The following is a 57,671-nucleotide window of genomic DNA, read 5'->3' as shown; positions in this document are numbered from 1 at the left end:
TCGACGCCGGGTAACAAGGCCTGACGCAAGCCACTCAAGGCGTGCAAAAGGTGCAGGCAGGTTTCATCGTCTCCCGCGCCTTTGAGCGCGCGGCGGGTACGGTCGAGGGTCATCAGCAACGGACTCGGGGCCGGCAAGCGTTCGCCGGCCTTGAGGCAAGCCTTGAAGTATTCGCCGACCTCGACCACCACTTGGCGCAACATGGTCTGCGGTACCCCGTGGACCCGTGGCGTATAGGCGAGCAAATCCAGCAGATTGAGCGCCACACGCACTTCCCGCAGGGCAATGCCGGTGTCCTGCCCGGTCATGGCCAGACGCGGCAAATGCTGCATCAAGCGATCCAGCACTTGCACGCCCAGGTGCCGATGTTCGGCCAACGTGGCGGGCTCGGTGAGGCTGACAATGTCGCGCCAGCTGAAACGGGTCAGACGCTTGGCCGCCAGCTCGGCGCCGAATGGCCGGGCGATCAGGGTCCAGACGAAGGCAAACAGCAAGCCGACGGGACCGGCCAGGTTGGAGTTGGCGAAGCTGAGAAAATCAGCGTCGTAGGCACCCTGAATACTGATGAAGGACGAGGTGTTGACCAGGGTCAGCAGCATGCCGAGATAAAACTGCGGCTTGACCGTCAGGGTGCCGACACAAATGAACGGCACGGAGAATGCCAGCACCAGCATCGGGAAATCGTGCAGGTTGGGCAGCACCAGGAACAGGTACAGGCTGGCGAACAGCACCGACATCGCCGTCCAGAAAAAGAACCGGTAAATCTGCGGGGCCGGGTCGTCCATCGACGCGAAGAAGCTACAGGACACCGCCGCCAGGATCACCGCAGCGCCACCGTCGGTCCAGCCCAGCAGAATCCACAGTACCGAGGCGACGATGATTGCCGTCACGGTGGATGCCGCCGAATAAAACATCAGGCCCCGGTCCAGGAACGGTGTCAGCCGGCCCAGACGCCAGTGTCGATACACCGCGCGCCAACTGTCCTGGCTTTCACACTGGATGGCCAACTGCAAACTGCGGCAGTCCTGCCACAAATCGATCCATTCGCCCAGGCGATAGATCGCGTTGGAGAACATCAGTTGCTTTCGATCTTCCAGTGCCTGGGCATTGGGCTGCAGCGCTTCAAGACGATCCTTGAGCGCCTGCCAGCGGTGCAGATCGGCGTCTTTGTGCTGCAGCCATTCGCGGGAAGCATCCAGCAACGGCTCGAACTTATCCACAAGCTCGGGCGCACGCCGTTCAAGACCGTTAAGCGCATCGTCGAGGGCATCGATCACCGGCAACAAGTGAATCATTCGCCCGCGCAATTCCTTGGTATTGCGCACGGTTTGCGTATGCGCGCCTTCGTGGGGCAACTGGCCAATCATCAACTCCAGGCTGTTGAACGTCGCCACCATCGAAGCGCGCAATCCACTGACTTCATGTGGCTGCACGTCACGGCTGAGGAACCGCAGGCTGTAGGTCGTTGCATCGGCAAACCATTTGCTCACCGCATCGTTGAACACCGGCGCCAGGCGTCGTGGCCAGAACATCGCCCCGACCACCGCAGCGACGGCGATACCGAGGAAGATTTCCTCGGTGCGTGCTTCGGCCACGTCCCAAACCGCCAGCGGGTTATCCACCACCGGCAGGGCGATCAGCGGCAAGGTGTAACCGGCGAGCATCAAGGCGTAGTTGTTGGCCGTACGCAGGTGCAGGGACAGGAACAGCAGCGTCCCGGTCCACAACGCAATGACCAGCACCAATACATAGGGACTCTGGATAAACATCGGCACAAAAAGCACCGCGGCTGCGGCACCGATAAAGGTGCCGATTGCGCGGTACAGGGCCTTGGAACTGGTCGGGCCGAGAAACGGGCTGGAAACGATATACACCGTGGCCATCGCCCAGTACGGACGCGGCATTTGCATGAGCAGGGCGATGTACAGCGCGATCATCGATGCAGCGAAGGTGCGCACGCCGTAGAACCAGTCCCGCGCCGGGGGCATGCCGGAGAAAAAACCGTTCAAGGGATGGCCACCGCTGATTCACCCGTCGACTCCAAGGCCTGGAGCACGCGCAACGCGGCTTCCATGTCTCGCTGATCGATACCTTCGAGTGCTTCCATACGCAAGCGCACCAGTTCGATTTCAACTTTTTGCACCAGCGCCCGACCGGTTTCGGTCAGGCTCAGGCATTTGGCACGACGATCATTGGCATCTTCAGTGCGACGGACGTACCCGCCCTTGCACAACTGATCCAGCAATCGCACCAGGGACGGGCTCTCCATCCCTGACGCTTGTGCCACCGTGACCTGTCGAACGCCCTCGCCCAGGCGCCCGATCATCAGCAACGGGACGGCACAGGCTTCGGAGATTCCATAGTTGACCAGCGTGGTCTGGCAGACTTTCCGCCAATGCCGGGCGGCCACTACCATGGTGCTGGTGATATTCATCCGCAGAGCGTCGAGGTTATTCGGCACGGGGAAAATACACACTGTTAGTTTGCTAACTATCAATATGGCATTGGAAGGGATTTTTCGTCAAGTTTTGAAACAAAATGGAAGCCAAGCATTGAATGTAGAGCACACCGGCAGCCAGAGTGCTCAGCGTTTCCTGGCCCGCTCATACACTTCGCTACGTTCACGCTTGCCAATAGCGACCACAGAAACGACGACACGCTCATCTATGACTTCATAGACCAGTCTGTATCCCGATGACTTGAGTTTGATTTTGTAGCAGTCAGGCATGCCATGCAGTGCGTCAGACGGGATTCGAGGTAGTTCAAGCCGCTCAGCCAGCTTCTTTTTGAACTGCTCACGCACCGTATGCCCCAGCTTGTCCCATTCCTTACGCGCGGACGGCAGAAATTCGAGCTTATAGGTCATCCAGGGTTACCGGGACAGGCGTTTCATGACGCCGGGAGCGAACGATCTCTGCCAACGCCAGATCATCCAGGCGCTCAACCATCGCCTCGAACACTTCGGCCGGAACCATGTACCCCATCACTCGATTGTGATTGAGCACTGCAACCGGTCCTCCATGAGCGCCATTCAAAACAGCCGTTGGGTTTTTCTTTAACTCAGAGACACTGACAGCCATGTCGGCAAGAACGCTTTGCATAATTAAGACCTCAAATAAGCTCGCAATTCTGGTCTATTTCCTCCCTGCCAGCAAACCTGGGAACTGCCTCTCATCTGATTTCTACACCCCACGCCCTTTCCTCAACAGCACATCCAGTTGATCCACCACCTCCGCCCAATCAGCGTCATCCAGCACCTCGTCACGCAGAAAATCCGCCTGGCCCTTGGTCCAGAAAAACGCATCCGCCAGATGCAGTTCCGGCTTGAGTGGAGAATGGCTGGCGATGAATTTGTCGATGCCTTCTGCGTCATCCGGCAAACCGAGTTGTTTGAACAGGGATGGCAGGCTGTGGGTCGGGTTTTCCATGTTGGGCTCCTGGTAATCAATACAAAGAACGCTGCGCGTTCAATCGCGAGCAGGCTCGCTCCCACAGAAACTACGCAATCCCTGTGGGAGCGAGCCTGCTCGCGATGACGACAGCGAATACGCCACAAATCTAATCACTCAACTCCCGCACTTCGGCATGCGGCACCATTTTCAGGAAGTCCGGCATGTTCATGTGCAGCAGGTTGATGTGATTGCCGGCTTCGACATAAACATCTTTCTGCCGGGTCAACAGTGGGTCGATGACCACATTCAGCCCGTAGGCTTCGCCCAGCGCAGGAATGGCACCACGTTCGCAATCATCGAACAGGTGCGGCAAGTTGCTTTCCCGGGAAACCTGCCATTGCCCGCTGCTTTGGACTTTGCTCAGGTCCAGGTGACGGCTGGCAGGCAGCACGGCCATCAGGTAATGCCCGTGGTGATCGTCCAGGATCACCGATTTGGCCACTCGCTCGGCGGGGATGCCCGCGACCCGTGCCGTTTCCAGGCTGCTGGCGGAGTGGGGGTGGGTGACGATGTCATAGTCGCATTGAGCCTTTTCCAGGCTTCTCTGCACGGTTTTTGCCATACGCATGATGCACCTCGGTGTCCGCAAAAATGCCTGCCGGACGATGGTTGACACTTTTCCACGTAGTGAAAGTCTAGGCCCGCAAGGGGTGATCTGACGGGAAATCCGCCCATCGGACACCTCGAAAACCGGGCAGAATTCATACAGGCGATGGCTCAACTAAACTGTATACAGAACCACCAGCGACTCTCCCGGAGGGTCACGTGAAAACGCGTTTCGGTGTCATTGCATGGCTGTTGCTGGCGAGTGCCTGCGCCTTCGCCACGGACACTGTCGGGCTACCCGGCCCCAGCCCCATGGGCATCTGGCTGATCACCTTCGGCCTGGCGTTTCTCATTGCCGAAGCAGCCCTGCCCAACTACGGCGTGATCGGCCTGGGCGGCATCGTGATGTTCGTGATCGGTGCCGTAATCCTGACCAATGCTGACATGCCCGCCCCTTTGATGATCGGACTGGGCCTGATCAGTGCGTTGCTGCTGATCTTCCTGTTGATTCGCGCCCTGAAAACCCGGCCGCGCCAAACGGTCAGCGGCGACGCCGGATTGCTGGGCAGCGTGACGCCGGTGTTGTCACTTGAGGCCAGCGATACCTGCCGCGGCTGGGTGCATTTGCAGGGCGAGCGCTGGCAAGTATCGAGCGCCAAGCCGTTACAAGTCGGCCAGCGGGTAAAAGTGGTCGCACGCAAGGGATTAATGCTGGAAGTGGCCGCGACTGACGCGGTAACGGTTGGAGAATAGTCATGGGCTTGCAGCTGGGTTTTGTCGCGCTCCTGTTGTTGCTGATCGCCTTGGCAGGTGCGACGTTCCGTATCCTGCGTGAATACGAGCGCGGTGTGGTGTTCCAACTCGGACGCTTCTGGCAGGTCAAGGGCCCGGGCCTGATCCTGTTGATTCCGGTGATCCAGCAAATGGTCCGCGTCGATCTGCGCACCATTGTTCTGGATGTACCGGCGCAGGACGTGATCACCCGCGATAACGTCTCGGTAAAGGTCAACGCCGTGCTGTACTTCCGCGTTCTCGATCCGCAAAAGGCCATCATCCAGGTCGAAGATTTTCTCATGGCCACCAGCCAATTGGCGCAAACCACCTTGCGCGCGGTGCTCGGTAAACACGAACTCGATGAACTGCTGGCCGAACGCGAACGGTTGAATATCGACATCCAGCAAGTGCTTGACGCCCAGACCGATGCCTGGGGTATCAAAGTGGCCACCGTCGAGATCAAGCACGTGGACCTCAATGAGTCGATGATCCGCGCCATCGCCCGGCAAGCCGAAGCGGAGCGCGAACGGCGGGCCAAAGTGATACATGCCGAGGGCGAACTACAGGCTTCGGAAAAACTCATGCAAGCCGCCGAAATGCTTGGCCGCCAACCCGGCGCCATGCAGTTGCGCTATATGCAGACGTTGAGCACGATCGCCGGCGACAAGAGCTCGACAATCGTCTTTCCGTTACCGATTGAGTTGCTCAAGGGCATGGCGGACTTGTCGCAAAAAACTTGATCCATCATCGTTTCGCAATCACGGCCGTCTCGCCAAGCCAGGCCAACAAGCGATCCAGGCAAGCCGGGACCGATTGCGTACCGGTATCGAGCACCAGTGAAGCATGGAGTGGCGGTTCATAAGGTGCAGACACGCCGGTGAACCCGGCCAGTTCGCCACGTCGCGCGCGGGCATAGTGACCTTTCGGGTCACGCTGCTCACAGATCTCCAGCGATGCGCTGCACCAGACTTCGCGATAGTCCTCCCCCAGCCGGCGGGCAAATACTTCACGCAGTTCTACCAGCGGCGCGATCATCGCCAGAATCACGATTTGACCGTTTTCCACCAGCAATGCCGACAGTTCGCTGGCGCGGCGAATGTTCTCTTTGCGATCGCCGTCGGTGAAACCCAGATCACAGTTAAGCCCTGTGCGCAGGGCATCGCCATCAAGCACCAGGCTGTGCATCCCGCTCTCGAACAAATGCGCATGCAGCGCCTGCGCGAGGGTCGACTTGCCCGACGCCGGAAGGCCGGTGAGTAGAATCACCGTGCCACGGTGGCCGTTGCGCAACTCCCTTTGCGCACGGCCAACGTTGGCGCTCGGCGCCAACAAATCAGCGGACGGGAGCATGCGCCACTGGCACCGCGATATCACCTGCCGCCCACGCCGCTTCACGATTGGCCAGGGCCGTGGCGATGGACTGAACTTCGGTTGACTGCACTTGATCCGGCAGCGGGTCGAGGCCGGCGCTGGCGAAAATCTGCCCGTAAGCATTGCGCAGGTCGGCGTAGGACAGATCGCGGCGCAGGTCGGCCTGCAAGGTATTGAGCTCACCCTGGATCAAGTCCAGCTCGCCAATTCCGTCTGCCTCACGGCGATTGCGCAACTGACCGACGATTTGCCCGTCGATTTCCGACAGCTGCTGATTGGTCTGGAACTGACGCAAGGCCTCACGGTAGTTGGCATTGGCCACATACAGCTGTGCCAGTACGGCAATCGACATGGCTTGACGACGTGCCGTGGCCACTTCCTCACCGGCCTTGGCTACGTCGATCGCGGCAGGCGCCGAGACGACGTTGAACAGGTTCCAGGTGACCTTGACGCCATAGTCGGCCCAGCTATTTTCCACCAGAAACGAGTTGCTGTCGTAGTGCCCGCCGGCGGAGAACTCCAGGCCCGGCAACAGACGCAGCATGGCTTTGCGGGTTTCGGCGGCGGATATACGCGTCTGATAATCCTGTTCGCGCAGTTCCGGGCGGCTGGTCAAGGCTTCCTGTTCGAGGCGGGCCAGATCGACCTTGAGCTCGGGAATCGCATAACCGTCGTCGCTCGCCAAGGTCAGGTTGGTGCCCAGTGGCAAGTTGATCAATGTCGCCAGTTCGGTTTTCGCCAGCGACAGCGCACGACGCTGCTCTTCCAGCTGCCGCGTCGCCTCGATCAGCGAGCGCTGATAAGCGAGGGCTTGCACCGGATCGCCGATGCGCTGCTGGCTCATGCTCTGGCTGTTGTCGCGCGCCGCTTGCACCCGTGCCATGAGACTGTCGATCTGCTTGAGCAAACGTTCGGCGGCCATTGCTCGCCAATACGCCGAACGCACGTCCTGGACAATGGTATTGATCACCTTGCGCCGACGCTCCTGCACGATCAGTCGCTGGTCGCCCTGCTGTTTCGCACTAATATAGCTGACGCCGAAATCGAGCACGTTCCAGACCATGGTCAGGTCCGCCACGTCGCGGTCACGATCCTGCGAGGTCGACGGTTCCAGGGACTGCGTGCCGGTTCGCACACTCTGGCTACTGGATGCGTTGACGTTGTTGCGCCCCACATACCCGGCATCCAGCGCCATGCGTGGCAGCATGTCGAAACTGGCCAGGTCGAGCTGCCGCTTGGCCAACGCCTCTTCCATGATCTTCAAGCGGCCTTCCAGGTTGTACTTCACTGCACGGGCCATGGCCTGGTGCAATGTCAGTGGACCGCTGAGCGGTTCCTGCCCCTTGTACATGCTCTGCAAATCGCTTTTGGCGCGCTGTTCGCTAACGCTGCGCTCAATCGGTTCGCTGGTGACCGCGCAACCGCTAATCGCCAGCGCCAGCAGGCTGGCGCCGAACAATTTCTGACTATTTCTCATCCCTGGATCGCCCCTGGTCCCGCTAAGTGTGAAATGGTTTTCAAGCCTGCATTTCGCTGATGCCGGCCAGTGTGAGGGCCGCGGCAAGGTGATCGACCTGCCGCTGCTCAGTGTCTTTGATCTGTTGCAATTGCTGGCCCAGGGTGGGTGCGCCGAATATCCCGCGCAAACCCTGGGAAACATCGCCGGACCTGATCGACTGACTGCCAAAGGCGTTCAGTGAATCGCGCTCCGCACTGCTGTTCTGATTGAACAAGGCCGACAGCGTGCTGCTGGCGAATACGCCACCATCGCCACCGCCGAAGCCCAGGAAGCCTTGCGCCGAACCATCACCGCTACTGTCGCTGCTGCTGAACACCTGTGCGATGAAACTCGGACTCATGGCTCCGTTGTTGATGAAAATATCCCCCAACGGCCGAATGCCGTTGCCCAGTTCCCGTTGCTCGAACAGTGGCGCAAAGGTCAGCGGTGAACCGAGATCGCCCGTCGGCGGCGCGAAAACCACTGGTTGCAGCGGCAGATTTGGCGCAGGCGGCGGTGCAACCGGGTTGCTGCTACGGAACGCAGGATCCGGCGTCACCACGACAACCGGCGTAATCGGCGTGATCACGGGCGGTACGGTATTGATCGCAAAGTTGTCGGACTGATTGACGCCACTGCCACTGTTGCCCACCACATCGCTGACGCCCGCGCTGTTGATGCTGATCGTGTTGCGGGTGCTGTTGACGTTGGTATTGGGTGTCAGGGTCGCTGTCCAGGTCTTGCCGCCATCGCTGCTGCTCAGGTTGGACAAGGTGCCGTTGTCGACGCTGATGTCCGAAAGGTCAAAGCCGCTGACCGCTTTGCTGAACGTGATGGTCACCAGTGAAGTCTGGCCGACGCCCATGTTCGGGTTGGAAATCACCACCGTGGCGCTTGGGCGCTCGCTGTCGAGTGCGTAGTTGTTCGAAACCGCCACCGTGTCGCCGGCGTTACCCGCCAGGTCCGACACATTGCTCGTGTCCAGGGCGATGAAATTGCTCGGGTGAGTGATGTTGGCGGTCGGCGTGAAGGTCGCCGTCCAGGTCTTGCCCCCGTCACGGCTGGTCAAGTTGCTCAGTTCGCCGTTGGCAACACTCAGGTCGGACAGATCGAAGTCACTCACCGCCTCGCTGAAACTGAACGTCACGGTGGTGCTCTGGCCGATGCCCAGATGCGGATTGGCGACCACGATCTCCACGGTAGGCCGAGCCGCGTCGAGGATGTAGTTGTTGGAAAGGGCGATGCTCGCGCCGAGGTTGCCGGCAGCGTCCTGCACGCCACTGGTGTCGAGCACGATCAGGTTGGTCGCATCGCTGATGCCGGCAGTCGGCGTCAGGGTCGCGGTCCAGGTCACCCCGCCGTCGCTGCTGCTCAGGTTCGACAACACACCGTTGGCGACGCTGATGTCCGACAGATCGAAACCACTCACTGCCTCGCTGAAGGTGATGGTTACCAGCGAGGTTGCACCGATGCCCAGGCGATTGTCGGCAACCACGATGGTGGCGGTCGGCAGTGCGGTATCGATAGCGAAGGTGTTGGAGTCGGTGGTGCCGGTGCCGGCATTGCCGGAGGCGTTGATCACTCCCGTGTTATCGAGGGTGATCAGGTTGCCGGTGTGGGTGATGTCCGCAGTCGGTGTGAAGGTCGCCGTCCAGGTGATGCCGCCGTCGCTTGACGAGACGTTGCTCAACGTACCGTTGGCGATGCTCAGGTCGGCATTGCTGAAACCTGTGACCGCCTCGCTGAAGGTGATGGTCACCAACGACGTTTCACCGGCCTTGAGCGCCGAGTCTGCGACCACAATGGTGGCGCTCGGCACAGCAGTCTGTACCAGGTAGTTGGCGGAGTTGGTGACACCAGTGCCGGTGTTGCCCGCCAGATCAGTCACGCCACTGTTGTTCAAGGTGATGAGGTTAGTGGTGTCGGTGATTCCGGCGGACGGCGTGAAGGTCGCGGTCCAGGTAATGCCGCCGTCACTCGACGAGAGATTGCCGAGGGTACCGTTGGCGACACTCACGTCGGAATTGTCGAAACCGCTGACCGCTTCGCTGAAGGTAATGGTCACCAGCGACGTTTGCCCAGGGCGCAGATCGGTGTCGGCCATGACAATGGTCGCGGTCGGGCGCTGGCTGTCGATCGCGTAATTGTTCGAATCGGTGGTGCCGGTGCCGGCATTGCCGGCCAGGTCGGTTATCCCGGTGTTGTCGAGCTGAACCAGGTTGCTGGTATCGGTAATACCCGCCGTTGGTGTCAGGGTTGCGGTCCAGGTGATGCCACCGTCGCTGCTGCTCACCGCACTCAAGGTGCCGTTATCAATGGTCAGGTCGGCGTTGGTGAAGCCAGTCACCGCTTCGCTGAACGTGATGGTCACAGTGGTCGTCTGGCCAACAGCGAGTGCGGTGTCGGCGACCACGATGGTCGCGGTCGGGCGCTGGGTGTCGACAGCGAAATTGTTCGAGTCGGTGCTGCCGATACCGGCATTGCCGGCACTGTTCTGCACTCCGGTATTGTCCAGAGTGATCAGGTTGCTGGTGTCGGTGATGCCTGCCGTCGGCGTGAAGGTCGCCGTCCAGGTGATGCCGCCGTCGCTGCTGCTCACCGCACTCAGCGTGCCGTTAGCGATGGTCAGGTCGGCATTGGTGAAACCGGTGACCGCCTCGCTGAAGGTGATGGTCACCAACGAGGTTTCGCCGACCTTGAGCGCCGGGTCGGCGACCACGATGGTGGCGGTCGGCACCACTGTGTTGATCGTGAAGTTGGCGGAATTGGTCGTACCGAAGCCCGTGTTTCCGGCCAGATCGGTGATGCCGGTATTGTTCAGGATGATCAGGTTGGTCGAATCACTGATCCCGACGGTCGGGGTGAATGTCGCTGTCCAGGTGATGCCGCCATCACTGCTGCTCACCGTGCTCAGCGTGCCGTTGGGGATGCTCAAGTCGGCGTTGGTGAACCCGGTCACGGCTTCGCTGAAGGTGATGGTCACCAGCGAGGTCTCTCCGGCACTCAGCGTTGGATCGGCCATGACGATGGTCGCAGTCGGACGCTGGCTGTCGACCGCGTAATTGTTCGAATCCGTGCTACCGCTGCCGGCGTTACCCGCCACATCGCTGACGCCAGTGTTGTCCAGGGTGATCAGGTTACTGGCGGCGGTGATAGCTGCCGCTGGCGTGAAGGTCGCCGTCCAGGTGATGTTGTCCGAAGTGGTCAGGCCGCTGAGGGTGCCATTGTCCACGGTCAGGTCGGCCAGGCTGAAACCGGTCACTGCCTCGCTGAACGTGATGGTTACCAGCGAGGTCTGGCCGATGCCGAGTGCGGTGTCGGCGACCACGATGGTCGCGGTCGGTCGCTGGGTGTCGATGGCGAAATTATTCGAGTCGGTGGTGCCGCTACCGACGTTGCCGACCGCGTTCTGCACCCCGGTATTGTCCAGGGTGATCAGGTTGCTGGTGTCGCTAATGTTCGCGGTCGGCGTGAAGGTCGCCGTCCAGGTGATGCCGCCGTCACTGCTGCTCACCGTGCTCAAGGTGCCGTTGGCGATGGTCAGGTCGGCGTTGGTGAAGCCGAAGACCGCCTCGCTGAAGGTGATGGTCACCAACGAGGTCTGACCGATAGCCAGGTTGGGGTTGGCGACGATGATGCTCGCTGTCGGGCGCACCGTGTCGATCACGAAATTGGCCGAGTTGGTGGTACCGCTGCCGGCGTTGCCCGCAAGATCGGCGATACCGGTATTGGCCAGGGTAATGACGTTGGTGGCGTCGTTGACGCTTGAGTTCGGTGTAAAGGTCGCAGTCCAGGTGATGCCACCGTCACTACTGGTTACCGCCGTCAGGGTGCCGTTGGGAATGGTCAGGTCGGCGTTGGTAAAACCGGTGACGGCTTCGCTGAAGGTGATGGTCACCTGCGTGGTTTCGCCGGCAATGAGGTTGCTGTCGGCAAGCACGATGGTCGCGGTCGGACGCTGCGAGTCAATGGCGTAGTTGTTCGAATCGGTGGTGCCGCTGCCGGCGTTGCCCGCCAGATCCTGGACCCCGGTGTTATCCAGGGTGATCAGGTTGGTGGCATCGTTGATGCTTGTGGTCGGCGTGAAGGTCGCGGTCCAGGTAATGCCGCCGTCGCTGCTGCTGACCGCGCTCAAGGTGCCGTTTTCGATGCTCAGGTCCGCGTTGGTGAAGCCGGTGACTGCCTCGCTGAAGGTGATGGTCACCAGCGACGTCTGACCGATGGCCAGGTTGGGGTTGGCCACCACGACGGTCGCGGTCGGATGCTGGGTGTCGATGGCGTAGTTGTTCGAATCGGTGGTGCCGATGCCGGTGTTGCCCGCTGCATCCGTGACCCCGGTGTTGTCCAGGGTGATCAGGTTGGTGGCATCGGTGATGTTCGCGGTCGGCGTGAAGGTCGCCGTCCAGGTGATGCCGCCGTTGCTGCTGCTCACTGCACTCAAGGTGCCGTTGGTAACGATCAGGTCAGCGTTGGTAAAACCGCTGACCGCCTCGCTGAAAGTGATGGTCACCAGCGAGGTTTCCCCGACTTTCAAGGCATTATCGGCTACCACGATGGTCGCGGTCGGACGCGCCGTGTCGATGGCGTAGTTGTTGGAGTCGGTGGTGCCGCTGCCGGTGTTGCCGGCCGTGTCTCTGATGCCGGTGTTGTCCAGCGTAATGACGTTGGTGGTGTCACTGATGTTGGCGTTTGGCGTCAGTGTGGCCGTCCAGGTGATACCGCCGTCGCTGCTGCTCAGGCCCGACAACGTGCCGTTGGCCACGGTCAGGTCGGCGGTGGTGAACCCGGTGACCGCCTCGCTGAAGGTGAGGGTCACCAGCGAGGTTTCACCGGCCGCAACGCTGGTGTCGGCCACAACGATGGTCGCGGTCGGCCGCACGGTATCGATCGCATAGGTGTTTGAGGTGGTCGTGCCGCTGCCGGTGTTGGTCGAGGTATCGGTATAAAGGGTGTTGTCCAGGGTAATGACGTTGCCGCTGCTGTTGTTGCCGGCAATTGGCGTCAGGGTCGCGGTCCAGTGGATGTTGTCACTGGTGCTCAGGTTACTCAGGGTGCCGTTGGACGCCGTCATGTCGGACAGGCTGAAACCGCTCACCGCTTCGCTGAAGGTGATGTTCACCGTCCCCGTGGCAGTGGTACTCAGCGTAGGGCCGGAAACCGTGATGCTCGCCGTCGGCCGTACCGTGTCGATCGTGTAGTTGTTGGACGACGAAGTGCCGATGCCCGACAAGCTGTTCGAGATGCCAGTGACACCGGTATTGTCCAGGACTATCTGGTTGGTGGTACTGGTAACGCTGGCATTCGGGGTGAACGTTGCGGTCCAGGTGACACCGCCGTCGCTGCTGCTCACCGCACTCAAGGTGCCATTGGCAACCGTCAGATCGGCGTTGCTGAAGCCTGTCACCGCCTGGTTGAAGGTAATGGTCACCAGCGAGGTGCTGCCGATGTGCTGGGCAGGCGTCGAAACCACAATGGTCGCGGCGGGGTTTGGCGCATAGGCGGTATCAAACCTCGCACCGGCATCATTGAACAAGCCATTGACCGCAGTTGGAGAGATGCCTGACTGGGCTGCACTGGCAAGGCCGCCGGCCCCACTGGCACCCTTGTTGGCACTGCCCCCCAAGGCCGCGTAGTTGGCCGCCGTGATCAACACCGAGCCTTTGTTCCAGATGCCACCGACACCCTGGCCACCGTCGCCGCCGTTCAAGGTGGTACCGCTGCCATTTGCCGAACCGCCACCGCCACCGCCGCCGGCACCGATGTTGCCGGAGATCGTCGAAGTGCCGATTATGGTCAGCTTGCCGCTGCTGGCGTTGTAGATGCCGCCGACTGCCGCACCACCCTTGCCGCCGGTGGTGTTCCAGCCCGCACCGCCGCCACCGCCGCCGATCGACAGGCTACCAGAGGCAGCGGTACCGCCAGCGGAACCGTTGGAATAGCCATAGGGGTTGGTCGAGGCGGTACCGCCCGTGCTGGAACCACCATGGCCGCTCATGGACGCCAGGTTGTAGCTGCCACCCGTACCACCCTGGTTGGCCGAGCCCGCCGTTCCAGCATAATTGCCATAACCGAAGCCGGCGCTGCCGCCGTGGCCGCCGATGCCACCGCCCACCGCCCCGCCGCCACCGCCGCCACCGCCGACCACGGGGTTGATCACACCGCCACCACCGCCGCCGCCCGAAGCCGCGTTCGCCGTTACGCTGACGTTGTTCAATGTCAGGTCGCCGAAGTTGCTGATGCCCGCGCCCAACGAGTTGGCAGCGGCGGCTCCGCCATTGCCACCATTGCCGGCGATCAGTCCGCGAGTGATCACCAGGCCGTCGAAAGTCACGGTGGTTCCCGCGTTGACCTTAATGACGCTGGTCTTGTACTGCCCGTCCAGGGTGACATCGGCGATGCCGTCCTGGTTCAGGTCACCGGCGACAGTGATGTTCTTGCTGACCACCAGTTGGCTAGTCAACGAAACAGTCATGGCGTTGTTGAAGGTGACGATATCGCCGTTCTGCGCCAGGGCCAGTTCGGCGCGTAACGATCCGGCCCCCGAGTCGTTGCCGTTGGTCGCAGTCCAGGTCGCCAGGCCCCACTGGTATTCGCTCATGGCCTGTTTCGACAGCACGTTGACGCTTTCGATATTGCCGGTGGCGATTTCCAGATCCCAGTCGCCACCCACACCGGTGCGATTGTTCGAGGCCGCCACGTCGCGCCCGGTCATCTGGGCCAGGGAATCGACGAAACTCAGGCCCCGGTCGCCCTCGGCGGTGTAGCAGCCGTAGATCAGGATGTCGCCGCCAACGTTCATGTCCTTGCCGATCTGCGCCAGGATGGCGCTGCGCTGGGCGACGTTGTCGGCCGACAGGTAGCTGTTGCCCAGCCACAGGTCGCCGGCGTTGCCGTGGGCGATGATCTGCACCGAGCTGACACCCTGATGCTGATCGAGGTAACCGGCAATCTGCTGCAAGCCATCCTTGCCGGCCTCCAGCTTCACGACTTGAGTGCCGGGAGCGACGCCTTTGAGCAGGCTGTCGGCGTCCTTGACCCGGGAATCGACGAACACCACGCTTTGGCCCGGCACCGCGACGGGGCTGGCGGCGGGCGTGGCATCGGCCTGGCCGTGGGTGTCCTTGCTGGCGGCTGGCTGGTCGGCCGTCGGCGTCTTTGCGGCATCTGCCGTGGTGTGGCTGTCGGCCTGGGCAGCGCTGTCGGCTACGGTAGCGGCGACAGCACCGTCGAACAGCATGCGCGGTTCCAGCGACATGATCATGGGCGCTGCCAGCGTCCGTTGGCCTTCCATTGCCTTCGGCTTGGCCTTTGCCCCGCCCAGAATCTTCCACCACATGTTGCTCACCCGAACTCGAACGAATGTACGTGACGCATCAATGAAAACGCCGCGATCAACCGATCGCGGCGTCGGACTTCATACGAATGACATTGGCGGCGCTGGCGGTGCCATCGAGCCAAAAGGACAAATCGGAATACTGCTTGAACAGGTCCGGCGGCAGGATGGTGCGCCTGGACTGTATGTCGACCCTGGGTTTGACCTTGTGCAGGCCGGCAACGCCCAGGGCCTGATCGAATTCCGGCGCATCGTAGGCCAGGTGCTCGAAATCGTGTTCGAACCAGGGCTCACCGACAAAGTCGTAGACCAGTCGCATCACCTTCTCCGGCGCGCTGGTCAGCAGGTCGTAATCGACGATCAGCAGTGAATCGGCATGCTCACCGTAATAGGCTTCCTTGAGCGCCGCCCAGGCAAAACCCACCAGACGGTTGCGTTGCGCCAGGGTTTCGCAGCGGCTGTAAACGGTATTGCGCTCGGCGGCATCGCCGAACAGCTTGGTGTTCTCGTAAGGGTTGGCGCGATACAGCCGCTCAAGACTGTCCATGATCCAGGCGACATTGCGCACGCAGGCGATGACTTTGGCCTTGGGGAACAGATCGCTGATGGCCGGCAGTCGCGCGCTCCATTGGCGATTGGTGTCGAACACCACCGATTTGTCGGTCTTGTCGGCGTAGTAGGAATCGAAGAGGCCGCGCAACAGGCGACGGCGCATGGCTGTATCGATGACCGCTCCGTACTCGCTGCCGGCGCTGCATTGATCAAGGATGCCGCTAAACAGGGCACCGACCGGGCTGGTCATGCCGGCATGAAAGCGCGGGTTCTGCAACAAAATGGCAGAAAGCAGGGTCGAGCCCGAGCGCGGCAAGCCGGAAATAAAGTGGAATTGGTGCAAGTTCCTTCACCGTATATGCAATTCCTTTTGTAGGACAAATCCTAGCCGATGGGGGAACCTGCGACTAGTGGTAATTTGACATCAGTTGAATTCAAACTGACCGACAATCGCAGTTTTTATAACCAGAACACAAAATTTACGTTCAACGGCCATTCGCTCAGGGATGACTTCCCCCCGACAGGTACAACCGCGCAGTGGCACCTCCGGCTCGCATGTCATGTTGCAGATGCCATTGAGCCGGCAACGGCACGAACTCGTCCGGGATGTCGGCGGTGCCAATCAGCCAGACCCGCGAAGTGCCCTTGGGCAGATCGCCGAGACTGTCCAGGTACACGTCGGCAGTGGTCAGGGTGCCGAAGCCATAGTCGTTCGGCCGGCTGGACGTACCGTCAGGTCGCGGCGGGGTGTACAGCAAGGGCTTGGCGTCGCTGCGGTTGTAGTAGACGTAACACAAGTACCAAAGCATATCGCTGGTGACGATCTGGTCGCCGGGCTGAACCTGCCGGTTCACATCATCGATCATGACACTGATCTGATCACGAACGTCCACCGTGGCGTTGTTCTTCAAACCCACCAGTTCGACCCCGGCAAACAGCACCAGCAGCATCAGCGCCAGCACGCGGGCATCGGTGTACAGACGATCGATGGCCAATGCCACCAGCATCGGCAGCCCCAGGGCGAACGCTGTGAGGTAGCGCTCAATGAACATCGGCGAAATGAACGACACCGCAAACACCAGCAGTATCGGGACGAAGGTGTAGATCGCCAGCAAAACGCTGCCTCGGGCCACGCTTCGATCCCGCACCAGCGCAATCGCAGCCACGAGCGGCAAAGATAGCGGCAGCACGGAAAATACCAGCAGCGGCAAGTGCTCGCCGTCGTCCTGAATCAGCAGCGACCAGACCATCGATGGCAGGGAATACAGGGTGACCGGGTCTTCCCAGCCCACATCGCCATTGGCCTTGAGCAGGTCGATGTGCTGCAACAGGTTGAACAGCTGCGGCAGCCATGGCAGGTACAGCGCGACGATCGCCAGGTTCGCCAGCCACCAGTCACCACGCTGGATGTGCCCCAGTCGATGGCCCGGTTTGACGCGCAGGATGACCAGGTACAACCAATGACTGAGCGCACACAGGACGGCGAAGTAATGGGTATACAACGCTGCACTCATCAGCACGGCATAAATTGCCAGATAACGTCGGCGCCCCGGCTGCCTTATCCAGTACACCAGCGCAAGAGTCGCGCCCAGAAGCAACAGCCCCAGCAGCGAATACATGCGTACTTCCTGGCTGTAGCGCACGGCCGTGGGCAGCAGCGCCAGCAGGACACCGGCCAGTATCGCGGCGCGACGGGTCGCGAGCCGGTCTACCAGCCATATGCCGAGCCCGACAGAAGCGATTCCGGGCAAGGCGCTGAGGCAGCGGATGGAGAATATTCCGTCGCCGAACAACGCCATCCAGCCATGCAACAGCATGAAGTACAGCGGTGGATGTACATCGTAGGCCGCGTGGTGCCAGATGTCGGGCAGGGTGTAACGGGCCAGCAGCAGGCTGGAGCCCTCGTCGCCCCAGATGGCGGCCGCCGTCAGGTCATAAAAACGAACGATCGCGGCCAATACCAGAATCGGTAGCAGCCAGTGCTCCCGCGCCCAGCGGATCAGCGGCAACACACCATTGGCGAAGCCGGAATTGGCATGTGGCTCTTGAGTGCCGCTCAGTGGTGTTTCTCTGCGCGCTTCCATTGCCTCCCCTTGCAAAGATCAGTGACCAGCACGGTTGATTTTGGGTTCACTTTAGACCCTGCGCCCGAGCACCGTCGATGCTGGCCCGATAATGCAACGCCATCAGGCAACACTTGCCAGTTGCAACTCTTTTAGAAAGCTAGAAGCCGCTTTCCCTGATCCCCAGCGCCGCCAGGCGTCGCCAGGCAACGCCCAGCAATGACTCGCCGCTGCCCTGCAGCACGGCCACACCCCGCAGCGGCTGCACAGGCGTCGGTGCAGAATCCAGAGCAGTCAACCGCGCCCCATATTGGGCCTGCACCGGTTCGGCCCGTTGATGCTCGTCACGACGCACGGCAATCGGCCCGTGGTGATCGGAGGTCAGCGCTTGCTGATCGATAAAAGCCACGCCATTGGTGTCGATTTCACTCAATTGCACCGCCATCGCCGGACGCATCGGATCGTCGGCGATAAAACGCCCGGCGGCACCCGGCGCCACGCGCCAGAGTTCGGCTTCGGCCAGATATCCGCGCAATCGCACACCCTCCTCGACCACACGGGCCAACGGTTCCTGGGTGGAGAGCCAGCGTCCCGGCGCCCATTGCGGCAACAGATCGCGCACGACTCCCGCATGGGGTGCACGCAACAGCAATCGCTCGCGCTGGGCAGTCAGTCCACGGTACTCGGCCACGGCCTCGGCCAGGCGCTGCTCGACGATACCGGCATCGGCGGCGGTTTCACTGCGGCTGGCCTGACGACGCATCAACAACTGCTGAATGCGGATTTCCCGGCGCACGATGGCCTGGCGAGAGTCCAGATCCGGTGACTCGAGCTCGATCAGTACATCGCCTTGGGCGACCGGCTGACCATCATGCACATTCACCGTTTTGATCCGTGCCGCGACCGGCGCATGCAGGGTGCTGACACGGCCGGCTTCCAGCATTGCCGGCACCTCCACCGCGCTGCGCCATGGCACCACCAGCACCAGCAACAGCCCCAGCACCGCCAGGCTGCTGAGCAGCACCCGTGCCCCGTGCGCCTGCTCCCGGCGACTCCACCATTGGCGCCATTCACTCATGATGGGTACAACGATGAACCACACCAGCTCCACCAGCATCAGGAAAATCCCCAATACCTTGAAGAACAAGTGGTATACCGCCAGGGCGATTCCGAAAAACAATGCCGCGCGCCATAACCACGAACCGTACCCCCAGATCAGCAAACGCCGTTGCATATTCGGTGACCAGGGCTCCGGTGCCGCCGCACCGTAACCGAACAGGAATTCGCGCAGGCGCCAGCGACACAAGGCAAATGCCCGGCCCTGCAGGTTGTCGACCTGCCAGAGGTCACTGAGCAGGAAATAGCCGTCAAAACGCATGAACGGGTTGAGATTGACCACCAATGTGGTGATCCAGGTCGCACTGGCCAGCATGAACGCAGCGGTGCGTGCCGGCCCGTCGGGCAGCAGCGACCACGCCAATAACGCCATGCACGCCAGCAGCAATTCGGCCAGCACGCCACCGGCGCCGATCAGCAGGCGCGCACGGCGATCATTGACCCGCCAGGCATCGCTGACGTCGGTGTAGAACATCGGCAACAGCACCATGAACGCCACGCCCATGCTCTGAACCCGGCACCCGGCGCGCTTGGCCATGAAGGCATGGCCGAACTCATGGCACAGTTTGGCGAAGAACAGCGCCACGCCAAAAGCCAATGCACCGCCGAGACTGAACAAATGCGGGAACGTGGCGACAAAGCGTTGCCAGTCCCGCGACACCAGAAACACCCCAAGCCACAGCACCGCAGGCAACCCGTAACGCAGCATCCCGGGACCGAAACGTTCCAGGTGCGGCCAGGCGCGATTGAGAAAACGCTCCGGGCGCCACAGCGGAATGCGGAAAAACAGGTACTGATGCAACAGCATTTGCCACAGGCTCCGGCGCCCGGCGGCAGCCTTGAGGCTGTAACTGGCCCGCTGCTGTGGATCAAGCGCGGTAATCAGGTCGTGGCTGCGCAAAAACGCCAGCAACTGCTCAAGTTCGGCGCCATCGAGCGCCAGCCCCGGCTCGCGATTGGCCGCTTGCAGGACTTTCTCGGCATCGCCCAACGACCAATGGCGCAACAATCGCATCGCGGCGCTGCCGAGCTTGAAATAACGTCCGCGCACCGGGTCCGCCAGCGTCCAGCAGGGCGAGCCGTCCAGTGCCGGTGCCGCGGCGGACAATTGCAGGTCAGGGCGCAGGTCGGGCAGGATCACCTAGAACCCCACACTCTGGCGCAAGCCCGCCAGAGGCCGACGCAGCAGGTACAACGCCAGCGGTGCCCGGTCACCGAAGATCTTCGCCGTACCGCGCAAACCGATCCTGGGAGGCGCAGCATCGAAGTTGGCATCCAGGCGATAGGCCAGTTGCCCGCCGGCCGTGGGTTGCGCTTCGTAGGCCGAACGTTCGAGCCGGGCCAGGTGTCGCTGCAACGGATCACTGTCCAGGAACAACGCGACTTCGGCACCGGGCTCCAGGGTGATCGCGTCCCCCACCGCCAGCTCGATACGCAATTGCGCCTGCTTGGGGTCCGCGAGTTCCATCAGCCGCTCTCCGGTCTGAACCGGCTTGCCGGTCCAGCGCTCGGCATCGGCGAATACCGCGATACCGTCGAGTTCGGCACGTACTTCGCTGCGCTTGAGCAGTTCACGGGCATAGTCGAATTCGGCGCGTTTCTGTTCGACCCGGGCGGCCAGCAGATCCACCTTGGAACTGGACTCGGCATCGGCGAACGATCGCTGGGAATTGGCCTTGAGCTCTGCTTCGGCCACCCCGAGCGCACGTTCGGCGACATCGGCCTGGGCCTTGAGCGTGGTGCTTTCAAAACGCAGCAACAGGTCACCGGTTTTCACGACCTGATTGGGCTTGACCAAAAACTCGGCAATGACGCCATCCAGTGGCGCAGCCACCACCCGACCACCTAATGGCACCACTTCAGCCGGTGCCAGCACCGATTGGCGCACCGGGATCACCAGACCGAGCAACAGCACGGCTACCAGCGCCAGCTGATGCTTGCGGGTCCAGCGCAAGCGCCATGGCTTGCGCGGTTGCAAGGCCAGCCAGGCATGACTGAAGGTGTCGCCCAGTTGCGACAGCAGGACCTGTTCAGCGGGGTTCCATGGCAGGTCGCGAGCCAGCCACAGGCCGCCGAATACGCTGCCCTGCCGATCGATCAGCGGCAGCCAGAACACGTGCGCGGCAGACAGGCTTTGCCAGTCGGCCCGCAACGGCTCGCTGAGCACGTCCGGCGCAATCACCCGCGCCTGCTGCAACAACTCGTGCTTGAACAACTGCGAAACCGCCTGTTCGACGAATGCCACAAACGGGGCGTTCGGCTCCAGCGCGGTGACGCCGGTCACGGCTTGCACCTTGCCGGCGATCACCAGTGCCGCATGGCGAAATCCAAACAGCGCCTGGCCGTCATTGACCAGGCTGTAGGCCAACTGTTCAGGTGTGCGCGCTGCGCGAGTCAGGCGTTCGAGGTCGAGAAACCGCGCAAATACCTGCTCCGCGCCGCCATTGACCGGGGCGTTCACTTGGACTCCGGGAAATGCGCAGTGCCGCTCATGCCCGACAACAGTCCACTGGCGCTGGGCACGCTGGCCACCAGCAACAGCGTCTGGCTGCCTTCGTCGATCCGCGCGCCCAGGAGTTTGACGGTAGCGTTCAATGGCTGACCGGTTTCATCTGGGACAAAACTGAAAACCTGGCCGGGTTTGAGCCTGGCCATCCAGCGTGACGGCACCAGCACATGAATCTCCAGCGTGCGATTGTCGACCACGTCCAGCAACGGTGCGCCGGCAGCTACGCTTTCGTAGCGCTGCACTTTGCGCTCCACCACCTGACCGTCGAAGGGTGCCAATACGCTGCAACGCTTGACCTGTACCTGATAAACCTGGGATTGCGCCTGGGTCTCGCTGACCTTGGCCTCGGCCCGCGCCACCTCGAAGCGGCCGACGGAATTGAGCGCCGCCAGTTGTCGATTGTGGGCCAGCTCCTCACCGGCACCACGGCTGGCCGCCTGCGCGGCATTGAGCTGCGCCTGGTAGGCCGAGCAATCGAAGCGCGCCAGGGTATCGCCCTTTTTGAACGACTCCCCTTCGCTGAAGGGCAAATCGACAATCCGTCCGGACAGCTCACTGGCCAGCACCGCCTGATCCCGGGCACGCAGGACGCCGCGCGCCTCGGCCTTGGCCTGCGCATCGCCCGAAGCGTTGTTGTCGAGCAGCGGATCGTCTGCCACAGGCGTCTGCGCCTGCACCAGACCCGCCACCAGAAGTAACCCCAAACCCCACACACCGAAACGCCGCATAACCGCTACTCCCTGTCGGATGAGCGGAGTCTACGGCAGCGGAATTTGCCGTCAAGCCAATGGCCATCATTGCGGGTGGATTAACGCTGGGCCGTCTGCGCCAACGGGTATACCGACTCCCACCCGCCACCCAACGCCTTGAACAGGCCGACCGCCGCCAGCGAGACGCCGGTGGAGCTTTCCACCCATTGTTCCTGGGTAGCCAGCAGAGCGCCTTGTACGGTGAGTACGTTGACGAAATCCACCACGCCCTCAACGTACTGCCGTTGTGCGGTCTGCAAAGCGATCCGGTTTTGCCGCACGGCTTCGGCCAGGCTGTCGCGGCGCAGTTGGCTGGCGTTATAGGCGCTCAACTGGTCGTCGATCTCATGCCAGGCGCGCAGCACGGTTTGCTGGTAGGCAATGGCCGCTTCCTGTTGCTGGGCTTCGCGCAGGTTCAACACGCCGCGCAGGCGCCCGCCGTCGAACAGCGGCAAGCTGAACTGCGGACCGATGCCGAAGGTGCGCGAACCCCAGGAACCGAAATCGCCCAGCTGCAGGGCTTGCGAACCGACATTGCCCGACAGAGTGATGCGCGGATAGAAATCGCCCTTGGCCACGCCAATGCTGGCGGTCGCCGCATGCAGGCGGGCCTCGGCCTGACGAATGTCCGGGCGGCGCTCGGCCAGTTGCGACGGCAGGCCAATGGCGACCTGATGCGGCGTCTGTGGCACCGGCGCGTCTGTGGATAACTCGACGGCCAATGCCTGCGGCGGTTCGCCCATCAGCAGGCTCAAGGCATTGATCAATTGCGACTGGCGCTGTTGCAGCGCAGGCAAGCGCGATTCGATGGCCGCGACTTGCGCGGCGGCCTCGGCGACGTCCAGATCGGTGGCGACACCGTCCGCCAGGCGCAGCTGCGACAACTCCAGGCTGTGACGGGCGACCTCAAGGTTCTGTTCAGTGACCGCGCGGGTGTTCTGCACGCCGCGCAGTTGAATGTAGTCCTGGGCGGTTTCGGCCAACACCGAGATCAACACACCACGACGGTCGTTTTCGGCGACTTCCAGGGTGGCGTCGGCGGCTTCGGTTTCGCGGCGCACGCGCCCCCACAAATCCAGCTCCCAGGCAGCAGAGAAACCCGCATCCCACAGGTTGAACGTCGATTGGCCATTGTTCCCCGATGGGTCGAGCAACCCCTCGCCGCTGTTGCGTTTACGGGCATAACCACCGGTGGCGGCCGTTGTCGGATACCGGTCGGCGGTCACCACCTGGCGCACCGCGCGGCTTTGCTGCAAGCGACTGCCGGCGAGCTTCAGGTCGAGGTTGTCGGTCAGTGCACGCTGGCTCAAGGCCGAGAGTTTCGGGTCGTTGAACATCTCCCACCAGCGTTCGCCGATTGTCTCGTCGACGGCCCGGCTGGCTGCGGCGTTAGAGGGTTTCGACCATTGCGTCACCTGCACAGCCTCGGGTTTGTGAAAGTCCGGGCCGACGGTGCAGGCTGAGAGGCTCAATGCAAGCAAGGCGCTAGTGATGAGTCGAGGCTGATGGCCTCTTCGCGGGCAAGCCCGCTCCCACAGGGTTATCGGTTGGTCGCAAGTTTTGTGTTCACACCCGCCTATTGTGGGAGCGGGCTTGCCCGCGATGGCGGCAGTACAGTCGACAAAAAAAATCATTGCTGAACAACCTCTTGCCCGACACCCACACTGGCCGTGTCAATCTTCGCCTCCACCGACATCCCCACCCGCAACCGCTCGGCCAAAGGCTGCCCCGGCTCCAGAACAATCTTGACCGGAATCCGCTGCACAACCTTGGTGAAGTTGCCCGTCGCGTTGTCCGGCTTGACCGAGGCGAAGGTCACGCCGGTGGCCGGGGCGACGCTCTCGACACGACCATTGAGCACGGCGCCATCAAAGGTATCGACCCGCACCTGCACCTTCTGGCCCGGCTGCACATGGGTCAATTGGGTTTCCTGAAAATTGGCCACTACATAAGCCTGCGCCAAGGGCACCACCGCCAACAGCTTGCTGCCCGGCGTGACATAAGCGCCCACGCGCACGGCGCGCTCACCGACCATGCCGTCCTGCGGCGCGACGATGCGTGTGTAGGACAGCTCATAGCTGGCCATTTCCAGCTTTGCCTGCGCGCGCTGCAAACCGCCTTCGGCGCCGTCGCGCTGTGCCGTCAGGATGTCTACCTGCTTGCGCTCGGCGGCCAGCACCGCCGTCACGTTGGTCAACCGTGCGCTGGCCTGATCGATGCGCGTACGCGCCTGCTGCGCATTCTGTACCGTACCGGCGCCGACCCCGGCGAGGTGGTTGTAGCGGTTCAGTTCATGTTCGGCGAACGCCATTTCGGCCTTGGCCGACACCACGCTGGCCTGCGCCTGAGCGATTACCGAAGCCTGCCGCTCCAAGGTCGCCCGGGCATTTTGCAGTTGCGCCCGGGCCACCAGCGCTTCGGCGGCAGCCGCATCGGCGGCGGCGCGCAGGTCGCGGTCATCGATCAACGCCAGCAACTGTCCGGCCTTGACCTGCTGGTTGTCTTCGACCAGCACCTGCTTGATGAAGCCGGCCACGCGCGGCACCACCAGGGTGTAGTCCGCCGAGACAAAAGCGTCGTTGGTGCTCTGCTGCGTGCGCTGGCCGAACAGGCCGGGGGCCAGCAGATAAACCACTGTGCCCACCGCGATCAGCACGGCAACGCCCACGGCCACTTTTTGCTTCGATTGAGTCGTCATAAAAACCTTCAGTTTCAGTGGAGCATTCAGGACGGTGCGCGCGGCGGATAAATCCGCGTCGGCAACCAGAAAATCAGCAGGATCAGCGTCACCGCGACACCGGCCATGCACAGGTAAAGATCCGAGGCGGTCAGCACCACGGCCTGCTCATGCAGGCGATGGGCAAGGCCTGTGCTGTCGGCATCGACCAGAGGTGAATTGCCGAGGTGGTCGACCAGCATCGTCGAATGAAAGTGCAGGCGCGCGGTGGTCAGTGCTTCGAGCACACCCGTGGCGATCACCGATGCCAGGCCTTTGACGGTGTTGAACCAGGACGACGCGAACGGCCCGTCCATCGGGTTGATGCTACCGGTCGAGAGCATCAGCAGCGGCAGCACGGCCATGGGCTGGCCAAAGATCTGCAGCAGTTGCAGCACATAAAAATCGTCGCGTATCCACGCCAATGTCAGCTGCGATCCACCGAGGCAGGAAAGCACCAGCATGCTCAGGCCGATCCCCAGCACCCAACGGCAATCCACCCAGCGGAAATTGCACAGCGTCGCCACCAACGGCAGCGCGATCAATTGCGGCAGCGCCGCCAGCAGTGTGATGGGCGCGGTCTGCACCGGGCGATAACCCTGGACCTGCGCCAGGTAGCTGGACGGAATGATGACCACGGCCAGCAGCACCACCAACACGCCAGCCAGGGTCAGCAACGCGAACGAGAGGTTGCGGATGCCGAGCATCTGCATCTTGAAAAACGGGATGGGCTGCGACCATTCATTGATCAGAAACAGCACCAGCAATAGCGTCCCGCCCACCAGCAGGCCGCTGATCAGGCTCGACTCGAACCAGTCCAGCCGATTGCCCTGCAAAATGCCGATCACCAGCATGCAGATCGCCGGGAACCCCAACAGCAGGCCGCGCCAGTTGAACTGTTTGAAACGCTCCAGTCGCAGCGGGTCCTGGGGAATGCCCCAGGCCATGGCGACCATGGCGATCAAGCAAGGCACGACGATTTGCCAGAAGGTCCATTGCCAACCGACATACTCGGTCCACAACCCCGCCAGCGGCGTGCCCAATCCAGGTCCGAAGGTGGCTGTCAGGGTATAGCCGGCCAGACCGTACAACTTCACATTGGCCGGCAGAAAACGCAGGGCAACCGTCATAAGCATGGGGGGCAGCGCGCCACCGGCCAGGCCCTGCAATGTGCGCAAAACCAGCAGGCTTTCGTAGTTCGGGGCCAGCGGGCACAACACGCCCAGCAGGGTGAACACGCCGATCGCGCAAAGGGTGAAGCGCCGCAGCGAGAAGGTCACCGAACACCAGGGCGCGAAGGCCATAGCCGCCACCGAGGTCGCCGTGTAACTGGCGACCAGCCAGGTGCCCTCGTCGTAGCCGATGGACAAACCGCCGCGTATATCGGCCAGGGCGACCTTGGTTACCATCTCATTCAGGCCCGAAACCAGCACGGCCAGCAGCACGCCCACCAGGCCGATAATGATCCTTGGACCAAAAACCACAGGCGCGGCGGGCGGTAATGGCGCAGCCAAAGGCGCCGTGGCCGTCAGAGAGGTCATCGGTTCGAAACTCCGAAAATCAGGAAGGTTGCAGTCTACGAATGGCAATCACTGACGAAAACTGACTTATCGGCAATGTATAAGTGCGCCAGACGCAGCAATTGAAGGTCTGTGCCGGACACCCGGCTCACGAAAAAGGAGGAGAGAAACTATCACCGCCGCGTCAGGTGCAACACCATCCATAGGTGTTAAGGCCGGGCCGATTGCCAGGTCTCGTCGCAGCAGCTTTTCAGTGTCTCGCGCAGCCAGCGGTGCGCCGGATCATTGTCGAATCGGGGATGCCAGGCCTGGGTCAGCATGATGGTCGGCAACGGCACCGGCAGGGTGAACGAACGCAACTTCAGGCCCAGCCGGCGAACGCTCAACAGCGTTTCCCTGGGCACCGGCAGAATCAGGTCAGTGTCCGGCAAGGCGAACATGGCCGCATGAAAGCTCGGCGCGATCACCGCCACCCGCCGCTCCAGCCCCAAGGTGTTCAGAGCCGTGTCGATAGGCCCGCGCGCAATGCCGCGGCGCGACATGCTGATATGGGGAAATCCGGCAAAACGCTCGGCAGTGATCTCCTCATCGAGCAGCGGATGGTCCTCGCGCACCAGGCCGACAAACTGGGTGGAAAACAGGTTCTGCACTTTGACTTCCGGCATCAGCGGCCGGTTGTTGCTGACGCTCAGATCGATGCGACCCTCGCGCAAGGCCTCGTCGTCGCCATCGCCCTCCGGCACGAAGCGCAGCTCGCAATGCGGCGCCTGGCGCTCCAGGGTGTCGAACAGCCTGCCGCCGAAAATACCGATGAAGAAATCGTTGGCCCGAATACTGAAGCGCCGACGCAGACTGCCCAGATCCACGACACGGGCCGAGTGAAACAACTGTGCGGCCTGCTCCACCAGATCCCGCACCTGCTCACGCAGTTCCAATGCCTTGGGCGTGGGCACCAGACCCCGCCCGGCGCGCACCAGAATCGGATCGCCAATGGCCTCGCGAATACGCGTCAACGTCCGGCTCATCGCCGCCGGACTCAAATTCATCCGCCGCGCCGCCCCCACCACACTGCCCTCGTCGAGCAAGGCGTCGAGGGCGACCAACAGGTTCATGTCCGGTAGTTGCATGGTGAGCACTCGTGGCTGGTCATGATTAATCCAGACGCAATGCTAGCAAACCCTCCCACTGTAGGAGCGAGCACGCTCGCGATGAACTCATGAGCACCGCGTTTAACCAGTGAGCACGCGTCATCGTTAACGACCATCGCGAGCATGCTCGCTCCTACAGGTGTGGCGTGTTTCGGAATTAGCGCACCATCCCCCACCGCTTCACCGTCACCCGCTCCAGCGAATCAAACACCAGATTCTCCACCAGCAACCCAATCAGGATCACCACTGCCAACCCCGCAAACACCTTGTCCGTGTAAAGCTCGTTGCGGTTCTGGAAGATGTACCAGCCCAGCCCGCCCTTGCCGCTGGTGGCGCCGAAGACCAGTTCGGCGGCGATGAGGGTGCGCCAGGCGAAGGCCCAGCCGATTTTCAGGCCGGCGAGGATCGAGGGCAGCGCCGCCGGGATCAGGATGAACAGCACCAGGCGCAAGCCCTTGAGGCCGTAGTTGCGTCCGGCCATGCGCAGGGTTTCCGAGACGCCGAGGAAGCCTGCGTAGGTGTTCAGCGCCAGCGCCCAGAGTACCGAGTGCACCAGTACGAAAATCAGGCTGTTCTGCCCCAGGCCGAACCACAGCAGCGCCAGCGGCAGCAGGGCGATGGCCGGCAGCGGGTTGAACATCGAGGTCAGGGTGCTGAGCAGGTCGCGCCCCAGTTGCGTCGACACCGCCAGCGTGGTCAGGGCAAACGCCAGGACGATGCCGATCAGGTATCCCTTGAGCAGCACCACCAGCGAAATCCACACCTTGCCCAACAACTCGCCGCTGAGCAGACCGTCGTACAGCGCGTGCGCGGTTTGCATGAAACTCGGCAACAACAGGTCGTTATTCTGGTAACGAGCAACGACCTCCCACAACACGGCGAGCACAATCAGGATCAGACCTTTGCGCAACCAGCCTTGCTGCCACAGGCGCTGGCCAAAGGGCAATTCACGCTCCAGCGGTACGCTGGTCAGTGGCTGTAAATCGATTTCGAACGCTTCACGCGGGGATGATAAGTGGCTCATCGGGCTTTCCTCTGAACGAGTTCAATACGCGATACGGATGTCGGCGAAGCCCAGCTCATGCTCGGTTTGCGCTGAATGGCCTTCATCGAACAACAAGCGATGAATGCGCCGCGCCGATTCCTGAAATGCCACGCCTCCCAGACTGTGCAAATCGTATTGATGGCTGTGTACCTCGGCCCGCACCCGCCCCGGATGCGGCGACAACAGCAGGATACGATTGCCCACCACCAGTGCTTCTTCGATGGAGTGGGTGACAAACAGCAACGTGAAGCGCACTTCCTCCCAGAGCAGCAGCAATTCTTCCTGCATCTTGCGCCGCGTCAGGGCGTCGAGGGCGGCGAAGGGTTCGTCCATCAAGAGGATTTTCGGCTGCATGGCCAGCGCCCGCGCAATGGCCACCCGTGCCTTCATGCCGCCCGACAGGGTGTGCGGATAGGCATCGGCGAACGCCGCCAGCCCCACTTTTTCCAGATAGTGCAGCGCCCGTTCCTCAGCCTCCTTGCGCTTGAGGGTTTTGGACGCCAGTAGCGGGAACATCACGTTCTGTTTGACGGTTTTCCACGGTGGCAGTTGATCGAACTCCTGGAACACCACGATTCGGTCCGGCCCCGGCGCATCGACGCGCTGGCCTTGCAGACGGATCTCGCCTTCCACTGGCTGGATGAATCCGGCAGCGGCCTTGAGCAAGGTCGACTTGCCGCAGCCGGACGGACCGAGCAGCACAAAACGATCCGCCGGGTCGATATCGAAACTGACCTGATGAGTCGCCCGCACCACGCGCTGCGGCGTGCGGTATTCAAGACTGACCTTATCGACCGACAGCAGTGCCTGGACGGCTGTCGCGTTGGGTTTGCTGACCGTGTGGTCTTGCAAAGGAGCGTTCATGGCGATCAGCTCCCTTGCAGCGGTTTGGCGTCCTGGAAGAAGTAGTCCTTCCACGAATCCGGTTTGTTTTTGATCGCGCCCACACGGTAGAGAAACTCGGCCAGCGGGTAGGTGTTTTTCGGCGTGACACTGAATTCGAACTGCGGGTTGTCGATGATTTTCAGCAACGCGGCGCGGTCGATTTTCGCCTTGGTGACACGGATGTAAGTGTCCGCCGCCGCCCCCTTGTCGTTCTGGGCGAATTGCGCGGCTTCGGTCAGCGCGTCGATGAAGGCTTTGTAGGTTTTCGGGTTGTCGTTGCGGAATTTCTCGGTAGCGAACAACACCGTCGGCGAGTTCGGGCCGAGCACGTCATAGGAATTGAGCACCACGTGCACGTTCGGATTTTCCAGCGCCTGGTCCTGGAACGGCGGGTTGGAGAAATGCCCGGTCAACTCGGTGCCACCCGCCACCAGTGCCGCCGTGGCATCGGGGTGCGGAACGGCGATGGTGTACTTGTCCAGACGATTGAACTCCTTGTCGCCCCACTGTTTGGCCGCTGCGTATTGCAGGAAGCGCGACTGCACCGAAACGCCCACCGCCGGCACCGCGATGCGGTCCTTGTCGGTGAAGTCGGCGATGGTCTTGACCTTGGGATTGTTGCTCACCAGGTAGTACGGGAAGTTACCCAGCGAAGCCACGGCCTTGACGTTCTGCTTGCCGTGGGTGCGATCCCAGATAGTCAGCAAGGGGCCGACGCCGGCACCGGCAATGTCGATGGAGCCTGCGAGCAACGCATCGTTGACCGCCGCGCCGCCGGAGAGCTGGGTCCAGTCGACCTTGATGTCGATGCCTTCCTGCTTGCCATGCTTCTCGATCAGGTTTTGATCGCGGACCACGTTGAGCAACAGATACACGATGCCGAACTGTTCGGCGATGCGGATTTCACCCTCGGCGTGGGCCACCGTCGGCGCCACCAGGCTGCCGGCGATCAGGCTGAAACCCAGGCCGATGGCGGCGGCCAGTGGTGCGAATGGAAGACGTTTGGACATGGTCGAATCTCCGAAAAATCAGTAAGGCGCGTCGCCCTGGATGGTGGTGCGATACAACTTGCGGCGCAGATGGCTGGGGCATCCGGCGGCGAGGTGGATCAGCGAACGGTTGTCCCAGAACACCAGGTCATGGGGCTGCCACTGATGGCGGTAGATGTTCTGCGGCAACACGCTGTGGGCGTAGAGCTCGGCCAGCAGCTGCTGGCTTTCGTCCTCCGGCAGGCCAACGATGCGGGTGGTGAAGCCCTCGCTGACGAACAACGCCTTGCGGCCATTCTCCGGGTGAGTACGCACGATCGGGTGCACCACTTCGGCCACTTGGGCGAGCTGCTCCGGGGTCAGGGTCGGGCGCCAGTTGCCTTCGAATTTTGTTTCGCTGTAACGCGCTGTGTAGGAGTGCGCCGCCGAGCGACCCTCGACGGCTTTGCGCAGCGCCTCGGGCAGGTTGTCCCAGGCTTTGTGCATGTCGGCGAACAGCGTGTCGCCGCCCTCGCTCGGCAATTCCTGGGCGTGCAGCATCGAGCCCAGGCTCGGCAGTGCCTTGTAGGAGAGGTCGGAGTGCCAGAACTTGCCGGCGTCACCCAGGCCGATGTTCTGGCCGTTCTCGACGATGTTGGAAACGATGAGGATTTCCGGGTGATTGGCCAGCAGGAACTGCTTGAGCACATGGATCTGCAACACACCGAAACGGCGGCTGAAATCGATGTGCTGCTGCGGGGTAATGTGCTGGTCGCGGAACACCACCACGTGGTGATCCAGATGCGCGCGGTGAATGCGCGCGAAGTCCTGGTCATTGAGCGGGCGGGACAGGTCGAGGCCGATGATTTCGGCGCCCACCGCACCGCTGAACGGGCGGATTTCAAAGAATTGTGGCGCGATGACGGGCGATGCTGAAGCGGCTGGCATAAATCACTCCCACGTACGGCACGCTCAATGGCGCGCGTCGATCAGAAACTCACGGAAGTCCCGTGTTGGTTCGTGTCGTGCGGCGCGCCGATTGGTCGGTGGGTACGCAGGGAAGTGACTTTATAGGTATAAGAAACGAAATTTAAATATCGTTAATGAATATTGATATGGCTTTTGATGTTTGTCGTTTTTGAGGCTGCCATCGCGAGCAGGCTCGCTCCCACAATCGATCACCAAAACCCCGTGGGAGCGAGCCTGCTCGCGATGAGGCCATCAATCACACCCCAGAATCCGGGTGTCATTTAGCCCAATCGATCACTTCGCTGTAAGGCGTCTGCAAATCCCGCTCGGGGATTTCCCAGATGACCAGCTTGGGTGGCGTCTGCTTGAACGCCGGGTTGTTGAAGTAGCCATTGGCGCCACCGGAGAACTCGCCACCGTCCTTGGCGAAGTTGCCGATGGGGGCACCCAGGGCCTGTTGCAGGAAGCCGACGAAGTTGGAGTTGCGCGAGAACGATGTACCGATCAGGGCGACGTTGGGCAGATTGTCGTCGCCGAACAGATCGTCGAGGTTGTCGCCGCCGCTTTGTGCCTCGCCCGCCTTTTCGCTGGCCACGGTGGCGGCCACGGTCTCCGCTGTCGGCTGCCAGGCCACCGGCAGCCATTCAAGGCCGGCCAGGCGCACCAGGTCACCCGGGCGGCGGGCCGGCTCCTGCACCTTCAATTCGAAGTCCTTGTGCGGCGTGGCGCTGATGCCCATGACCTGCACCTGTTTCGCCACGGCCCTGGCCGCTGCCGCAGAGCCGGTTTCGCTCCAGTGAGTGTCGGTGCGCAAATACGCTTCGGCGCCCAGCGGCTGCAAGGTCGGCGCCAGGTCGATCGCCATGACGCCGGCATTGTTCAAACCCTCGACCCAGGCCACCGCACGATCCAGCAACTGCGCCGGACGGCGCAGGTCGCACAGCTGCGCACTGGCGATACGGCTCTTGTCCGGCACCACCGCCACCAGCAACCGAATGCCGCGGTCGGCAAGACGCTTTTGAACATCGCGGACCACGCCGGCCTTGGTCTCGGCATTGGCCTGGGCATGGCGATTGATGCTCATCTCGCTGGTCAGGAACAGCCAGCCCGGACAACCGGAACGCACCCGCGGACCGGTGTCGTGCAATGCCAGCCAACTCGCGCCGCGCTCCAGGTTCGCCGCCTGCTCAGGCACCGCCCCCTTCGACAACTGCTTGGCGATCTTGTGGGTCACCTCGCCGTGCAGCACGTCATCGACTGTGAGGTTGGGCGGCAGCATCTCGACCTTGCCACTGAGCAGCAGCCACGCGCAGGAAGCAAAGCCGACCGTCAGAAACGCGACGAACACCACGCCCGCGACCTTGCTGATGCGGGCATTGAATTCACTCGGTGGAGCCGGTACGTGAGAAGAAGTCATGGGCGCCGCCATTAGAACTGGAAGTACAGGAAGGGCACCGCTTCACGGCTCGCGATCAGCGCGAACGAAAGCAGGAAACCCGCCACCGGCCACAAGGCCGCCATCGGCGCATAGAACGCGTAGCCGCCAAAGCGCTGCTCACAGCGGTCGTGCACCAGCGGCGCGACAACGCACAGCACACCGAGCAAGGCAGCCAGCCCATGGACCGGGCGCAGCGTTACCGCCAGTGCATCGCCCAAGGCAAAGCCATGCAGGCCGAATTGACCGGCATACATCGTCAGCGCGGTATGGAAGTCCGGTGCGCGGAACAGCGTCCAGGCCAGGCACACGAACAGCAGCGTCAGGGTGTGCGCCAACACCGGCGGGATACCCGGCAGGCTGGAGCGCGACCACAAACGATCGACGCACAAGGCGATGCCGTGGGCCGAACCCCACAACAGGTAGTTCCAGCTGTCACCGCCATGCCACAGGCCGGCGATGGCCATGGTCAGGAACAGGTTGCGATAGGTTTTCCACGCGCCGTTACGGTTTCCGCCCAGTGCGATGTACAGGTAGTCGCGCAACCAGCTGGACAACGACAAGTGCCAGCGCCGCCAGAAGTCCTGGATGCTGCTGGCCAGGTACGGCCGGTTGAAGTTCTCCGGGAAGTGAAAACCCAGCATCAGGCCCAGGCCGATGGCCATGGCGCTGTAGCCGGCAAAGTCGAAAAACAGTTGCAGCGAGTAGGCCAGGCAGCCAATCCACGCATCGACGAAGGATGGGTTTTCCAGGTGGAAGGCGACATCCACCAGCGGCGACAGCGTGTCCGCCACCAGCACTTTCATGCACATGCCGATCATGAAACGGCGCGCACCCAGGGAGAAATTCTGCCAACTGAAATAACGCTGCGTCAGTTCGCGGCGCACCCAGTCATAACGAATGATGGGGCCGGCAATCGAGTGGCCGAACATCGAAATGTAGGTGGCGTAATTGATGAAGCTGCGCTCCACCGGCACTGTATGGCGATGCACGTCCACCAGATAGGAAATCGCCTGCAGGACAATGAACGACAGCCCTGCCGGCAGCGCTACCCGTTGCCATTCCAGCGGCATGGCGCCGTAGTAGGTGATCAGTTCGTTCCAGGTCCCGGCCAGGATGTTGGCGTACTTGTACCAGCACAGCACTGCCGTGTTGATCACAATCAGCGTGATCAACAGCCGCACTCGCCCCCTGGAGCCCTCGCGGGCACGGTCCACCAGCAGCCCGCCGACCCAGGCGACGATGGTCAGCACCACGTGCAGGGTCAGGAACAACGGGCTCAGCCAGCCATAGAACAGCCAGCTGCCGATCAGCAGGATGACGTTGCGCCACGCCGGTTTGCCCAAGGCATACATCAGCAGGAACGCAGGCAGGAACAGCGTCAGGAACTCAAGCGAGGCGAAGACCATGGCGGCAGCGCAATCCGATCAGTGGGACAGGGTGTCCGTGGCGTTCAAAAGACGCGGACCGGTTGCCGAAGGCACCAGCAGCACGCTGTAGCGCTCGCCCGCCTTGAGTTCGCCCAGGTCCATCGGCGCGCCAACGTTGGCATTGCCACACACCAACTGCACCGACAGGGTCACCGGGTTGATCGAGCGACGCTGCAGGCTGTCGACCGGCACCGCCTTGAACAGATCGGCCGTGCGGCCGGCAGGACGCAGGGTCGCGTCGGCGCACGAGGCATCGACGTTGAAGAACGCCAGCGAAGCTTTCAGGCCGTTGAAGTCGTCAGGCTGTTCGCGCACGGCGATCTGCTTGATGCCGGAACCGTCCGCCACGGCGACAACGGTGGCGAATTCGCCGGGTTCGATCTTCAGGTCCATGGACAACTTTTGCGCGCCGCTGACCAGGGTGCCTTTGACCGGGCTGCTCGACTGCACCGGGAAAAACAGCGACACCGGTTGCGAAGCTTCCAGGCGCATCGGCGGCTGGCCGGCCTGGGCGATCACATCCAGCGGTGCACTGCTGGCGTTGACGAAACGAATGAACGCGGCGTCTTCGCTGGGGCCGGTGGGGTACAGCGCAAACTCGGCAGCCAGGGCATTGGCACCGGTAAACAGCGCCGCCACGGCGCACACGGCAGAGAGGGCACGCATCACTGCTTGGCTCCCTTGTTGCTGACCGCGTCGGCCGGCAGTTTGCCCAGCGCGCCACCGATGGCGTTCGCCCAGGATTTATAGCCGGCCACCGTGAAATGCTGACCGTCGGTGGTCACCCACTCGCCCGGCTTGGAGAAGGTCAGCGAATCGATGTAGGTGCAAGGCGCCACGTTGCTCGCCAGGAACGCCGACATCAACTTGGTACGCGTATCGTTCTTCTTGTACATGCCGCCTTCCTTGCCCCATGCCGGGCCGACCCAGGCGCACTTGGCGCCGTTGGCGGTGATTTCCTTGGCCAGGGCGGTCACGTTCTGCCAGGCCCAGGCTTTCGGGAACACCGGTTTGTCGTAGGACGCCATGGTGTCGCCGATCACCAGCACCACCAGATCAGGCTTGTCGGCGGCGATCAGGTCCTTGATGGGTGTGGTGGTGGCTTCGCGGCCCTTGATTACGATCTTGCCGTCGCCTTTTTGCTCGGCGCCGCAATCGACCTTCTTGGTGATCAACCAGTCGCCGGCACTGGCGCCGCACGCGCCGATCGAATGCACGATCGCGCCCTGCTGGGTGAGGTTGGCTTGCAGCGGTTCCATCAGGTGGTCCGCCAGGCTCATGTGGCTTTCCCCAAGTACCAGAAGGGTCATACCGGCAAGAACGGAAGAAGGCATCGAAGTCTCCAGGAATCAGTTGGAATAAGGGGAACGGTAGGGGCTGACCGGCAGTTCCATCGGGCCGTTCATGTCTTCGAACATGTAGCGCAGGTACATGGCCCCGGTGAATTGCTTGTAGTCCTGAGCGTTGTCCAGGCCGAGATTGGCGCCGAGGACAAAGTTCGAACCGAATTTGTATTCGCCGGCACCACTCACGCTGTAACCCACGCCGGTCTTGCTCTGGCCCTGGTAGCGCTGGTTGCTGGCGGCCTGCAGGTCTTTGTCGTTGGGGAAGTAATCGGCCGCGTTCTGGTCGAAGTACTGCACACCCACCGAGCCCTTGACCTGATAGGAGAAGCGATCGGCGCGTTGTGCCCAGGTCACCGGCACGCCCAGCGCAAAGTAACTTTGCGGGCTGAAATAGCCGCCGTGGCCGTAGGTGAAGAAGTCCTGGTTGTTTTCGAAGCTCAGCCCCGTGGCGCTCAGGCCCAGGGTCAGCTTGCTGTCCTCGGCATTGCGCAAGTACCAGTACACGCCACCGCCCAGTTCGGTGCGGCTGTTGGATTCGACGTTATGACCCAGCAGCTTGTGCCACGAACCGTAGCCATAGGCGCCGACCTGCTGATCGTCATAACTGAGTTGTGCCCGACCGCCATTGGCCGTCACTCCGCCCCACGACTGACCGGTGCGCTGGTCGGTGGTGCCGGCGAACGAGGTCACGCTGTCGGTGACCGGACGCCGGGACACATTGACGCCATAACGCATGTTGGAGTTGTCGGCGAACGGCCGGTCCACACTCACGCCACCGGCCGCCGTGCTGTATTTGAAGCCGATTGGCGTGGTGCCGACGTCAGCCTTGATGCCTTCATCCGGGCGTGCGTAAGCCACGCTCAGGCCAACGCCCTTGTCACGCTGGGAACCGGCGCCGTCGGCCGATGAGCCACCGCCGAAGCGGGTGGCGGAATCGCTGCCGACACTGCCGGCATTGAGCGACACCGGAGTCACGCGCACGGCGTATCGGTTCTCGCCGGACGGAATGTTGACCTCCAGCGGTGTCTCTACATCGGTGAGCTTGCTCAGCCCCGACTCGCTGTCATTGCTGCGGATCGTCACGCCCTGGCTCACGTAGCCGCTGCGCTCCTGAAGGATGTTGTCCAAGGCACGCTGGGCGGAGCTGACCTGATCGACCGCGACATTGACCGTGCCCTGGGGGGCGAACGGATTGCCCGCGGTGGCGGCATAACGCCCGGCCGGCAATGCCTGGCGCCCGGTGTCCGATGCCAGAGCGCGTGGCTGGACCTGATCCGGGTAGGCATCGACCGGCAGTGGAGCATTGCTGGCGACCATGGCCGCTTGAAGTTGCGCCTGAGCCGGTGCCGGAATGGTATCCACGGGCGCGCGGCTTACCTGATTGCGCTGGCCCGGCAAGCCCACGAACGGGTTCGGCGCGACATTCAGGCTGCTGGCCTGGGCGTTGAGGCTGCGTTTCTGTTCGTCTTGCTCGATGGCAACCGCCTTGCGCAACAACTCCGTCGCCTGGCTGGTCTTGCCCATGCTGCGGTAAATCCGCGCGGCCTCGGTCAGCGATTGCGGGTCGTAGTTCTGCAATTTCTGGAACTGCTCCAGCGCACGTTCGGCATAGCCGATGTCATGGGCCTGAACCGCGGCATCGGCGGCATTGAGCAACATCTGCGGGTCGTTCGGCTGGCGCTGCAACAGCGGCTTGTAGAGCTCGAAAGCCTTGGCATTGTCGCCATTGCTGGAATACATCCGCGCCAGCGCCGACACGGCGCCTGGGTCCCCCGGACGCGCCGCCAGCGCCGGCGCCAGGGTGTCGTAGGCTCCTGCCAGGTCGCCGTTCTCACGCAGGATGTCGGCCTGGCGAATGCGGTACTGGTACAACACGTCGTCGTAGCGTTTGCGGGTGGCCACGCTCATCGGCTGGTTTTGCAGACCGCGCAGGATCGAATTGACCTGGGCATCGTCACCGGTCTTGAGCAGCAGGTTGGCGTATTGCAGCATCAGGTCCGCCGAAGGCGTCGGCGACTGGGCGATCACGTCGCGCATCATCGCTTGCGCGTGAGCCGAGTCACCGGCATCGACATACGCCGCGGCGAGGGTCGCCATGCCATCGGGACTGCGGCTGGCCACCGGTTGCAGGCGATCGAGCAGGGCCAGGGCTTGCTGACGCTGGCCGCGCTTGGCGATGCTGGCCGCCAGTTTGATCTGCACCGTCAGGGTGATCTGGTCGGCCAACTGATTCATGTCCGCGGTGCGGCGCTCGGCCGGGATGCGGTTGATGGTCGTTTGCGCAGCGTCCCACTGCTCCATTTCCACCGAGAGCAAGGCGCTGGTGTACAAGGCATCAATGTTGGTCGGGTGGTTTTTCAGGTAGCTGTCGATCAGGTCGCGGGCTTTGGCCGACTCACCGGTCTTGAGGTACAGACGCGCCAGGTCGAAACGGGTCCAGACGTTGTCCGGGTCGTCCTGCACCGCTTGCGCCAGGGCTTGCTGTGCAGCACGGGTATCGCCGCGTTGCTCGGCCATTTTGGCCGCTTGCGTGGAGCGCAATGCGCGCAGGCTGGCGCCACCGCCCAGCTCGGCTTGCTGGGTCGCCGGCAACGTATCGAGCAAGCGCAGGGCTTCATCGGCCTGACCGGTCTGCGACAGCACGTTGACCAGCCCCTGAATGGCTTGCGGGTTACCGCGCTGCACGCTCAGCACCTGGCGATAGTTGGCCTCTGCGGCATCCAGTTGCCCGGCCTGGGCCTGGATATCGGCCAGGGTCAGGCGCGCATCGACACCCTTGGGGTTCAGGCGCATGGCCTGGGCGACCGTTTCCTGTGCCTTGGCCGGCTGCGTCCGTGCCTGGTCGCGGGCCTGTTGCAGCAACGCCCAGTAGCGCACGCTGTCCAGCGCCGGCTTCCAGCGCGTTCCGCCATTGGCGATAGCGCGGTTGAGCAACTGCTCGGCCTCGCCGAAACGATTCTGTTGCTGACGCACCACGCCCAGACCACCGAGGGCATCGGGGTCATCGGGCTTGCTCTTCAAGCGGGCGGCGAACGCCTGTTCGGCGCCGGCCTGATTACCCTTCTCCAGCGCCTGCAACCCTCGCGCCACCAACGGGTCCTGTTGCCACGCCGGGGCACCGCCGGTGGCCGACTGCGCCTTGCCTTTGTTCATCAGGTCACGGATTTCCTGATCGTCCGGGTGCTTGCTCAGGAATTCGTCGAACAAGGGTACTTGCGACGCATTCGGCGCACCCATCCAGACCAGCGCCAGGCGCCAGCTCTCATCGGCGTCACCGGCGATATCCTCACGGGTCGACAATTTGGCCAAAGCACGGATGCCTTCGGCGCGGCTGTCTTCGTGGCGGACCAGGTGCTTGGCCAGGAACAGCGCCACGATCGAGTCGTTGGGCATCTCGCGCGTCAGTCGCTCCAGCCCCTTGCGCGCCTCGGGCCATTCGGCGTCATTGAAGGCCAGGTTGGTGTAGAACTCGCGACCCACCTTGCCTTCTGGCGTGCGACCGGCAAACAACTGGCGGAACACTTCGGTGGCCTTGTCGCGCTGATCGCCGTCGGCCAGGCGTCGGGCTTCTTCCAACAGGGCGATGTTCTTCGGGTCCGTCAGGGCAATGTCCTGCTCCAGTTGCGCCGCCAGCCAGGGACGCGGTGAGAGCGCCTGCAAACGCGCCAGATACTGCTGCGCCTGCTCGGGTTTGTTCTGTTTGACGCCGATCAGGCCCATGCCATAGAGCGCATCGGCCTGATTGGGGTCCAGACGCAGGACCTTTTCCCAGGCTTCTGCCGCCCGCGCCGCGTTGTCCCGGCTCTGCCAATACTGGCCTTGCTCGACCAGGCGTGCTTGCACGTCATCGGTTTGCGCATGGGCAGCGGTGCCGATGAGGGCGGTGAGAATACCGATCGCTAGCGTGTGACGGCGCGGGTACATGACGTCTCCCAGGACAGTTTGAGCGTTCCGTCATCACGAAACTGATAGCGTTTTTCGGCCCAGCCCAAGGCGAACAGACTGAGCATGGCGTTGTAATACAGCGGTTCGGTACGTTCGCCATCGGGTTTTGCCAGCGCTGCGCTCAAGGCCTCCTGGGCCCGGCGTTGCTGCTGTTCGGCCAGCCAGGGCTGGCCCTTGGCCTGGAAGTACGGAACCAGCGCGGCAGAGTACCCGAACGGCGCCTGGCCTTCGAGCGCACCGCTGATGACCTGGACCTTTTCCGGCGGAATCCCGGTGGATGCCGTGCTGTTGGACATGCCGTCCAGGCGCGCCAGCAGTTTTGCCGCCAGCGGATCGGTCGCGGGCGTCATGCCGGCCCACAGGTAGACGCGAATGGCGTCATAGCTGCCCAACTCGCCCTTGACCGGATCGACCACGAACAGACCGGCCTTCGGTGCCGTCGCCCGGTAGCCGATCCAGTCCGCCACATAGCCTTTGGGGCTGGACGCACTGATCATCTTGACGGTGTTGTCGGCGATGTCCTTCCAAGGGCCGGTCGGTGCTTCCTTGGCCAGTCTGCGCAGTAACGGCAACGGTAAATAGCTCGGATTCAGGCGCCACAAATGATCGGGCTGCACAAAACCCTCCGGCCCCGGCAGAACCATTTTCCCCAGGCCCGGCAGATTCACCACCAGTGAGTTTTCGATGTTCTTGAGCACGCGCAGGGCGTCTTCGCGATAGTCCGGACGCTGCCACAAGCGCGCCGCTTCAAGCAGCGCATAGGCGATCCACAGGTCCGAGTCGGATGCCGAGTTGGCGTCCTGCAATTGCCACTGGCCGTCCTTGCCCTGACCCCACAGCCAACCGGGCAGGCGAGTGTTGATGTCGGCGCCGGCCATGTTGGCGGCGGTCCACTTCCACAGGGCGTCGAAGCGCTCGCGGTCGTTGCCGATCAGGGCAAACAGCATGCCGTAGGACTGACCTTCGGAAGTGCTGTGATTGGGCTCCACACTGGATTCCAGCACGCGACCGTCGGCCTGCACGAAACGTGTGGCGTAAGTTTGCCAGAGCGGCCAGTTGGCGCCCTTGCACGCGGCTTCATCCGCCATGACCGGCGCCAGGCTCAACGCCGCCAGCATACCGGTCAGCCAATGTGCGGCCCGGCGCCAGCGACGCCCGGGGACAGGGTTGCATCCGTGGGTCCCGTGGTTTCGCATGACGGACTCAGTCACCCAACCGCTGCCTGGCGCGCGAACGCAGCGACAGGTAAGCCACGCCACTGAGCAACAGGACGCCAAGCGCGGTCAGCAGCAGCGTCAAACCGACGTGACGCGACAGCATCCACTCCAGGTGTTTGATCGGCCCCAGTTCGCCGACGTAGTACTGCTCATCGGCAACCAGCGGCTCGATGGTTTTGCCGCGCACCACCACCAGGCTGCCCTGGATCGACTGGGTGTAATCCTCGCCACCGATCAACGCGTTGGTCGCTTCGGCCAGACCTTGCGGTTGGCTGCTGGCAATCAGCACCACACTGCGACCGCTTTTGAGCGGCGACTCGAAACCGGTCAGGTAGGTGCTGCGCGCGCCACCGGAGAAGGCCATCGCCAGGCGTGCCTTGCGTTGGTTGGCTTCAGGATCGGGGCTGAACCAGTCGCGTACGCGCATCGGCAGGTCGGACAGGTGGAAACTCTGTTGTTCGCCCAGATCGGCTGCCGGCAGGCGATCGGCCCACTGGGTCAGCAAAGGCTGATTGTTGCCGGAGGCCAGTACCAGCAGGTCTTTATCGCCTGCTGCCTGGATCTGCGCAGCCTGCGTGACCAGCACACCAGTGGCCGGATAACCGGTGGACTGGCCGAAGCGGCCGAGCACGGTCAGGTAGGCATCGAGCTCGGGAGCACCGGCGTTGTCCGGCAGCACCACGGCGGTTTGCGACAGGTCCGCCATGCGGGTGAACGGGAAACCCGCATCCTTGAACACGCCCAGGTTCGGCATGGCCATGAAGTGGTCATAGCCGCTCAGGTCCAGGGTCGATTCCGGATCGATGCTGCCGCGCATGTTGTCGATGATGATGTCGCCACATTCGCCCTGCTTGATGTAATCGAACATGAAGCGCAGTTGCAGGCGCGATTGCAGGGCCACCGAGTTCAACGGCAGGCGCACGCGGGTTTCGCGGTTCAGGCTGTCGTTGATTTTCAGGGCGCTGAGTACGCTGCTTTCGAGCTTGTCCTGAGGCAGCAGACTCTGCGACTGAATCAAAGCGTCGTTGAAGCTGACGATGAACGACGAGTTGCTCGATTTTTCCTGCGGCGTGTAGCGGTACTTCAGGTTCAGCGGTGCCCCGTCATCACGCCAGGTAAACAGGTCTGGCGGGAAGTTCAGTGGCACGGTGACGTCGCCCGGGTTGTAGCCGGACACGTTGAATTGTTTGGCCGGCAGCAGTTCGCCGAGTTTGACCGGACGGTCGGTCGGCAACCAGTTCGGGGCGTCGTAAGGCTTGCGCGGTTGCACGGTGTCGAGCCGGTCGATCACGACGCTGCTGCCCGACAGCGCCTGGCTGCCGAGCACCAGTGCGGTGGTGGCGGTCTTGAGTTCGGAGGCGTCGCGACCGGTAATCAGCAACAGCTTGCCATTGGCGTCGTTGGGGTTGGTCATCACGCTCAGCGTCGGCCCCTTGGCCGCCGGCAGGCTCAAGCCACCGATTTGCAACGCGTCAGGACCGCTGAGCAGTACCACAGCGTTGCCGTGGGCCGGAATCTGATTGAAACGCGAAGAGAACTTCGCACCGCGATAGCTGGCCTGCGCGCCGAACCATGACGACAGGGCACCGGCGGCTTCCAGGGTGATGTTGTCCGGAGCGGCGGCAAACACGAACGGCAAGGCCAATGTGCGCGGATCGCGGCGATCGAAGAACGGCAACGGCATGATCGACAGGTCGTTCGGCTGGGCCAGCGGCGACACTTCGATGCTCAGCTCGGTCGCATTGCTGATCTTGGCCCACAGGCTGGAATGCTGTGGGTCCTCGCAACTCATGGTGTAGTGACCGACGAACTGCAGGCTCAGGCGGTTGAACTCAGTGATCAGGTGCGCCGGAATGTCGACCACTTGAGTTTGCAACTGCCCGGCGTTTTCCTTGGGCAACGGCAGGCTCGCGGCCACCTCGTCGTTGACGATGACGTTGATCTGCGAGAGGTCGGCCAGTAGCGCCGGCGAATAGGTGTACTGCAATTTCAGTTTGGCGCCGGTGACAATCGAATCGGCACGGACATCGAAGTTGACGCTATCGGTGGACTCCACGCCCCGCAGGCTCATCGGATAGTTGCGGCCCAATTGCTTGAGGGTCAGGCTGTAACCGCTGGCGCCCGGCGCCATATCCACCGGCGCCGTTTCGGCGAATGCCGCGCCAGCGCCACTCAGTGCCAACAGGGCGCACGTCAGGCGTGCCAGCGCACGGCGAGGCTCGCGCAGGTTGCCGAAAGCGAAAGACTTCGAATTCATCACTTGTCCAGAACGTTATCCAGGGTGGACGGGGTGGCGCGGCGACTGCGGAACAGATTCCGCACTTCCATGGCCGTGGCTTTGAAGAGTTCGTAGATACCGCGCATTGCGATGCCGCTGACATCGCGCAAGGCGGCCAACGGCGTGTCGACCTGCCCATTGCCCCAGGTCGCTGCCCAGGTGTCGGCGCGGGAGAAGGTCAGGCGGACCAGCTCGCTTTGCTGACGCAAACTGAGCTGATCGAATTGCGCGCCCAGCAGCCCGTCACGACTGAACACGATGACGGCCGGGAAAACACTCAATTGCTGATTGCGGAACAGCGAGATCTGCACCCGCTCACCTTTGGGGATGCTCATGCCGTCCGGCAAACGGAAACCCAGCCCCTTCTGCGAGAAGTCCTGGGTCATGCCTTCGACGACGGAGCCATCGGCACGGGTCAGGCGCATCGGCAGCACCGCCGCCACGCGCGGCTCGGATCGAACCTGGCGGGTTTCGCTGGCCACGGCCACCGAAGCGCTGGTGATGATGAGGTTGTAGACCGTCCAGGCCAGGTTGATCAGGATCGTGGTGGTGGCGCCGTCGGCACCTTGTATCAACCGCACCACGCCATAGATCAGGCCGGCGGCATTGAGCGTCAGCAGCACGATGTAGGGTCGGGCCAGCTTCCACTCGAAGTATTTCTGGTCGATCACCCCGCCCTTGTCGGTCACGTTGAAGCCACCGAACTTGGGGTTGACCAGCGCCATCAGCACCGGGCCCATGATGTACCAGGCCAGCACCGTCTCGTAGACCTCGTTCCAGAACGAATGGCGAAAACGCCCCTGGATACTGGAGTTGGTCAGGCTGGCATGGAGGATATGCGGCAACACGTAGGCCGTGATCATCAAGGCCGACGCATGGAAAATCTGCGCATCGAAAAACAGGAACGCCAAAGGCGCGGTGAGGAACGCCAGGCGCGGCAACCCGTAGAAAAAGTGCAGCATCGCGTTCAGGTAGCAAAGGCGCTGCCCCAGGTTCAGGCCCCTGCCGATCAACGGGTTGTCCGTGCGGAAAATCTGCGCCATGCCACGCGCCCAGCGAATTCGCTGGCTGATGTGCCGCGACAGGCTTTCTGTCGCCAGACCGGCTGCCTGGGGAATGGCCAGGTAGGCGGTGTTGTAGCCGGCACGGTTCAGTTTGAGCGCGGTGTGGGCATCTTCGGTCACGGTCTCGACAGCCACGCCGCCGATTTCCAGCAACGGTGCACGACGGATGACCGCACAGGAGCCGCAAAAGAACGTCGCGTTCCACAGGTCGTTGCCGTCCTGCACCAGGCCGTAGAACAGCTCGCCTTCGTTCGGTACGGAACGGAAGGTGTTGAGGTTTTTTTCAAACGGGTCGGGCGAGAAGAAGAAGTGGGGCGTTTGCAGCATCGCCAGCTTCGGGTCCTTTCTGAACCAGCCGATGCACACCTGCAGGAAAGAACGGGTCGGCACGTGGTCGGCGTCGAAGATGGTCACGAACTCGCCATTGGTGACCTTGAGCGCCTCGTTCAGGTTGCCGGCCTTGGCATGGCGGTTGTTGTCACGAACGATGTAACCCACGCCAATCTGCTCGCAGAATTCGCGAAAGTCTTCACGGCGACCGTCATCGAGCACGTGAACGCGCAGCTTGTCCTGCGGCCAGTCGATGGCCTGGGCGGCGAAGATCGTCACCTTCACGATGTCGAGGGTTTCGTTGTACGAGGGGATAAAGACATCGACGGTAGGCCATTCGCCGGGTGGGCCGCTCATCAGAATCGGTTTACGGCGCAGCGGCCATGCGGTTTGCAGGTAGCCGAACACCAGCACGATCATGGCGTACAGCTCGGCCAGGACCAGGCCATAGCCAAACAGCATGTCGACCCAGCCCTCGAACCCCAGGGTGGACGTGAGTCGCCAGTACAGGTAGCGCAAGGAAGCCGTGAGCGACAGACCAATGAGTATCAGCACGGACAGACGCCCCGGCACCTTGCGCAGCACCAGGGCCGCGATAAAGCACCCGAGGGCAAAGATGCATTGCGAATACAGCTCGAATGGCACGGTGACGATAAACAGCGCCAACAGACCGCTCAGCGCGGTCACGCCGACAGTCAACGCCCGACGCAGTGCCATTGGCAGACGGTCCAGGCGATCGGACAGTGACTGGGCATGGTTTTGCAGAGCGGTCGGAGTGCCCGAGCGTGGATCGGTGGAGTTGATCACGAGGCGTAGGACTCTGCGACATCCATGGATTTCAATTGCGTCTTGAGCGTGTCACTCAGCAACAGCATGTCCTGGCAAGCAGGCGACGACATGGCTTCCAACAGAGGGTTCTGACCATAGGCCAACGCCTCGCCGATGGCATGGTCCAGCGCCACAACCCCGATCAGGCTGGAGCCGAGGCGGCGCTTGAACACTTCGTGCATGTCCCGGCAAAACTGACGAGCGCTGTCGAACTGGTTGATGACATAGCTGCACAGCGGCGCCTGCCCCATGGCCACGCGTTCGCTCAACAGGCGCTCCGTCTGGTCCAGTGTGACAAAGCACGCGGCATCGGCCGTCGCGACAACCAGCACCTGGTCGGCCACCATCAGGGCCTGATCCAGATAAGCCGTACGCCCCGGCGGTGTATCGAGAATCACCACATCGTTTTCGCCCAGGCCCATGTTTGCCAGCTGACCGGCCAACCAGTAGCGATCGTTGTCCAGATAACGTTCCAGCGTGCGGCGTTCGTCTTCACTCATCGCGCCGTAAGGCAACAACAGGGAACCGGCGGAGCCGGCCAGCAGCAGTGGCTTCCAGTTCTCGCCGTTAAGACTCGCGTTGCCCATGCCCGCCACGTCCGGTTCGGCACCCAGGTGGTGCTGCAGGGCGTTTTGCGGGTCGAGATCGATGGCCAGGGTCTGACCACCCTCCAGGCGCAACGCGGTGGCCAACGCCGAGGCCAGCGTGCTTTTGCCGACACCCCCCTTGGCCGATATGAGCGCAATGACATGGGCCCTGGTCTTGGCCGGGCGCCCATGGGGAAGCGCCTGGCGCAGGGCTTCTTCATTGCGTGCTTGCGCTTCGGCCTGACGCGCCCGCGCCACTTCGGCCAGCAGGTGACGAAGCGGCGCGGTGGATTGCGAGGCATGCACGGGTGACGAGGCAGGCACGCGGTCTGTCGCGGCCTCTGCCAACGGGGTGTCGCAATGCTTGATCACAGGCTTTGCGATGTCGACAACAGGCTCGGGGGCAGGCGTGGCAGGCACCAGCGCCAAGGGCTTTTCCTTGTAGTCGAACTGGCTACCGAATTCGAGATAACTGTCCGCACTTGCTCCGAACCTGCTGAACAGATTCGATATATCGTCTGTACGATTCATAAAATGACTATCCAGGGCGCGGGCGCATATCAGGGAGCGGGCAGTTCAAAAGACGATCAAAAGGAGCCACTAAAATGATATCGTCAATATTTTGAATGCCGCAAGTGTAATATTTGATCGCGATTAAAAAAACCTTTTTTATCGCCATAATTTTGACGAATATGGCATTTTTTCTTTGGCGCCGCGTTCTGACAACAGCATTCGAGTAGACCCCTCGAATCGCGTGAACAGGGGCATCAGCGGCGGCGCGGAATTATCCGGCAAGCCTTGCAACGGCGCACATCATTTACGCCCAATGGCTGTCAGAAAGATGGACGGCAACCGTTGAATAATCGCCATCGATAAAGCAATTAGCGAACCATATGAACGATGGCTATATACGCTACACAGCACCAATTACATATATATGTTCCAAATCAACACCTTAGTTAAAAGACGCCCATTGGCCCTCAAGCAACGGCCAACAATTTCCCGCGATTCTCGAGCCGATCGACAGACGCTGTGCTCACTCGTGGCGCAATGTTGACTATGCTGCTGACTGCATGACGCGGGTTTACTTCTGAGGGATGCTCAATGTTCTACGTGCAACGCAATGCAGAAGGCCAACTGATGCGCGTCGAAGCCGAGGCCTACGCCGAATCCACGGAAACGCTGCCGGCCGACCATCCCGATCTTCAAGCCTGGTTCGCCAACGAGGTCATGGCCACCAGCCTCAAACAGCTCAAGCAGATCAAACAACTCAAGCAGCTCAAACAGAGCGACCTGGAGATGATCCGGGTACTCGATGACCTGATTGAAGTGCTGATCAGCAAAGGGGTCATTCTCGTCACCGACTTGCCGGCTCCCGCGCAGGCCAAGCTCATGGACCGCAGCCAGGCCCGAGAGGCGTTGGGCGGGTTGAGCCAGCTGGTGGGTGACGATGAGGAAGGATTTATCTGACGACGGTTTGGCTCCTTCGCTTTATTGCCAAGCCTTCGGCTCACCGATCAATCGCCCCTGGACGCCATACATCCCCAGCTCACGAATCACCGCCAGTTCGCCTGCGGTTTCGACCTGTTCGGCGATCAATGGCAAATCGATGCTGTGCGCCGCGCGTTGAACAGCCTCGATGAACAATCGCTTGTCGCTCTCCTGATCGATTGCGCGGATGTAGCTGCCATCGACTTTCAGGTATCCCAATCCAAGGCGAGCCAGGTTGCCGATCATGCTGAATCGTCCGCCGAAATGTTGCAGGCTCAAGGTGAACCCCAGATCGCGCAATCGACGCGCCAGGTCTTCGAGCGCCGCTTGCTCCGGTAACTGTTCTTCGCCGATTTCCAGGGTCAATCGCGGCCCCAGACTGGAGTGTGCGCGCAGTCGTTCGAAGAGGACTTCCAGCGCCTGCGGGTCTTGTAGCGTCGCCATCGACAGATTCAGCGCCAGCGACGCTTGGTGATCGGCCATCTGCTCCAATACCCGTTCCAGCATGAGCAGATCCAGCCGCGCGGCCCAGCCGAAGCGTTGCAGCCACGGCAGGAAGCGCCCGGCTGGAATGGTCTGGCCCTGATCGTCGATCAGTCGTGAGAGCACCTTGTAGTGCAGCACCCGTTGCGTGTCCTGACTGGCCACCACGGGTTGGAAATACAACATGAAGCGCCGCTGGTTCAGTGCCTGATCCAGCAAGCTGTGCCAGGCATGATGGTCATCGCCGACACCGGCCTGGGCGTCGTGATCAAGACAGACCCAGTTCGAATCCGTCTCGATTTCAGCCTGCGCCAATGCCTGGTCCGCCAGGCCGAGCACGGCTTGCGGCGTGTCGCCATGAATGAACGGCGCCAGCCCGATTGCCGCCACCGAGGGCACATCGGTCGCGCCGGTCGCATGCAGGCTGGCCAAGGCCGAATCAAGGTGTTGCGCCAGCTGCCGTGCGTCTTCACGCATCAGTCCCGGCGCCAGCACGGCAAATTCGCCGCCACGAATGCGCGTGACAAGATTTTGTGTGGCCGGGTACCTGGCGCATTCGCGCAACAATTGCTCGCCTACAGCCTGCAATAGTGTGTCCGTGCGCTGCCCTCCCAGACGCTGATTGAGGCCGGCCAGATCCCGGACCCGCAACAGCAACAGGTAACCGGAGCTGGCCTGTTCGGGATTGCTCACCCTCGCGCTCAACTGCATCTCGAAATAACGACGGTTGGCCAGTCCCGTCAGACTGTCCTGATAAGACTCGACCCGCAGCTTTTCACTGCGCTCGGCCTGCTCCTGAAACAGCGCCTTGAGCTTCTCGACCATCTGGTTCATGGCCTGTACCACGCGCTTCAATTCGGGCGTACGCGGCAGCTGCGGCAGGCTGAGAAATTCCCGGCGGGCGATGGCGTGGGATTGCTGGACCATGTAATCGAGCGGCCTCAATTGCCGGCGCAGCAACAGCGCCCCCAGGACCGCACTGGCCACACCGCAGGTCAACAGCCAGAGAAGACTGCCCAACGCGCTCTGCCACAGCTTGGCCAGGGCGAACATCGGGTGGCTGACCACCTCGACCCGTGCGGCCTGCTCCCAGCCACGGCTGACAATCGCATCGCCACCGGCGGGCTCCAGGCCGATCAGCCTGACGAACCAGTCCGGCACTCGGGTATCGGCGGGCATGCCGCTGCGCTCGACAAGGGTGTTGCCATTGGCCAGATCAACCACCCGGATACTCGCGTAATAGCCACTGTCGAAGATCGAACTGACCAGCAACTCGGTCATCGCCGGATCATCGATGTTGGGCGTCAACGACAGGGCCAGGGCCGTCGCTGCGTCCTGGGCATGGGAACGCAACTGATTGACGTACTGGGTGCGCGAGCTCTCCAGACTCACCATGAAGCTGCCGGTAAAGGCGACAACCAGGAACAGACAGATCGCGATCAACAGTTGTTTGAACAAAGACATCTGTGGGCATGCTCCTAGTGGGTCGTCTCGACCGGGAATCCTTCGGCCTGCATTTTTTTCAGCACATCCTGCCAACGGGACAAGCGCTTGGTGTCACCGACCTTCTGATTGCCCTTGGCGCCCGGCAACCACAGCCCCTCTGCGTTGAAAGAGTAGACCGGCAGTAAGTCGGTACGCTCGCTGGCCGGTTTGATGGTGTCGATCAGGCTGTCGAGTACCAATGGCATGGCCTCGGGGCTGGCGTAGTAGGTCAACACCATGTGCGCACGATCCAGGCGCAATGCCTTAACGTAGGTGATGCGCAGCTTGTCACTGGCAACCCCCAGGTGCCGCAGGCTGAAGTACTTGGCGATCGCGTAGTCTTCGCAATCGCCAGCGCCTTTCCACAGGGCTTCGATGGGGGTCTCCCAGTAATCGACCTGATGCCACAGATCAATGTCTTCAACGTAGCGCATCCGTTGATTGAAGAACCGGTTGACCAGATTGAGTTGCTCCAGCTCGGTGGCTTGCTTTTGGGTGGCCAATAAGTGTTGCCAATCATCAATGCGTTGCTGACCTTCGCCCAAAGGTCCGTACAATGCCTGCGCCCGACGACTGATCAGGGAAAAGTCCCAATCGGCGCTCACGCCGCCCAGCATCATGCCGGCCAGCAGCAACGCGCCGCATGAGCAGCGCAACATTCGGGGAATCGGGAAACGTACCACCAATGCGAGGCATCCAGGTCAGGCAGGTGAAAGTCGACTGATGGTGTAGGTTAGCCCGGTAAAAAACAATCGCACGCTGGGGCCACCGACAGCGCGCTAAACTGAAGGAAAGCCGCCCTGCTGCGTGTTTGACAAGCCATCAGGCGGTTACTAGTGTCAGCTGGATCCAAAAAATTCTCAGCCAATCAGGGTGCTTAGTAGTGACACAAAAGCCCAACCCTCTCAGCAGTATCAAGGTTAACGGGCCGATTCCCGCCCACCTGGCACGCTCGGTGATCGAACAAACCCTGCGCTCGGCCATTCTTGATGGCCGCCTGCCGTGCGGCATTGCATTGCGCCAGCAAGACCTGGCCGATCTGTTTGGCGTAAGCCGCATGCCGGTGCGCGAAGCCTTGCGCCAGCTCGAGGCCCAGGCACTGCTCAATGTGATTGCCCATAAAGGCGCCGTGGTCGCACCGCTGGTTCAGGGCGATGCCGCGGAAACCTATGCACTGCGCATCCTGCTGGAGTCCGAAGCGCTGCGCCTGTCGGTTCCGCTGCTTGAGGCCACGGACTTGGAACAGGCCGCGCGCTATATCGATGAACTGGAAACGGAACACGACTACACGGAAATCGGACGACTCAATCGCCTCTTCCATATGTCGCTGTACTGCAAGGCTCCCAATAAACGCCTGCTCAAACTGGTCGAAGAAGGATTGAACGAGGAAGAACGCTTCCTGCGTTTCAACCTGGAGGCCATGGGTCTGGGCAAGCTGTCTCAGGAAGATCACCGCGCCCTGTTGCGCGCCGCTGAAAGCCGCGACGTCGAAGGCTCGGTGAAACTGCTCGAACACCACCTCAATCGCGGGGTCGAGGTCATTACCCGTTACCTCAACAGCCCTGAAGCCCAGCGTAGAAAAACGCCGAAGTGAATGGGCCCGGGAAGCTTGCTTCCTCGCCACGGGTTCGGCTGCCCGCCTTGAGCTGAACAATCCGTTTACAAATCTCCCGCTTTTACCTCCTCCCCCGATTTCCACGTCTCGGTGATAGCGGCTGCCTTGAATTACGCTCACTCTTGGGATGCCGAGCATCGATGAACGGGTGACGCAGCACATCAGTGTCCCCGCACCAGGAACCTACGGAAGGAGCCTTGCCACGGGAAAGGAAGAATCGGCGTCATCCCCGGCCAACTTCCACCCCTTCAGATCACCTCGACGGTTTTAATTAGAAAGTTGCTTCGAGTGAGGCATTCACTCTTCATTTAAATTCTGACTTATATAAGTTGGAAGGAGCAACTACGCCAAAATAAAACTCAAACTAAAAGTTTTATTGAAACTTGTCGCATCAAATAAAGTTGCAACTTTAAATTTAAACAAAATAACTTGCTCGACACTTTATTTATGTACTAACTTTTTCACGTCGCCTTGCGACCGCTGACTACAAGGCAGTGCGCCATAACTTTAAAGCCATCAAACAGATCAATTCGCTTGAGGCATCCGCTCGCCTCGAAAACTTTAAAAGAACTATCCGCAATTGATCGCCCCATAGAAAGCAATTTAAAGGTCAACCAATGAAAGCAACTAAAGAGCATCTCGAACAAAAGAAGGCCGAACTGAGTGCACACCCGATTTTCTCCGAAATTCACTCCCTGTCGGTATTGCAGCGCTTCATGGAAACCCACGTATTCGCAGTATGGGACTTCATGTCGTTGACCAAACGCCTGCAGCAGGAGCTGACCTGCACGCATCTGCCCTGGCTGCCGCCGCGAGATCCCCAGGCAGCACGATTGATCAACGAGATAGTGCTAGGTGAAGAGTCCGATGACCGCCCCGCCCAAGGTCATTACAGTCATTTCGAGTTGTACCTGGACGCCATGCGTGAAGTCGGCGCAAGCACGGCCGCCGTCGAGCGCTTCGTGACGCTGCAACAGGAAGGCGTGAGTTACGAGGTGGCGCTGCAAAGCGTCGAGGTTGATCCGGCGGCCGCGCGATTCGTACGGCACACGCTGCACACGGCGTTGCATGCGCCAGGCCATAGCGTGGCGGCGGCGTTTCTGCATGGTCGTGAAAGTGTGATTCCGCAGATGTTCCAGCGCATTCTCGATGACTGGGGTATCGGCATTGAACAGGCGCCAACCTTTCGCTACTACCTGGAACGACACATCGAGGTCGATTCCGAAGACCATGGTCCCGCCGCAGAAAAACTTCTCGCGCGACTGGTCGGTGGCGACCCGCAACGGCAGGAGGACGTGTACGCCAGCGCCATCGCCGCCGTGGAAAGCCGCATCGCTCTCTGGGACGGCCTGCGCCTGAGCATGAGCGAGCCGCTGGCGGAGGTGAACGCATGAATGCCGCCGACTACCAGTCGTTCGCCGAAGCCTGGGAAAACCGCGCCACCATCCGCACCCGCCCGCGTCGCGTAGTGGAGAACGACGACAAACTGATCTATCCCCTGAGCCGGCAACCCCTGGTGCTCAGTGAAACCTTTTTGCGCGAGTGCCCGCAGCAGCGCGACTTTGCCCTGGTGCAGACGCTCTACAAATTCATCAACGACGTGGTGATTTTCGAAACCGAGATCGTCGACAAGACCGCCCGCAGCATCGCCAAGAATCGATTCGCGCTGGCCTTCCCGTTCGCCTGTCGCTACGACGCCATGACGGTGGTGGTGGACGAGGACTATCACGCCCTGGTGGCCATGGACTTCATGCAGCAGACCGTCGCCATGACCGGGATCACGCCCATCGACCTGCCCGATGAAATCGAACTGAGCCGGGCGATCCCGGCCGCGATCGCTCTCGCGCCCGAGCACCTGCGCAGCGCTGTGGAACTGATCTGCGTGGCCATCGCCGAGAACACCGTGACCGGTGATGTCGCCGCGTTCGCCAAGGACGATACGGTCAAGCAATCGATCAAGGGGTTGATGGCTGATCACTTGCTCGACGAAGGGCGCCATTCCGGTTTCTGGTCGCGGATGGTGCGTATCTATTGGCACACCGCAAGCGAAGACGACCGTCAATGCATCGCGCAAATCCTCCCGGTGTTCATCGGCCACTACCTGACCAACGATATCCAGAAATCCTTCGACTACCGCCTGATCGATGCATTGCAGATCAGCGATGCCGCGCGCCGCGCACTCAAGACAGAAGTATCGGGACTGGCCTTTCCCATCAACCGCCATCACCCGATGGTGGCCAACATCGTGCGGTTCTTCCGCAGCAGTTCGCTACTCGATTCACCGTGCGTGCAAAACGCCTTGAGCGACTACTTGATCTGACAAGGAGCACATCATGAGACGTCTCGACATTCTGCTCGTTGGGCGAAGCCAGGCCTTGACTGAACTGGCACTGGAACTCGAACAACACGGTCATGCTCTGGCGCGCGTTACGGCGCCCGACGAACAGGCGCCGGATCACGCCGATCTGCTTATCGATGATGCCACCCTGCAGATGCGGCTGTTCAACGACGCGCCGTGCCTGACGCTGCAACTGGGCATCGACTTATCCAATGCATCCGCCCTGCCTTCACTGGACCTGTTGTGCAGCGTGGGCTCGGCATTGCTCACCCGCGTTCCGATTGCCGATGAGACCTCGGGCAACGGCCAGGCGCTGCGTCTGCGCACTGTTGCGGAGCTGGTGGACCATGTGGCCCTGTTGGTCAGCCGTTACTCCCGGGACAGCGAGTATTTTCTGCAGGCCGAACCGGCGGCTCCCGTTTGCTTCGGGAACATCGAGAATCTGTTGTTTCTGGAAACCCTGGCGTTCGTTCATCAGCTCAACTCGACCACTGATAATCGGCTGCTGTCGCTCGCTCAGACACCCATGATCGAACGGCTTGAGCAGTGCTTCGTTCAAAGTGCTGAACGACCGGCGCTGAAGGTTGCCGGCAGTTCTCTCGACTATCGCCAATTGCATGCCCTGAGCCGCGCCGTTCAGCAGCGACTGATGCCCCTGCTCGATCAGCATGACGGCCCGCAGGTGGTGGGGATCTGCCTGCCGAAATGCAGCGCGTTGTACGCGGGCATACTGGCGATCCTGGGCAGCGGTGCCGTGTACTTGCCGCTGGAACCAAGTCATCCGCTGCAACGCCAGCAGTACATCCTGTCGAACGCAGGTGCGGTGTTGTTGCTGCATGACGGACAGCATCCGCTGGCGACACATATGCCGGGGCTGGATATCACCGCGATCGACCCGAATGAGGTGGACCTCGAACAGCCCTTGATGCGTCACCGTCCCGAACTCGAGGCGCCGTGCATGGCGCTCTACACCTCGGGAACGACCGGACACCCCAAAGGCGTGTTGCTCAGCCAGGCCAACCTCGCTCACTTCACGGCGTGGTACGCCGACTATGTACGACTGACCGAGCAGAGTCGGGTCCTGCAGTTCTCGTCATTGAGTTTCGACTCGTCGCTGATCGATATTTTCCCGACACTGCTGCAGGGCGCCGAACTGATCGTGCCCAACGAGGATCAGCGTCGCGACCCGCTACAACTGGTAGAGCTGATCCGCCTTCACCGCCTCAGCCATGCCTTCCTGCCTCCGGCGCTGTTGAGCATTCTGCCCCTTGAGCAACTGAGCAACCTTGACCACATCATGACTGGCGGCGATGTCTGCGAGCCGTGGGTCATCGAACAATTGACTCGCCATGGCAGGCTCTACAACCTCTATGGCCCCACTGAAGCCACAGTACTGGTCACCGCGCGGCAACTGCGCGCCGGCGATAACAATCGGTCCCTGGGCGCCCCTATCGCCAATAGCCAGGTGCTGATACTCGATGAAGATTTGCAGCCGGTTTCCGAGCAGACCGTCGGCGAGCTGTATATCGTCGGACCCGGCGTGTGCCTGGGTTATCTGAACAATCCCCGGCAAACCGCCGAGCGCTACCTGAGTCTGACCCTGCCCGACGGCCAGCAACTGCGCGCCTATCGCACCGGCGACATGGCCAGGTGGACCGCCAACGGCATCGAATTGTGCGGGCGTCTCGACAATCAAGTGAAGATTCGCGGCTTCAGGGTCGAACCGGAAGAAATCGAGCGTTGCCTGCGTGACAGCCAGCTGTACCGTCAGGTGGCGGTGGTCATCGACAGCCATCGACGGGTTCTGGCCTTCCTCGCCCAACCTCAGGAAGACCGGTCCGGTACCGCTCGTGAATCGCTGATGGCGCATGCCTTGCAACACCTGCCGGACTATATGCAGCCGGTTGCCTGGACCGAAATTGCAAGCTTGCCGTTCGCCAGCAACGGCAAAGTGGATCGCAAGGCGCTGCTGGATCTGCCAGTCAGCGTGAGCGCAAATACCCGACGACGCTTGCCGGAAAACGATGACGAGTTGCTGTTGCTGGACATCTGGGCCGAGCTGCTGGAGTTACCGCCGAGCGATATTTCCACCGACGAAAGCTTCTTCAACCTCGGCGGCCATTCGATTCTGCTCTCGCGCATGCTGCTGCGCTTGCGCGAAGAATTCGGCCGCAGCATCTCGATCAACCGCTTTATCGAATTACCCACCATCACGAAGCTGGCGACCCTGGTGCGTGGTTCCGGCGCCGAAGAAGTATTGAGTGCACAAGCCATTACCGATGCTGCACGTGAGCTCGATGTAACGCCGCTGCCCATCAGCCACATGGGCGATGTGCATAAGGTGATCGTCACCGGTGCCAACAGCTTTGTCGGTGTACACATTGTCGAAGCGCTATTGGCCTGGGGTGCCAGTGAAGTGGCCTGCCTGGTTCGCGACGGCAACGGACAATCGGCAAGCGAGCGTTTCACCCAGGCCCTGCGAGAGAACCGACTGGATCATCTGGACTTGAGTCGGGTGCAGGTGTACGCGGCGGACATCACGCGTCCGGGACTGGGGCTGTCCAGCGAGGTGTACGAGCGACTGGATCGGGAGTTCGGCGCGCTTGTGCATAACGCCGCCAACGTCAATCACGTACTCGACTATGAGTCGCTGGCACGGGACAACGTCGAGCCGATTTTCGAGTGCCTGCGCCTGTGCGAAGGACGAAGCAAAAAAATCTTCAACTTCGTCTCGACGCTTTCGGCCTCCAGCACGATTTCCGCCGATGGCCGGGTGCTTGAACTGCCTGCCGCGAACACTCCACCGATCTACATCAAGAACGGCTACAACCTGTCCAAATGGGTTGGCGAGCGGATCCTCGAACGAGCGCGCGAGCGTGGTGTGCAGGTCAATCTTTATCGCCCCGGCAACATCAGCTTCAACAGCCTCACGGGCGTGTGCCAACCGCACAAGAATCGTTTGATGCTGATGCTCAAAGGCTCGATCCAGCTCGGCCAGGTACCGGAGTTCACCTTGAACTTCGATCTGATGCCGGTGGACTTCCTCGCCCGCTTCATCGCCTTCCATTCCAGCCGGTATCAACCGGAAAAGGCCGTGTTCAACCTGCACAACCCCGAGCCCCTGAGTTGGGACAGTTATGTGGCGTCTTTTCGCGAAGCCGGGCGGGAGTTCTCTTTGGTCAGCGTCACCGACTGGCAACAGCAATTGGGCCGCGTCGACAGCGACAACGCACTGTTCGGCGTACTGGGCTTCTACCTCAACGGATTTGAGGAGGACATCGGCGACATCTCGATGATAGGCCATGACAACGCCCAGGCCGGTGTGCGGCAGATGGGCGCGCGCTACCCGGAAAAATCTCCGGCGCTGCTGCGGCGTGGCTGCGATTACCTCAAAGAAATCAATTTCATCTGATCCATCAACCACCATGAACGGAGCAAAACCATGATCACTCTGCAACCCGATACTTTGATCAAAAACCCGCAAGGCTGCCACGTCGTGTCCTCGGTGGAGGTCCCTGCCGATGCGGCACGGGTCTGGGCTGTGGTCGGCAACTTCGCCGGCTTCGATCGATTCATACCGGCGCTGTCACACATCGAGATGACTGGCGAGGGGGTGTCGTCCTTGCGCAAAAAGTTCTTCAAGGACGGTAACCTGGTGGTCGAGCAACTCAACTCCCGGAACGACCAGGCCCTGAACATGACCTGGACCACGATTTACAACACCTTGGGTGTGGCCAATCTATGGGCGTCGATGAGTGTCGATTCGCTGGGGGCAGGCAAGTCGCGGGCGACCTGGACCATCATTGCAGAACCTGCTCAGGGCGACGCGCAAACATTGCCGGGGTTCAAGGATTTCGTGCAAGGGTTTGCCGATGATGCGATGGGCAATGTGCACAAGCTGTTTGCGTAAGGCATAAAAAATCCAGTCCCTGATTTCAGGGACTGGATTTTTTACATCGCTGGTTTTCTAACCCAAAAACGACAAAACCCCTATCTGCATATGCCGATAGGGGTTTCGGAATTTAATCTTGACGATGACCTACTCTCACATGGGGAAACCCCACACTACCATCGGCGATGCATCGTTTCACTTCTGAGTTCGGGATGGGATCAGGTGGTTCCAACGCTCTATGGTCGTCAAGAAATTCTGTAACCAGCTCGTCGTACCGCACACGCGCCAGTGAAAATTGGTGACTTCTACTAAAACAAAACCCCTACCTGCATACGCAGATAGGGGTTTCGGAATTTAATCTTGACGATGACCTACTCTCACATGGGGAAACCCCACACTACCATCGGCGATGCATCGTTTCACTTCTGAGTTCGGGATGGGATCAGGTGGTTCCAACGCTCTATGGTCGTCAAGAAATTCGGTGTGCCGACTCGTCTTTCGACGCTTCAGCAAATTGGGTATGTGACAGTCTGTGTGTTGTGCGAACTTTCGGTTCTTGCGTCTTCACACACCGCAATCTGGTGCCTTTTCAGGTCAGCAAATTGCTTGGGTGTTATATGGTCAAGCCTCACGGGCAATTAGTATCGGTTAGCTCAACGCCTCACAGCGCTTACACACCCGACCTATCAACGT

41 protein-coding genes and 3 rRNA genes (1 of these 44 running past the window's edge) are annotated in these 57,671 nt (G+C 61.4%); 8 read left to right on the top strand and 36 right to left on the bottom strand.

The window, feature by feature from the left end; translation table 11 throughout:
* The 6 genes from ACQKP2_RS09795 to ACQKP2_RS09770 all read right to left on the bottom strand — a co-directional run.
* A protein-coding gene (locus tag ACQKP2_RS09795; protein ID WP_427576068.1) for an FUSC family protein crosses the window boundary here: on the bottom strand, positions 1-2,009 show its 5' portion. Its footprint begins 64 nt before the window's first position; the window shows 2,009 of its 2,073 coding nt (coding positions 1-2,009); it begins with the start codon at positions 2,007-2,009; its stop codon lies off the left edge, out of view.
* The gene (locus ACQKP2_RS09790; protein ID WP_427576067.1) at positions 2,006-2,434 is read right to left on the bottom strand and encodes a MarR family winged helix-turn-helix transcriptional regulator; all 429 of its coding nucleotides are present in this window, start codon (positions 2,432-2,434) and stop codon (positions 2,006-2,008) included. Before ACQKP2_RS09790 ends, ACQKP2_RS09795 begins: the two co-directional genes overlap by 4 nt.
* A gap of 150 nt (positions 2,435-2,584) precedes the next feature.
* Positions 2,585-2,866 (bottom strand): type II toxin-antitoxin system RelE family toxin, encoded by a 282-nt coding sequence (locus ACQKP2_RS09785; RefSeq protein ID WP_427576066.1) that lies wholly within the window; start codon positions 2,864-2,866, stop codon positions 2,585-2,587.
* Positions 2,856-3,101 (bottom strand): type II toxin-antitoxin system Phd/YefM family antitoxin, encoded by a 246-nt coding sequence (locus ACQKP2_RS09780; protein ID WP_427576065.1) that lies wholly within the window; start codon positions 3,099-3,101, stop codon positions 2,856-2,858. The genes ACQKP2_RS09785 and ACQKP2_RS09780 overlap by 11 nt, the downstream gene beginning before the upstream one ends.
* An 81-nt stretch (positions 3,102-3,182) precedes the next feature.
* Positions 3,183-3,428 (bottom strand): DUF2789 domain-containing protein, encoded by a 246-nt coding sequence (locus ACQKP2_RS09775; RefSeq protein ID WP_427576064.1) that lies wholly within the window; start codon positions 3,426-3,428, stop codon positions 3,183-3,185.
* Between the two features lie 130 nt (positions 3,429-3,558).
* Positions 3,559-4,020: an aminoacyl-tRNA deacylase gene (locus ACQKP2_RS09770; protein WP_427576063.1), complete on the bottom strand. Its 462-nt coding sequence runs from the start codon at positions 4,018-4,020 to the stop codon at positions 3,559-3,561.
* Between the two features lie 197 nt (positions 4,021-4,217).
* Between ACQKP2_RS09770 and ACQKP2_RS09765 the strand changes: the two genes are divergently transcribed.
* Both ACQKP2_RS09765 and ACQKP2_RS09760 read left to right on the top strand, forming a co-directional pair.
* The gene (locus tag ACQKP2_RS09765) at positions 4,218-4,751 is read left to right on the top strand and encodes an NfeD family protein (RefSeq protein WP_427576062.1); all 534 of its coding nucleotides are present in this window, start codon (positions 4,218-4,220) and stop codon (positions 4,749-4,751) included.
* Positions 4,752-4,753: 2 nt separating this feature from the next.
* The gene (locus tag ACQKP2_RS09760; protein WP_427576061.1) at positions 4,754-5,512 is read left to right on the top strand and encodes a slipin family protein; all 759 of its coding nucleotides are present in this window, start codon (positions 4,754-4,756) and stop codon (positions 5,510-5,512) included.
* A 4-nt stretch (positions 5,513-5,516) separates the two neighbouring features.
* Here the strand turns inward: ACQKP2_RS09760 and cysC are convergent, their stop codons facing one another.
* From cysC to bcsQ, 25 genes are all read right to left on the bottom strand, one after another.
* On the bottom strand, positions 5,517-6,122 hold the full coding sequence (gene cysC / locus ACQKP2_RS09755; RefSeq protein WP_427576060.1) for an adenylyl-sulfate kinase: 606 nt from the start codon (positions 6,120-6,122) through the stop codon (positions 5,517-5,519).
* Positions 6,106-7,620: a TolC family protein gene (locus ACQKP2_RS09750; RefSeq protein ID WP_427576059.1), complete on the bottom strand. Its 1,515-nt coding sequence runs from the start codon at positions 7,618-7,620 to the stop codon at positions 6,106-6,108. Before ACQKP2_RS09750 ends, cysC begins: the two co-directional genes overlap by 17 nt.
* A gap of 40 nt (positions 7,621-7,660) precedes the next feature.
* Complete coding sequence (locus ACQKP2_RS09745) at positions 7,661-14,878, bottom strand: Ig-like domain-containing protein (protein WP_427576094.1); 7,218 nt, start codon at positions 14,876-14,878, stop codon at positions 7,661-7,663.
* 154 nt (positions 14,879-15,032) lie between these two features.
* Positions 15,033-15,869 carry a sulfotransferase family protein gene (locus ACQKP2_RS09740; protein WP_427576058.1) on the bottom strand — a complete coding sequence of 279 codons (837 nt, stop codon included), beginning with the start codon at positions 15,867-15,869 and terminating at the stop codon, positions 15,033-15,035.
* A 157-nt stretch (positions 15,870-16,026) separates the two neighbouring features.
* Positions 16,027-17,610, bottom strand: coding sequence for a glycosyltransferase family 39 protein (locus tag ACQKP2_RS09735; protein WP_427576057.1), 1,584 nt, complete (start codon positions 17,608-17,610; stop codon positions 16,027-16,029).
* 139 nt (positions 17,611-17,749) lie between these two features.
* Positions 17,750-19,846: a biotin/lipoyl-binding protein gene (locus tag ACQKP2_RS09730; RefSeq protein ID WP_427576056.1), complete on the bottom strand. Its 2,097-nt coding sequence runs from the start codon at positions 19,844-19,846 to the stop codon at positions 17,750-17,752.
* Positions 19,847-21,166, bottom strand: coding sequence for an efflux RND transporter periplasmic adaptor subunit (locus ACQKP2_RS09725; RefSeq protein WP_427576055.1), 1,320 nt, complete (start codon positions 21,164-21,166; stop codon positions 19,847-19,849).
* Positions 21,163-21,942, bottom strand: a complete 780-nt coding sequence (locus tag ACQKP2_RS09720) for an efflux RND transporter periplasmic adaptor subunit (RefSeq protein ID WP_427576054.1) — start codon at positions 21,940-21,942, stop codon at positions 21,163-21,165. The genes ACQKP2_RS09725 and ACQKP2_RS09720 overlap by 4 nt, the downstream gene beginning before the upstream one ends.
* 80 nt (positions 21,943-22,022) lie before the next feature.
* Complete coding sequence (locus ACQKP2_RS09715) at positions 22,023-23,597, bottom strand: efflux transporter outer membrane subunit (RefSeq protein ID WP_427576053.1); 1,575 nt, start codon at positions 23,595-23,597, stop codon at positions 22,023-22,025.
* Positions 23,594-24,661: an HlyD family secretion protein gene (locus tag ACQKP2_RS09710; protein WP_427576052.1), complete on the bottom strand. Its 1,068-nt coding sequence runs from the start codon at positions 24,659-24,661 to the stop codon at positions 23,594-23,596. Before ACQKP2_RS09710 ends, ACQKP2_RS09715 begins: the two co-directional genes overlap by 4 nt.
* Before the next feature lie 26 nt (positions 24,662-24,687).
* The gene (locus ACQKP2_RS09705; protein WP_427576051.1) at positions 24,688-26,220 is read right to left on the bottom strand and encodes an MFS transporter; all 1,533 of its coding nucleotides are present in this window, start codon (positions 26,218-26,220) and stop codon (positions 24,688-24,690) included.
* A gap of 188 nt (positions 26,221-26,408) precedes the next feature.
* Complete coding sequence (locus tag ACQKP2_RS09700) at positions 26,409-27,326, bottom strand: LysR family transcriptional regulator (protein ID WP_427576050.1); 918 nt, start codon at positions 27,324-27,326, stop codon at positions 26,409-26,411.
* Positions 27,327-27,504: 178 nt separating this feature from the next.
* Positions 27,505-28,371 carry an ABC transporter permease gene (locus ACQKP2_RS09695; protein ID WP_427576049.1) on the bottom strand — a complete coding sequence of 289 codons (867 nt, stop codon included), beginning with the start codon at positions 28,369-28,371 and terminating at the stop codon, positions 27,505-27,507.
* A 21-nt stretch (positions 28,372-28,392) separates the two neighbouring features.
* On the bottom strand, positions 28,393-29,256 hold the full coding sequence (locus tag ACQKP2_RS09690) for an ABC transporter ATP-binding protein (protein WP_427576048.1): 864 nt from the start codon (positions 29,254-29,256) through the stop codon (positions 28,393-28,395).
* 5 nt (positions 29,257-29,261) lie between these two features.
* On the bottom strand, positions 29,262-30,287 hold the full coding sequence (locus ACQKP2_RS09685) for an ABC transporter substrate-binding protein (protein ID WP_427576047.1): 1,026 nt from the start codon (positions 30,285-30,287) through the stop codon (positions 29,262-29,264).
* 18 nt (positions 30,288-30,305) lie between these two features.
* On the bottom strand, positions 30,306-31,193 hold the full coding sequence (locus tag ACQKP2_RS09680; RefSeq protein WP_427576046.1) for a TauD/TfdA dioxygenase family protein: 888 nt from the start codon (positions 31,191-31,193) through the stop codon (positions 30,306-30,308).
* Between the two features lie 298 nt (positions 31,194-31,491).
* The gene (locus tag ACQKP2_RS09675; RefSeq protein WP_427576045.1) at positions 31,492-32,643 is read right to left on the bottom strand and encodes an alginate O-acetyltransferase AlgX-related protein; all 1,152 of its coding nucleotides are present in this window, start codon (positions 32,641-32,643) and stop codon (positions 31,492-31,494) included.
* Complete coding sequence (locus tag ACQKP2_RS09670; RefSeq protein ID WP_427576044.1) at positions 32,643-34,058, bottom strand: MBOAT family O-acyltransferase; 1,416 nt, start codon at positions 34,056-34,058, stop codon at positions 32,643-32,645. Before ACQKP2_RS09670 ends, ACQKP2_RS09675 begins: the two co-directional genes overlap by 1 nt.
* 18 nt (positions 34,059-34,076) lie before the next feature.
* Positions 34,077-34,745: an alginate O-acetyltransferase AlgF gene (locus ACQKP2_RS09665; RefSeq protein ID WP_427576043.1), complete on the bottom strand. Its 669-nt coding sequence runs from the start codon at positions 34,743-34,745 to the stop codon at positions 34,077-34,079.
* Positions 34,745-35,413, bottom strand: coding sequence for an SGNH/GDSL hydrolase family protein (locus ACQKP2_RS09660; protein ID WP_427576042.1), 669 nt, complete (start codon positions 35,411-35,413; stop codon positions 34,745-34,747). The genes ACQKP2_RS09665 and ACQKP2_RS09660 overlap by 1 nt, the downstream gene beginning before the upstream one ends.
* Before the next feature lie 15 nt (positions 35,414-35,428).
* Complete coding sequence (locus ACQKP2_RS09655) at positions 35,429-39,349, bottom strand: cellulose synthase subunit BcsC-related outer membrane protein (RefSeq protein WP_427576041.1); 3,921 nt, start codon at positions 39,347-39,349, stop codon at positions 35,429-35,431.
* Positions 39,325-40,488 (bottom strand): cellulose synthase complex periplasmic endoglucanase BcsZ, encoded by a 1,164-nt coding sequence (bcsZ, locus tag ACQKP2_RS09650; protein WP_427576093.1) that lies wholly within the window; start codon positions 40,486-40,488, stop codon positions 39,325-39,327. Before bcsZ ends, ACQKP2_RS09655 begins: the two co-directional genes overlap by 25 nt.
* An 85-nt stretch (positions 40,489-40,573) precedes the next feature.
* On the bottom strand, positions 40,574-42,844 hold the full coding sequence (bcsB, locus tag ACQKP2_RS09645; RefSeq protein WP_427576040.1) for a cellulose biosynthesis cyclic di-GMP-binding regulatory protein BcsB: 2,271 nt from the start codon (positions 42,842-42,844) through the stop codon (positions 40,574-40,576).
* Positions 42,844-45,066, bottom strand: a complete 2,223-nt coding sequence (gene bcsA / locus ACQKP2_RS09640) for a UDP-forming cellulose synthase catalytic subunit (protein WP_427576039.1) — start codon at positions 45,064-45,066, stop codon at positions 42,844-42,846. Before bcsA ends, bcsB begins: the two co-directional genes overlap by 1 nt.
* Entirely contained in the window at positions 45,063-46,205 is a 1,143-nt protein-coding gene (bcsQ, locus tag ACQKP2_RS09635; RefSeq protein ID WP_427576038.1) for a cellulose biosynthesis protein BcsQ, read from the bottom strand. The genes bcsA and bcsQ overlap by 4 nt, the downstream gene beginning before the upstream one ends.
* 573 nt (positions 46,206-46,778) lie before the next feature.
* Here bcsQ and ACQKP2_RS09630 point away from each other — a divergent pair.
* Complete coding sequence (locus ACQKP2_RS09630) at positions 46,779-47,144, top strand: tryptophan synthase subunit beta (RefSeq protein WP_427576037.1); 366 nt, start codon at positions 46,779-46,781, stop codon at positions 47,142-47,144.
* A gap of 21 nt (positions 47,145-47,165) precedes the next feature.
* On the opposite strand, the gene lapD is transcribed toward ACQKP2_RS09630, so the two are convergent.
* Both lapD and lapG read right to left on the bottom strand, forming a co-directional pair.
* Positions 47,166-49,112 carry a cyclic di-GMP receptor LapD gene (gene lapD / locus ACQKP2_RS09625; RefSeq protein ID WP_427576036.1) on the bottom strand — a complete coding sequence of 649 codons (1,947 nt, stop codon included), beginning with the start codon at positions 49,110-49,112 and terminating at the stop codon, positions 47,166-47,168.
* A 14-nt stretch (positions 49,113-49,126) separates the two neighbouring features.
* Positions 49,127-49,819, bottom strand: a complete 693-nt coding sequence (lapG, locus tag ACQKP2_RS09620) for a cysteine protease LapG (RefSeq protein ID WP_427576035.1) — start codon at positions 49,817-49,819, stop codon at positions 49,127-49,129.
* A gap of 197 nt (positions 49,820-50,016) precedes the next feature.
* On the opposite strand from lapG, the gene ACQKP2_RS09615 reads away from it, so the two are divergent.
* The 5 genes from ACQKP2_RS09615 to ACQKP2_RS09595 all read left to right on the top strand — a co-directional run bounded on the left by ACQKP2_RS09615 (position 50,017) and on the right by ACQKP2_RS09595 (position 56,996).
* Positions 50,017-50,727: a GntR family transcriptional regulator gene (locus tag ACQKP2_RS09615; protein WP_427576034.1), complete on the top strand. Its 711-nt coding sequence runs from the start codon at positions 50,017-50,019 to the stop codon at positions 50,725-50,727.
* Between the two features lie 638 nt (positions 50,728-51,365).
* Positions 51,366-52,142, top strand: coding sequence for a DUF3050 domain-containing protein (locus ACQKP2_RS09610; RefSeq protein WP_427576033.1), 777 nt, complete (start codon positions 51,366-51,368; stop codon positions 52,140-52,142).
* Positions 52,139-53,068 carry a diiron oxygenase gene (locus ACQKP2_RS09605; protein ID WP_427576032.1) on the top strand — a complete coding sequence of 310 codons (930 nt, stop codon included), beginning with the start codon at positions 52,139-52,141 and terminating at the stop codon, positions 53,066-53,068. Before ACQKP2_RS09610 ends, ACQKP2_RS09605 begins: the two co-directional genes overlap by 4 nt.
* 13 nt (positions 53,069-53,081) lie before the next feature.
* Positions 53,082-56,498 (top strand): amino acid adenylation domain-containing protein, encoded by a 3,417-nt coding sequence (locus ACQKP2_RS09600; RefSeq protein ID WP_427576031.1) that lies wholly within the window; start codon positions 53,082-53,084, stop codon positions 56,496-56,498.
* Positions 56,499-56,528: 30 nt separating this feature from the next.
* The gene (locus tag ACQKP2_RS09595) at positions 56,529-56,996 is read left to right on the top strand and encodes an SRPBCC family protein (protein ID WP_427576030.1); all 468 of its coding nucleotides are present in this window, start codon (positions 56,529-56,531) and stop codon (positions 56,994-56,996) included.
* A gap of 116 nt (positions 56,997-57,112) precedes the next feature.
* Here the strand turns inward: ACQKP2_RS09595 and rrf (ACQKP2_RS09590) are convergent.
* The 3 genes from rrf (ACQKP2_RS09590) to ACQKP2_RS09580 all read right to left on the bottom strand — a co-directional run.
* Positions 57,113-57,228, bottom strand: a 5S ribosomal RNA gene (gene rrf, locus ACQKP2_RS09590).
* 108 nt (positions 57,229-57,336) lie between these two features.
* A 5S ribosomal RNA gene (gene rrf / locus ACQKP2_RS09585) occupies positions 57,337-57,452 on the bottom strand.
* Positions 57,453-57,595: 143 nt separating this feature from the next.
* Positions 57,596-57,671 (bottom strand): 23S ribosomal RNA (locus ACQKP2_RS09580); the annotation flags it as partial.

Source organism: Pseudomonas sp. NPDC089569 (assembly GCF_050280625.1).
In the GTDB taxonomy this organism is placed as follows: Bacteria; Pseudomonadota; Gammaproteobacteria; order Pseudomonadales; family Pseudomonadaceae; genus Aquipseudomonas.
This window is presented reverse-complemented; position numbering and strand designations above follow the sequence as displayed.

Bases quoted from the DNA above. Each gene is read 5' to 3' on its own strand.
- ACQKP2_RS09705 (WP_427576051.1), bottom strand. From the start codon at position 26,220: ATGACCTCTCTGACGGCCACGGCGCCTTTGGCTGCGCCATTACCGCCC.
- ACQKP2_RS09700 (WP_427576050.1), bottom strand. From the start codon at position 27,326: ATGCAACTACCGGACATGAACCTGTTGGTCGCCCTCGACGCCTTGCTC.
- ACQKP2_RS09720 (WP_427576054.1), bottom strand. From the start codon at position 21,942: ATGCGGCGTTTCGGTGTGTGGGGTTTGGGGTTACTTCTGGTGGCGGGT.
- ACQKP2_RS09715 (WP_427576053.1), bottom strand. From the start codon at position 23,597: ATGATTTTTTTTGTCGACTGTACTGCCGCCATCGCGGGCAAGCCCGCT.
- ACQKP2_RS09685 (WP_427576047.1), bottom strand. From the start codon at position 30,287: ATGTCCAAACGTCTTCCATTCGCACCACTGGCCGCCGCCATCGGCCTG.
- ACQKP2_RS09695 (WP_427576049.1), bottom strand. From the start codon at position 28,371: ATGAGCCACTTATCATCCCCGCGTGAAGCGTTCGAAATCGATTTACAG.
- ACQKP2_RS09780 (WP_427576065.1), bottom strand. From the start codon at position 3,101: ATGCAAAGCGTTCTTGCCGACATGGCTGTCAGTGTCTCTGAGTTAAAG.
- ACQKP2_RS09630 (WP_427576037.1), top strand. From the start codon at position 46,779: ATGTTCTACGTGCAACGCAATGCAGAAGGCCAACTGATGCGCGTCGAA.
- ACQKP2_RS09600 (WP_427576031.1), top strand. From the start codon at position 53,082: ATGAGACGTCTCGACATTCTGCTCGTTGGGCGAAGCCAGGCCTTGACT.
- ACQKP2_RS09710 (WP_427576052.1), bottom strand. From the start codon at position 24,661: ATGACGACTCAATCGAAGCAAAAAGTGGCCGTGGGCGTTGCCGTGCTG.
- ACQKP2_RS09690 (WP_427576048.1), bottom strand. From the start codon at position 29,256: ATGAACGCTCCTTTGCAAGACCACACGGTCAGCAAACCCAACGCGACA.
- ACQKP2_RS09610 (WP_427576033.1), top strand. From the start codon at position 51,366: ATGAAAGCAACTAAAGAGCATCTCGAACAAAAGAAGGCCGAACTGAGT.
- ACQKP2_RS09750 (WP_427576059.1), bottom strand. From the start codon at position 7,620: ATGAGAAATAGTCAGAAATTGTTCGGCGCCAGCCTGCTGGCGCTGGCG.
- bcsB (WP_427576040.1), bottom strand. From the start codon at position 42,844: ATGAATTCGAAGTCTTTCGCTTTCGGCAACCTGCGCGAGCCTCGCCGT.
- ACQKP2_RS09770 (WP_427576063.1), bottom strand. From the start codon at position 4,020: ATGCGTATGGCAAAAACCGTGCAGAGAAGCCTGGAAAAGGCTCAATGC.
- ACQKP2_RS09745 (WP_427576094.1), bottom strand. From the start codon at position 14,878: ATGCTGTTCGACGGTGCTGTCGCCGCTACCGTAGCCGACAGCGCTGCC.
- ACQKP2_RS09655 (WP_427576041.1), bottom strand. From the start codon at position 39,349: ATGTACCCGCGCCGTCACACGCTAGCGATCGGTATTCTCACCGCCCTC.
- ACQKP2_RS09775 (WP_427576064.1), bottom strand. From the start codon at position 3,428: ATGGAAAACCCGACCCACAGCCTGCCATCCCTGTTCAAACAACTCGGT.
- ACQKP2_RS09670 (WP_427576044.1), bottom strand. From the start codon at position 34,058: ATGGTCTTCGCCTCGCTTGAGTTCCTGACGCTGTTCCTGCCTGCGTTC.
- ACQKP2_RS09675 (WP_427576045.1), bottom strand. From the start codon at position 32,643: ATGGCGGCGCCCATGACTTCTTCTCACGTACCGGCTCCACCGAGTGAA.
- lapD (WP_427576036.1), bottom strand. From the start codon at position 49,112: ATGTCTTTGTTCAAACAACTGTTGATCGCGATCTGTCTGTTCCTGGTT.
- ACQKP2_RS09760 (WP_427576061.1), top strand. From the start codon at position 4,754: ATGGGCTTGCAGCTGGGTTTTGTCGCGCTCCTGTTGTTGCTGATCGCC.
- ACQKP2_RS09785 (WP_427576066.1), bottom strand. From the start codon at position 2,866: ATGACCTATAAGCTCGAATTTCTGCCGTCCGCGCGTAAGGAATGGGAC.
- ACQKP2_RS09595 (WP_427576030.1), top strand. From the start codon at position 56,529: ATGATCACTCTGCAACCCGATACTTTGATCAAAAACCCGCAAGGCTGC.
- bcsQ (WP_427576038.1), bottom strand. From the start codon at position 46,205: ATGAATCGTACAGACGATATATCGAATCTGTTCAGCAGGTTCGGAGCA.
- ACQKP2_RS09605 (WP_427576032.1), top strand. From the start codon at position 52,139: ATGAATGCCGCCGACTACCAGTCGTTCGCCGAAGCCTGGGAAAACCGC.
- ACQKP2_RS09660 (WP_427576042.1), bottom strand. From the start codon at position 35,413: ATGCCTTCTTCCGTTCTTGCCGGTATGACCCTTCTGGTACTTGGGGAA.
- cysC (WP_427576060.1), bottom strand. From the start codon at position 6,122: ATGCTCCCGTCCGCTGATTTGTTGGCGCCGAGCGCCAACGTTGGCCGT.
- ACQKP2_RS09735 (WP_427576057.1), bottom strand. From the start codon at position 17,610: ATGGAAGCGCGCAGAGAAACACCACTGAGCGGCACTCAAGAGCCACAT.
- bcsZ (WP_427576093.1), bottom strand. From the start codon at position 40,488: ATGCTGGCGGCGTTGAGCCTGGCGCCGGTCATGGCGGATGAAGCCGCG.
- ACQKP2_RS09665 (WP_427576043.1), bottom strand. From the start codon at position 34,745: ATGCGTGCCCTCTCTGCCGTGTGCGCCGTGGCGGCGCTGTTTACCGGT.
- ACQKP2_RS09680 (WP_427576046.1), bottom strand. From the start codon at position 31,193: ATGCCAGCCGCTTCAGCATCGCCCGTCATCGCGCCACAATTCTTTGAA.
- ACQKP2_RS09790 (WP_427576067.1), bottom strand. From the start codon at position 2,434: ATGAATATCACCAGCACCATGGTAGTGGCCGCCCGGCATTGGCGGAAA.